Source organism: Ensifer sp. CCNWLY38 (genome assembly GCF_037120565.1).
Lineage (GTDB): Bacteria > Pseudomonadota > Alphaproteobacteria > Rhizobiales > Rhizobiaceae > Ensifer > Ensifer adhaerens_H.
Genome location: NZ_JBBBBO010000009.1, coordinates 115,344 through 172,408, shown reverse-complemented (window position 1 = coordinate 172,408; position 57,065 = coordinate 115,344). Strand labels below are relative to the sequence as shown.

General features: G+C 61.2%; 51 protein-coding genes and 3 pseudogenes (2 of these 54 cut by a window edge). 26 read left to right on the top strand and 28 right to left on the bottom strand.

Going from position 1 to position 57,065, the window contains the following annotated elements; all coding sequences use genetic code 11:
* The 4 genes from V7S54_RS20285 to V7S54_RS20270 all read right to left on the bottom strand — a co-directional run.
* Positions 1–19: the 5' end (the start) of an ion channel gene (locus V7S54_RS20285; RefSeq protein ID WP_065377143.1), read on the bottom strand. 473 nt of this gene lie to the left of the window's left edge; only the first 19 of its 492 coding nucleotides appear in the window; its start codon is at positions 17–19; its stop codon lies off the left edge, out of view.
* 95 nt (positions 20–114) lie between these two features.
* Complete coding sequence (locus tag V7S54_RS20280) at positions 115–798, bottom strand: hypothetical protein (protein ID WP_065377144.1); 684 nt, start codon at positions 796–798, stop codon at positions 115–117.
* Between the two features lie 441 nt (positions 799–1,239).
* Positions 1,240–1,500 (bottom strand): hypothetical protein, encoded by a 261-nt coding sequence (locus tag V7S54_RS20275; RefSeq protein ID WP_336409333.1) that lies wholly within the window; start codon positions 1,498–1,500, stop codon positions 1,240–1,242.
* Between the two features lie 165 nt (positions 1,501–1,665).
* Positions 1,666–1,935, bottom strand: a complete 270-nt coding sequence (locus tag V7S54_RS20270) for a hypothetical protein (protein WP_336409332.1) — start codon at positions 1,933–1,935, stop codon at positions 1,666–1,668.
* Positions 1,936–2,467: 532 nt separating this feature from the next.
* Here V7S54_RS20270 and V7S54_RS20265 point away from each other — a divergent pair.
* The gene (locus V7S54_RS20265) at positions 2,468–3,256 is read left to right on the top strand and encodes a hypothetical protein (RefSeq protein ID WP_336409331.1); all 789 of its coding nucleotides are present in this window, start codon (positions 2,468–2,470) and stop codon (positions 3,254–3,256) included.
* A 220-nt stretch (positions 3,257–3,476) separates the two neighbouring features.
* On the opposite strand, the gene V7S54_RS20260 is transcribed toward V7S54_RS20265, so the two are convergent.
* The 5 genes from V7S54_RS20260 to V7S54_RS20240 all read right to left on the bottom strand — a co-directional run bounded on the left by V7S54_RS20260 (position 3,477) and on the right by V7S54_RS20240 (position 7,807).
* Positions 3,477–4,424: a polysaccharide lyase gene (locus V7S54_RS20260; RefSeq protein ID WP_442892572.1), complete on the bottom strand. Its 948-nt coding sequence runs from the start codon at positions 4,422–4,424 to the stop codon at positions 3,477–3,479.
* Positions 4,411–4,914, bottom strand: coding sequence for a hypothetical protein (locus V7S54_RS20255; protein WP_141679584.1), 504 nt, complete (start codon positions 4,912–4,914; stop codon positions 4,411–4,413). The genes V7S54_RS20260 and V7S54_RS20255 overlap by 14 nt, the downstream gene beginning before the upstream one ends.
* A gap of 335 nt (positions 4,915–5,249) precedes the next feature.
* Entirely contained in the window at positions 5,250–6,692 is a 1,443-nt protein-coding gene (locus V7S54_RS20250; protein WP_065377133.1) for a DUF1254 domain-containing protein, read from the bottom strand.
* Between the two features lie 91 nt (positions 6,693–6,783).
* Positions 6,784–7,311, bottom strand: a complete 528-nt coding sequence (locus V7S54_RS20245; RefSeq protein WP_442892581.1) for an OmpA family protein — start codon at positions 7,309–7,311, stop codon at positions 6,784–6,786.
* 70 nt (positions 7,312–7,381) lie between these two features.
* Entirely contained in the window at positions 7,382–7,807 is a 426-nt protein-coding gene (locus V7S54_RS20240) for a hypothetical protein (protein ID WP_065377135.1), read from the bottom strand.
* Positions 7,808–7,973: 166 nt separating this feature from the next.
* On the opposite strand from V7S54_RS20240, the gene V7S54_RS20235 reads away from it, so the two are divergent.
* The 6 genes and pseudogenes from V7S54_RS20235 to V7S54_RS20210 all read left to right on the top strand — a co-directional run.
* Positions 7,974–8,135, top strand: coding sequence for a hypothetical protein (locus V7S54_RS20235; RefSeq protein WP_176707623.1), 162 nt, complete (start codon positions 7,974–7,976; stop codon positions 8,133–8,135).
* Positions 8,136–8,463: 328 nt separating this feature from the next.
* Positions 8,464–10,278: an adenylate cyclase gene (locus V7S54_RS20230; protein ID WP_065377136.1), complete on the top strand. Its 1,815-nt coding sequence runs from the start codon at positions 8,464–8,466 to the stop codon at positions 10,276–10,278.
* A gap of 210 nt (positions 10,279–10,488) precedes the next feature.
* Positions 10,489–11,217 carry a DUF2092 domain-containing protein gene (locus tag V7S54_RS20225; protein WP_336409354.1) on the top strand — a complete coding sequence of 243 codons (729 nt, stop codon included), beginning with the start codon at positions 10,489–10,491 and terminating at the stop codon, positions 11,215–11,217.
* Positions 11,214–11,426, top strand: coding sequence for a hypothetical protein (locus V7S54_RS20220; protein ID WP_065377138.1), 213 nt, complete (start codon positions 11,214–11,216; stop codon positions 11,424–11,426). The genes V7S54_RS20225 and V7S54_RS20220 overlap by 4 nt, the downstream gene beginning before the upstream one ends.
* Before the next feature lie 93 nt (positions 11,427–11,519).
* On the top strand, positions 11,520–12,785 hold the full coding sequence (locus tag V7S54_RS20215) for an alpha/beta hydrolase (protein WP_336409353.1): 1,266 nt from the start codon (positions 11,520–11,522) through the stop codon (positions 12,783–12,785).
* A gap of 185 nt (positions 12,786–12,970) precedes the next feature.
* A pseudogene (locus V7S54_RS20210) lies at positions 12,971–13,249 on the top strand (Fic family protein); the annotation flags it as partial.
* 409 nt (positions 13,250–13,658) lie between these two features.
* Here the strand turns inward: V7S54_RS20210 and V7S54_RS20205 are convergent.
* Positions 13,659–14,552 carry a GNAT family N-acetyltransferase gene (locus V7S54_RS20205; RefSeq protein WP_336409352.1) on the bottom strand — a complete coding sequence of 298 codons (894 nt, stop codon included), beginning with the start codon at positions 14,550–14,552 and terminating at the stop codon, positions 13,659–13,661.
* A 244-nt stretch (positions 14,553–14,796) separates the two neighbouring features.
* Here V7S54_RS20205 and argE point away from each other — a divergent pair, with 244 nt between their 5' ends.
* The 6 genes from argE (at position 14,797) to V7S54_RS20175 (ending at position 21,587) form a co-directional block, all read left to right on the top strand.
* Positions 14,797–15,921 carry an acetylornithine deacetylase gene (argE, locus tag V7S54_RS20200; RefSeq protein WP_336409329.1) on the top strand — a complete coding sequence of 375 codons (1,125 nt, stop codon included), beginning with the start codon at positions 14,797–14,799 and terminating at the stop codon, positions 15,919–15,921.
* Positions 15,922–15,943: 22 nt separating this feature from the next.
* Positions 15,944–16,867 (top strand): 2-hydroxyacid dehydrogenase, encoded by a 924-nt coding sequence (locus V7S54_RS20195; RefSeq protein WP_336409328.1) that lies wholly within the window; start codon positions 15,944–15,946, stop codon positions 16,865–16,867.
* Positions 16,868–16,893: 26 nt separating this feature from the next.
* Positions 16,894–17,247 (top strand): cupin domain-containing protein, encoded by a 354-nt coding sequence (locus V7S54_RS20190; protein ID WP_057249992.1) that lies wholly within the window; start codon positions 16,894–16,896, stop codon positions 17,245–17,247.
* 350 nt (positions 17,248–17,597) lie between these two features.
* Positions 17,598–19,061 carry an aldehyde dehydrogenase family protein gene (locus tag V7S54_RS20185; RefSeq protein ID WP_336409327.1) on the top strand — a complete coding sequence of 488 codons (1,464 nt, stop codon included), beginning with the start codon at positions 17,598–17,600 and terminating at the stop codon, positions 19,059–19,061.
* Positions 19,062–19,069: 8 nt separating this feature from the next.
* The gene (locus V7S54_RS20180) at positions 19,070–20,113 is read left to right on the top strand and encodes a tartrate dehydrogenase (RefSeq protein WP_336409326.1); all 1,044 of its coding nucleotides are present in this window, start codon (positions 19,070–19,072) and stop codon (positions 20,111–20,113) included.
* A 19-nt stretch (positions 20,114–20,132) separates the two neighbouring features.
* A complete protein-coding gene (locus V7S54_RS20175) occupies positions 20,133–21,587 on the top strand; it encodes an NAD-dependent succinate-semialdehyde dehydrogenase (RefSeq protein WP_336409325.1) in 1,455 nt (484 codons plus the stop codon).
* Between the two features lie 343 nt (positions 21,588–21,930).
* On the opposite strand, the gene V7S54_RS20170 is transcribed toward V7S54_RS20175, so the two are convergent.
* Together V7S54_RS20170 and V7S54_RS20165 are read right to left on the bottom strand one after the other, a co-directional pair.
* A complete protein-coding gene (locus V7S54_RS20170; protein WP_065375597.1) occupies positions 21,931–23,205 on the bottom strand; it encodes an NAD(P)/FAD-dependent oxidoreductase in 1,275 nt (424 codons plus the stop codon).
* A 15-nt stretch (positions 23,206–23,220) separates the two neighbouring features.
* On the bottom strand, positions 23,221–23,889 hold the full coding sequence (locus V7S54_RS20165; RefSeq protein ID WP_336409324.1) for a haloacid dehalogenase type II: 669 nt from the start codon (positions 23,887–23,889) through the stop codon (positions 23,221–23,223).
* Between the two features lie 317 nt (positions 23,890–24,206).
* Between V7S54_RS20165 and V7S54_RS20160 the strand changes: the two genes are divergently transcribed.
* From V7S54_RS20160 to V7S54_RS20130, 7 genes are all read left to right on the top strand, one after another.
* Positions 24,207–25,043 carry a GNAT family N-acetyltransferase gene (locus V7S54_RS20160; protein WP_336409323.1) on the top strand — a complete coding sequence of 279 codons (837 nt, stop codon included), beginning with the start codon at positions 24,207–24,209 and terminating at the stop codon, positions 25,041–25,043.
* Between the two features lie 13 nt (positions 25,044–25,056).
* Entirely contained in the window at positions 25,057–26,433 is a 1,377-nt protein-coding gene (locus V7S54_RS20155; protein ID WP_336409322.1) for an aspartate aminotransferase family protein, read from the top strand.
* A gap of 242 nt (positions 26,434–26,675) precedes the next feature.
* Positions 26,676–27,389: an HAD-IA family hydrolase gene (locus V7S54_RS20150; protein ID WP_336409321.1), complete on the top strand. Its 714-nt coding sequence runs from the start codon at positions 26,676–26,678 to the stop codon at positions 27,387–27,389.
* A 68-nt stretch (positions 27,390–27,457) separates the two neighbouring features.
* A complete protein-coding gene (locus tag V7S54_RS20145) occupies positions 27,458–29,068 on the top strand; it encodes an ABC transporter substrate-binding protein (RefSeq protein WP_336409320.1) in 1,611 nt (536 codons plus the stop codon).
* 85 nt (positions 29,069–29,153) lie between these two features.
* On the top strand, positions 29,154–30,104 hold the full coding sequence (locus V7S54_RS20140; protein WP_336409319.1) for an ABC transporter permease: 951 nt from the start codon (positions 29,154–29,156) through the stop codon (positions 30,102–30,104).
* Positions 30,101–30,964, top strand: a complete 864-nt coding sequence (locus V7S54_RS20135) for an ABC transporter permease (protein ID WP_065375591.1) — start codon at positions 30,101–30,103, stop codon at positions 30,962–30,964. The genes V7S54_RS20140 and V7S54_RS20135 overlap by 4 nt, the downstream gene beginning before the upstream one ends.
* Positions 30,964–32,619: an ABC transporter ATP-binding protein gene (locus tag V7S54_RS20130; RefSeq protein ID WP_336409318.1), complete on the top strand. Its 1,656-nt coding sequence runs from the start codon at positions 30,964–30,966 to the stop codon at positions 32,617–32,619. The genes V7S54_RS20135 and V7S54_RS20130 overlap by 1 nt, the downstream gene beginning before the upstream one ends.
* 146 nt (positions 32,620–32,765) lie before the next feature.
* On the opposite strand, the gene V7S54_RS20125 is transcribed toward V7S54_RS20130, so the two are convergent.
* Positions 32,766–33,242: an Lrp/AsnC family transcriptional regulator gene (locus V7S54_RS20125; RefSeq protein ID WP_057249969.1), complete on the bottom strand. Its 477-nt coding sequence runs from the start codon at positions 33,240–33,242 to the stop codon at positions 32,766–32,768.
* Positions 33,243–33,475: 233 nt separating this feature from the next.
* Between V7S54_RS20125 and V7S54_RS20120 the strand changes: the two genes are divergently transcribed.
* Positions 33,476–34,801 (top strand): NAD(P)/FAD-dependent oxidoreductase, encoded by a 1,326-nt coding sequence (locus V7S54_RS20120; RefSeq protein ID WP_336409317.1) that lies wholly within the window; start codon positions 33,476–33,478, stop codon positions 34,799–34,801.
* A gap of 662 nt (positions 34,802–35,463) precedes the next feature.
* Here V7S54_RS20120 and V7S54_RS20115 read toward each other — a convergent pair.
* The 8 genes from V7S54_RS20115 to V7S54_RS20080 all read right to left on the bottom strand — a co-directional run bounded on the left by V7S54_RS20115 (position 35,464) and on the right by V7S54_RS20080 (position 44,382).
* On the bottom strand, positions 35,464–35,892 hold the full coding sequence (locus V7S54_RS20115) for a DUF2721 domain-containing protein (protein WP_065375587.1): 429 nt from the start codon (positions 35,890–35,892) through the stop codon (positions 35,464–35,466).
* A gap of 55 nt (positions 35,893–35,947) precedes the next feature.
* Positions 35,948–36,607 carry a hypothetical protein gene (locus V7S54_RS20110; protein WP_336409316.1) on the bottom strand — a complete coding sequence of 220 codons (660 nt, stop codon included), beginning with the start codon at positions 36,605–36,607 and terminating at the stop codon, positions 35,948–35,950.
* Positions 36,604–36,765, bottom strand: a complete 162-nt coding sequence (locus tag V7S54_RS20105; RefSeq protein ID WP_336409315.1) for a hypothetical protein — start codon at positions 36,763–36,765, stop codon at positions 36,604–36,606. Before V7S54_RS20105 ends, V7S54_RS20110 begins: the two co-directional genes overlap by 4 nt.
* Positions 36,766–37,323: 558 nt before the next feature.
* Positions 37,324–38,103: an ATP-binding cassette domain-containing protein gene (locus V7S54_RS20100; RefSeq protein WP_336409314.1), complete on the bottom strand. Its 780-nt coding sequence runs from the start codon at positions 38,101–38,103 to the stop codon at positions 37,324–37,326.
* The gene (locus V7S54_RS20095) at positions 38,093–40,351 is read right to left on the bottom strand and encodes an ABC transporter permease (protein ID WP_336409313.1); all 2,259 of its coding nucleotides are present in this window, start codon (positions 40,349–40,351) and stop codon (positions 38,093–38,095) included. Before V7S54_RS20095 ends, V7S54_RS20100 begins: the two co-directional genes overlap by 11 nt.
* A gap of 85 nt (positions 40,352–40,436) precedes the next feature.
* Complete coding sequence (locus V7S54_RS20090; RefSeq protein WP_336409312.1) at positions 40,437–41,522, bottom strand: substrate-binding domain-containing protein; 1,086 nt, start codon at positions 41,520–41,522, stop codon at positions 40,437–40,439.
* Between the two features lie 737 nt (positions 41,523–42,259).
* Entirely contained in the window at positions 42,260–43,693 is a 1,434-nt protein-coding gene (locus V7S54_RS20085) for a DUF1254 domain-containing protein (protein WP_336409311.1), read from the bottom strand.
* A gap of 164 nt (positions 43,694–43,857) precedes the next feature.
* Entirely contained in the window at positions 43,858–44,382 is a 525-nt protein-coding gene (locus V7S54_RS20080) for a hypothetical protein (protein WP_336557109.1), read from the bottom strand.
* Positions 44,383–44,522: 140 nt separating this feature from the next.
* On the opposite strand from V7S54_RS20080, the gene V7S54_RS20075 reads away from it, so the two are divergent.
* Together V7S54_RS20075 and V7S54_RS20070 are read left to right on the top strand one after the other, a co-directional pair.
* A complete protein-coding gene (locus tag V7S54_RS20075; protein WP_336409309.1) occupies positions 44,523–45,533 on the top strand; it encodes an AraC family transcriptional regulator in 1,011 nt (336 codons plus the stop codon).
* 363 nt (positions 45,534–45,896) lie between these two features.
* Positions 45,897–46,754 carry a glycerophosphodiester phosphodiesterase gene (locus tag V7S54_RS20070; protein ID WP_065375621.1) on the top strand — a complete coding sequence of 286 codons (858 nt, stop codon included), beginning with the start codon at positions 45,897–45,899 and terminating at the stop codon, positions 46,752–46,754.
* A gap of 2 nt (positions 46,755–46,756) precedes the next feature.
* On the opposite strand, the gene V7S54_RS20065 is transcribed toward V7S54_RS20070, so the two are convergent.
* From V7S54_RS20065 to V7S54_RS20035, 7 genes and pseudogenes are all read right to left on the bottom strand, one after another.
* On the bottom strand, positions 46,757–47,578 hold the full coding sequence (locus V7S54_RS20065; RefSeq protein ID WP_336409308.1) for an inositol monophosphatase family protein: 822 nt from the start codon (positions 47,576–47,578) through the stop codon (positions 46,757–46,759).
* Positions 47,579–48,592, bottom strand: a complete 1,014-nt coding sequence (locus V7S54_RS20060; protein ID WP_065375620.1) for a LacI family DNA-binding transcriptional regulator — start codon at positions 48,590–48,592, stop codon at positions 47,579–47,581.
* Positions 48,584–49,318, bottom strand: a pseudogene (locus tag V7S54_RS20055) (glycerophosphodiester phosphodiesterase); the annotation flags it as partial. The pseudogene V7S54_RS20055 and the gene V7S54_RS20060, both read right to left, overlap by 9 nt.
* A gap of 2 nt (positions 49,319–49,320) precedes the next feature.
* Positions 49,321–50,373 (bottom strand): ABC transporter ATP-binding protein, encoded by a 1,053-nt coding sequence (locus V7S54_RS20050; protein WP_065375577.1) that lies wholly within the window; start codon positions 50,371–50,373, stop codon positions 49,321–49,323.
* Complete coding sequence (locus tag V7S54_RS20045) at positions 50,373–51,215, bottom strand: carbohydrate ABC transporter permease (protein WP_065375576.1); 843 nt, start codon at positions 51,213–51,215, stop codon at positions 50,373–50,375. Before V7S54_RS20045 ends, V7S54_RS20050 begins: the two co-directional genes overlap by 1 nt.
* A gap of 2 nt (positions 51,216–51,217) precedes the next feature.
* The gene (locus V7S54_RS20040; RefSeq protein ID WP_336409307.1) at positions 51,218–52,519 is read right to left on the bottom strand and encodes a carbohydrate ABC transporter permease; all 1,302 of its coding nucleotides are present in this window, start codon (positions 52,517–52,519) and stop codon (positions 51,218–51,220) included.
* A 71-nt stretch (positions 52,520–52,590) separates the two neighbouring features.
* Complete coding sequence (locus V7S54_RS20035) at positions 52,591–53,937, bottom strand: extracellular solute-binding protein (RefSeq protein WP_336409306.1); 1,347 nt, start codon at positions 53,935–53,937, stop codon at positions 52,591–52,593.
* A 163-nt stretch (positions 53,938–54,100) separates the two neighbouring features.
* Between V7S54_RS20035 and V7S54_RS20030 the strand changes: the two are divergent.
* The 3 genes and pseudogenes from V7S54_RS20030 to cueR all read left to right on the top strand — a co-directional run.
* Positions 54,101–54,205 (top strand): annotated as a pseudogene (locus tag V7S54_RS20030) (type II toxin-antitoxin system RelE/ParE family toxin); the annotation flags it as partial.
* Between the two features lie 187 nt (positions 54,206–54,392).
* The gene (locus tag V7S54_RS20025) at positions 54,393–56,909 is read left to right on the top strand and encodes a heavy metal translocating P-type ATPase (protein ID WP_336409305.1); all 2,517 of its coding nucleotides are present in this window, start codon (positions 54,393–54,395) and stop codon (positions 56,907–56,909) included.
* Between the two features lie 103 nt (positions 56,910–57,012).
* Positions 57,013–57,065, top strand: partial view of a Cu(I)-responsive transcriptional regulator gene (gene cueR, locus V7S54_RS20020; RefSeq protein ID WP_065375573.1) — the start only. Its footprint extends 418 nt past the window's final position; only the first 53 of its 471 coding nucleotides appear in the window; it begins with the start codon at positions 57,013–57,015; its stop codon lies beyond the right edge, outside the window.

The following is a 57,065-nucleotide window of genomic DNA, read 5'->3' as shown; positions in this document are numbered from 1 at the left end:
GCGAAGATAAATCGTCCACCCTCTGTGTCCTCGGTTTGGGCATCTGCGAGGAAGGCTCGTCTGCAGCCTTCCTCCGAGCCGAAAACAGCACGAGTTGTTGCTCAGATCGTAATTTTAGTAGCAGGGAGGATAAGGGTAATAGCCGCATGCCGGAGGCGGATAGTAGCGACGATCGTTGGCGACTGCCGCACCGACTGCGGCACCGGCGACCACGCCCGCTCCGTAGTATGCGCCTGGATGCGCATACCAGCCGCCACGCCAGACCGGCGCACGCCCACCAACGGCGACGCCGCCATAAGGGCCGCGAGCGGCAAACCAGTCGATGAACAGTGACGCGGGTCCATCGGCACCAGCGAGATCGCCTTCGAGGACGGCGACCTCAAACGTTAGGTTTCCGCCTTCAAGCTTCGGTGTCTTAAGGACGATCACCGCATCGGCGACAGAATCTCCTTTGCTCCTCAGGACCGATATCGTCGCATTTGGAGGGTCCTTTGCGAAACTATCGGTCCCATCGCCCCATTGCTTGATGAACTCGGAGGTCAGGACATGCCCCGCCGATCGCACCGGCCGATCGGCGAACACAATCGAATTTGCGGAGATACCGCTCATGGTGAGTTTGCCATTTTCAAGTTTTGCTCCCGCAGAATTGAGGACCGCAAGCGACGGCACCATCTGCGTCTTAGCTGCGCCGATGGTCTTCTGTGCGGGCGCTGAAATTGCGTCCTGCGCTATTGCCGGAGATGTGACTATTAGGCTTGCTGCGACTGCGACCAAGCATATGCCGGGAGATCTAATCATCAGTTTCACTCCGTTGGTTTCATCGAGTTTATCTACACGTCTTGCCACGATGAGGCAGAACAGGGTTTCAGTCGCCCATCACGGCGCTACCGTGCTGGCAGACCTTGTACGCCGACGCCTTCGCGGCATGATGCTGATCGATTGACGTCACGACACTGTTGTGAGTGGACATGCAGGTCGTTGAGAACTCCGCCGCGTTTTTCTTCAGGCAAGGCGTGGTTGCGGCCGTTTCCGAGACTCGTCTCGGCAGACTCGATGTCGCAACCGCATTCCTTGGCAAAGGTTGCTACCGCGTTAGAGTCGTGACTGCCCGACCGACCCCTCTTATGACGGGAGCACGGCGAGTGCCGCTCCTGCGAATATACCTTCCTTCTTTGCCATCATTGTTCCTCTCCTGCACCTATTGACCTGAAGCCGTCTGTTCGACGTTGCGTAGCGGATTTATCGCCAGGGTGTGTTGATTGCGGCCCTTTCCAGTTCCTGCTCGATCTCGATCCACATGCCGTCTATAAGGTCCCGGTACTCGGCGATACGTTCATCCCGCTCCGGAGCGGATGATTGCTCCCATCGCAGTTTCTCGCACTTTGCCGTCGCGAGGTCGTCGCACAGGTCGCGGAATCCCTCACTGCGAGCGGCGAGTTCCTCTATCGCCTTAAAGTGCTCTTCGAAGCATGTGGCTACGAATTTAACACCGTTTCCCATCCGGTTTATCCGTCCGTATTTGCCTGATCGCGATCTCAGGACATGGTGACATCGATCTCGATCCTTGAAGCTGCGACTCCTTTCAATGTAATCCCCATCCCAGCAGCGGCAGGCCACGCACCGCCGTTCAACTGCCCACCACTCGCATCACCATGCGCATCCAGTCTACTTCGCTTTCAGGACGGCAGCGGAAACCAAGATGACTAGAATGAAGACCGGCACGGCCGATCCCGATAATTGAAGGCAGACCGGCGCCAGCAGCAGCATACGCGGAACCGAGTAGCCTTCAAAAAACGCAGCGAGCAGCAGCGCGAACAACCCCCTCCACCACAGTGGCTTTCGAATGTCGGCGGCGGCCAGTCCTCCCGAGATTAGCAATAGCGGATTTCGGCTTATCGGACCGAGCAGCGTTCCGAGAAGGGCGAGTACCACCAAAACGTATGATCCGGTTTGCCCTTGCGCATCGCTCGCCCTCGATTACGGTTGTCGCTAGTGATGAAAGCTTCGCGTCAAGCTGTGAACGTCGAGGGCGTGAGCGCAAGGTATCTAACGGTATCATACGTGCGGCACATGCAGTTCCGGCATGAAGAATCCCGCTATTTGACAGTAGTGCGTTGCTATGGGGCTCCACGAATTTCGGGACAATTCATCAACTTATGTTTAGGTAGATGCGCGGTTTTGCATTCGTGACGGCGAGCGATTTGCTTTAAGGACGCCCGTCAAGAGTGAGTGGGGGTGCAGGCCGTGCAGAACGAATTGCCGCCACATCCGTCGCCTTGTCGATCGGGATATCCTCTACCGACATCAAGATTTGCTGTAAAATCAGACCGTCACTGAACCGCAAGCGCTGATTTTTCCTATAACGATACTGTAACATACAACCATACCACCACCCTTTACATCACTTCCCCCCATTGAAAGGATGACGTTGTTTGGGCGATTCATTTTGATACAAATGAGGGACTACATGCGGTCTTTATTGCTACTGGCCACCGTTCTTGGGGCCGGCCTTGGTGTCGCATCTTCAGCATATACGGCCGACATCACACTTGGCATTCCAGATGCGAAGGTGGTCGAGAGCGAAGGCGGCTGGACGTACACGGTTGCGCCATACTTCTGGGCGGCAGGGTTGTCCGGAGACGTGGCGCAATTCAGTCTGCCTGAAGTTCACATCAACTCCAACTTCGGCGACATCCTGGAGAACCTCGACTTCGCTTTCATGGCGGCTGGAGAAGCCCGGCACGACCGCTTCAGCATCTTTGCGGACGTCATGTACACCAAGCTCGGTGCCGAGGCGGGCACAAGAAACGGTATCCTTGCCGATAGCGTTGATGTCACCTCGAAGACCTTCGCCGGACTTCTCGGTGCTGGATACTCAGTGCTGGAGAACCAGTCTGGCCATCTCGACATTGTCGGCGGCGTGCGCGTGTGGTCAGTCGATACGACCATAGGGTTCAACGGTGGCCTTCTCGGTGGCCGTCAAAGGGATGACGGCGCAACCTGGGTCGACGCTCTGGCTGGTGTGCGGGGCAATTACTTCGTAACACCAGAATTCTACGTGACCGGATGGGGCCTGGTCGGCGGCGGCGGCGCTGATCTCGACTGGGATGTCTCGCTGGCCTTGGGTTATAAATTCACCCAAACGATTTCGGCCGTCGCTGGCTACCGAGCGGTGGGTGTGAACTACAATAATGACGGGTTTGTCTTTGATGTCGTTGAGCAGGGGCCGATTATCGGCGTGACGTTTCACTTCTAGGCTGAGGCTTGCGTGATCGGCATCATGAGCACAAAAGCCCCTGTCTCGTAACCATCAAAAACCAGATCCTCATTCTTCCCGGATCGCCCAATGCGGCTGTCGCCGGCGGCATGGATCGATGTCGCACGCGCCCAATCTGCTTGCCAAGGCACGCGCCGGCTATCGCGACGGGCTTGACGGGATCCTTCAGCTATATGACGCTCGATGGCTTCCAGGAGCTCTAGGAGCCTGCTGAGCGTAGCGCCGCAAGTCCGGCCGGTCCGAGAACATCTTCGCTGCGAGTGGAGCGGCGAAAGTTGTCGAAGTAGAGCGTCCATTCGCCTTGGGCTGCCGAGCGGTACGGGCCGAACTTGAAATACTGCCGAGAGCCAAGCCCATGTTCGTCATGCCCGATATGGCCTCGGACCGTCACGATCCAGCGGTCGTTGGCGAAGAGTTCGATATGCCCCGTGCCATCCGGTCCCGGCTGGGTCATCACTGCAAAGTCAATCCATCCACTATGCGGCGTCGGCAGCTCATTACCCCTGTCGATGACGGTGATGCGATCCGTGTGGGCCGTGAACAGGCGCCCGTCCTGTGGCTTCCAGCCAGGGTCGGTGGCAACCAGCGCACGCATCTGGCGCTTTTCCGGCCGCAGAAAAACCGGCGTGAGGGCCGATGTGCCGGTCGACAAGGAAGAGCGCCGAGAGATCACCGGAAAACTGGTCTCAACGGTCGCAAAGAGTCGGCCGCGAACGAGACGAAGTGCCAGGAACGGGCTAAAGTCACCCCTCGCCTCCGGACCGATCTCGCGCTTCCATTGGGCGATCAGATGGCGGTGGTCCCCTTGCGGGATGGGATCGGCAAACCTGACGGAAAAGCCGTACCAGACCGCCTTGTCATATGGTACGCGCAGAGTCGTGCGTTCCCACACCTCCGCTCGCTCGCTTCGGTCGTCTTCGCCCTGCCAGAGCGGGCGGACGCTTAGCTTCAACGCGCCGGCACTGCCAAAGGTGACGTCGCGCTGGAATTCGACTGATCCGGCACGTTGCTCGACATTGTCACGATAGTAGAGCCCCCCCAAAGGCGAGAAGCTGTCGCCTTCGAAACCGTCAAGAAGGTTGGCTTCCCAGGACAACGGCGTCGCCGCATCGCTATTCCCGTCAGGTGCGTTGTCAGCGGTTTCCAATACTTTCTCCTGAATTATCCTCCACGCTCGCAACGTATTTGTGCTTCAGGTCTCTTCCTGTCTCGCGACAGTCCATCGTGAGCCTGCGGTCAGCGATGTGGTCGTTGCACCGGGTAACATGACGGCTATTGTTTGAAATCAGTCGACCAGGCCCACCGCAGACGTCACAAGTATGGTAGGAACGGTCTGCGATCTCATGATAGATCCCACTAAGCGCAGCCGCCAGTTCTGCCGACAGGCGGAAGTCATCCGTCGGACTGAGGTAGCAGCGAAGACCACCCCACTTTTCCTCTATTTGCCGAACGTAGACCTTGGAAAGCAGCCCGTGATTGCTGAGGAATACTTCGACACGCCGTAGATATTCCTCAATCAATCCGTTCCAGCCGGTATTGGCAGTCAGGAAAAGGGACCACGTCTCCTCGCTCGTATTTGGATCAAAAAGACGAGCATAGCTTTCACGAACGTGCACAACGAACTCCGCATGTGTCATGCAGAGACTCCTTTCGCATGAACCCGGGGGCTGGAAATAACACCGGCTGTCAGCGCAGTTAGGCCTTCCCGTCTTGCAGCTGCCATTGATATGCCGAATCTGCTTGGTCGTTCGATCGGGCACACTTCGGCTGCCTCAAACCCTCCTCTTGTCAAATCCCGATCCGCGCCGAGCGTCGACGACGTGGTAGCCGCCGACACCCGGCTTGCTGAAAGGACCGAGCAAAACGCGATGGCGATCGGTGAGACCTGGCTTGCGACGGAGCCGAATCCATCGCGCGCAGAGTGACGGCCGTGAACGAGGCGGGGAGAGGCCGCCCCAGTCCCAGGGTGCAATCAGCTCACCTTTCTCACTGGCGGTATTGTCCATGAGCCGTCGATGATGGAAGGATTGCTCTCGTTGGGCCAGTAGAGGCGCATCATGAGGATAAACTTACCTTTGGGCGCCGGGAGCCAATTGGATTCCTTGTCCGATCCGGGCGATTCGTGCTGGATCAACAAATCGATCGAGCCGTCCGGATTTGCCTTGAGCGGCTCCCGTGCACTGATGGAGTAGCGATTGAGCGGATTGTCGACAAAGAAGTAGCCCGCATCATACATGGTCAATGACCAGAATCCCGAAACCGGTGGCGTAAGTCCCTTCTTGAATGTCAGAACGTACTTTTCGGACCCGTTATATGCCCGCTTGATCACGCCGTCGCCGGACTTCAGGGACGTCGGATAGATCGCATCCTGCGGCCGGTTTGCTCCCAGACCGATTGCGGTGATGAGGGCGCGCTGAATATAGTTGGTACCGTAAATCCCCGTCTTCGTAGTGAAGCCCCAGCCGTCGATGTCCTGCACGTCGCCGCCGCTGAACTTGAAATGCGTCATGATGCGGGCGAAGCCGAGCTCAGGGACGCGCTTCACAAAGGCCGGATCGAACTTGGCCTTGTCGAAGTCCTGGCCGGGAACGATGCCGAGTTCCGCAAGCTTGGCGACCATGGGCGCATCCGCGTCGGTCGGCGGATTTCTTTTCAGGAGTTCGGCAAAGAGGGTGAAGTACTCGATGGCGCTCATGCTGTTGACTTGCTCGCGAACGGCAGTCTCCATATCGATGGCCGGATCGACCTTGCCCTTGGGGGCGGTCCACTCCTTGCCCCATGCGCTCAAGGGATAGAGCTTCACTTCATCCTGGAGCTTATGAACTTCGGCGTAGTCCTCCGGCGTCCCCGTGCAATAGATGCGTCCAAGCAGCCAGACGATGCTCGTCGGAGATTTATATTGGGTCAGCCCTTCCGGGAGGGTGCCGTCCCAGCCTGGCCCGGTAACAACGAACGTCTGGGCCTCGGTGCCTGTGGTACGTTTTCCGGGGACGTCGAAGACAGTTGTCCAGCCATCCAGCATCGGAAACAGGGCATAGCGGTCTTTGAGGTCGGGCAGGCTCACCACCCAGGGCTCGTCTCCAACATCAAAGAAAGCCGTCGTATAGAGGGTATCGGCGTTCGGTGCGGTCACGTCCCGAAACTTGGCGTCTGGATATTGGCGCAGCCTGATCAGATGCCCCATGGGGCCGCGGGTTCCCTCGGGCTCCGCGACGTTGGTAATCACGCGCCGGGTCATTTCCATCGTCACGAGAGGGTAGGCGTAAATGTAGGCTTCGACTGCGAGCGCGAACTCATCGAGCCCTTCCGGCAGATCTGCCACCAAACCGTCGGCGGCGTTCGCCGACGAACCCACAGAACCAGCGGCCATCAGTCCAAGACCGGCCACCGTTAATTCACGACGCGTGATATGCATTGCTAGCCCTCCAAAAAAACAATTTGCAACGAATGCAACCGTGCAGAAAATGTCGTCCACAACTAAAAGATGAAACCCAACTAGACGCGGGCTATTTGACGAGACCGAGGTTGATTAGTTGGACACGTCGGTTTTCCCCCGCCTCCAGGTTGGCTGCATCCAGCGGCCACTCCTCACCCACGCCAATCGAATACAAACGGTCTGGTGCGATCGCAAACGTGGTCGAAAGCGCCTCAGTTATGGCATTGGCACGCTGCGCACTAAGCTCGAGATTGTGTTGGGCGTCGCCGGTCGAACTCGTGTGACCGACCACGAGAAACTTGTAGCGCCGCAGGTTGGGATGGTGCAGCGCATCGGCGATCAGGCCGACCGTGCGGTAAGATTTTGGCTCGATGGCGACGGAGTTGTTCTCGAATTCGATATCTACGATCAGTTGCGACAACTTGGAGAGCTTCTGCCAGTTCGGAAGATTGGCGACACCTTTACCCGCACTTGCCGTTGCTTCCTCCACAAGAAGCGCGACGTCAATTGCCGGCGCCGCTTTTTCCACCCTCCCGAGGGTACGTACAAGTTGCATGTCATTGATTTGCTGCGCCACCCCCTCGCCAGCGGACAGCATCAGCCCGATCGTCAGCAACGCGTTAAATTGGATTCGCTTCATTGGCTTGCCTTTCGTTCTCAAGAAGGTCTCAACGCCACCCTGCGTCGATGATGGCTTGGCCGCATTGTCCTTCGTTCACGCGCGTCGCCTTGTTCAGACAGGAAAGAACATTGCCCTCGCCCTTGACGCTTTTGCAGTACTGGGCGATGTCGTGTTTGCAAATCGTCGCAAAGGACGACTGCGCCGCCTGGCGTTGACTTATCGAGGTGATCACGTTCGCCAGTGTCACGGTACACGCCGGCGAGACTTTGCCCTCGTTCTGCTCGAGACAGGTCTGGATGCGGCCGGCGCCCAGGTTGAGCCCCTTGCAATATTTCCTGATATCCGACCCGCAATCGTTGGCGAGCAAGCTCACAGCATCGGCATAGCTGATGGTTTCTGCCCGACCGACGGTGGCGAGGGTAAGAACAGTGAGAACTATCGTTCCCGCGAAAACTGCACGTCTGTTCGTCATGGCAAGTCCGATCGAAAACAGCGTTTAAACTCGGCTGCCCGGCCGATAGCCGAGGCGTTAGTCAGCGTTGACATGCGCAATGCGGTCGCCAAAAGGAAGTAGCTTACAGTATCCAACGCCCCTGCTACGGTTGCGTCGGCATTGTCGCAGGTGCGGAGACTGCACGATGGCGAGCGCCACCGACATCCCGTTTCGGGGGCTGTTGGCCATCTCCATGTCCCCGGCGGAGCGTTCGTCGCAGCGGGAGTGCGAGTTTCCATCGACCGCCGGAAAATGGGTCGGCGCGGCGAAGTTCACCACCGCTCATTCGTCCTCATCGCATGCCTAGGCATCGTTACGGTTCCGTGAGCCGCAACCGAGCGGCGGCAGAGACCCTGAGATTTTTTCTTACCGGGCCGGTGCAGCACCGGCACGGCCGCACGCGCCTGTCACTCACCGTGGCAACCGCGAAACTCCTTCAAATTTTTCCTGCAAATCCGCCCGGAGATGCTTCGAAACCGACGCTTACCACTGGTGTGGCGAACTCTAGGAGCCACAAAAATCGAGGTGGTGGTCCGGTATGATTTCTGGACGAGCAGACCTTGACAGCGTAGGTTACATAAAGGGACGGTAACTAAATCAGCGATTGTCGCAGCTGAGTGGGTAGGGGGCGATTGATGGACACCTTAGTGGCACCCGGATCGGAGGACATGGCGGAATCGTCAGGATCTGTGCCAAGTCCAGCGGATATTCGTAACCAACTTGCGCGCATCATTTCGAGTGCTGAGTTTCCAAAAGGAGGCCGCGGCCCGGCCTTTCTCAGTTTCGTCGTCGAGGAGGCCCTTGCGGGGCGAGCGCTGCGCCTAAAAGGCTACACAATCGCGGTTGAGGTATTCAAGCGGAGCGAAGACTTCACCCAGGATGACCCGGTCGTCCGCATCGAGGCCGGGCGGCTGAGACGGGCGCTCGAGCGCTACTATCTCGTGGCCGGTCAGGACGATCCCGTCAGGATAGATATTCCAAAAGGACGCTACGCGCCTTCGTTCACCTGGAATGCTCCGAAATCAACGGCCCCCATCTTTGCCTCTGTCGAGGAGGGGGGCAAACAGCCCAGTCAATCATCGCCGCGTCGTGGGTGGCTAATGCTCGGCCTTCTCGGCGTCATCGGACTTGCGGCGCTGACATACTGGGGGAGCGAGCGTATAGTTGAGGCCGCGAAGCGGAGGGGAGCCGCAAACTCGCCTGACGAGCCGACGCTGGTGATCGCACCTTTTGCCAATCTCGGCGACGGCCCACAGGCTCAACTTTACACATCAGGGCTGACAGAGGAACTGCTCACCGCCCTGCCACGGTTCAAGGAGATCATGGTCTTTGGCCGCGAGACGTCGAAGTCTCTCTCCCCAGAGGTTGAGGCTTCCGAAATTCGTGGTGGGCTTGGTGCTCGCTATCTGCTTGCAGGCGGCGTCAGGGTGTCTGGTCCTAAGGTCCGAGTGACGGCGCGTCTATTGGACACATCCGACGGAGCAATCCTCTGGTCGCAGACCTACGACGATGACCTAACAAGCCGGGAACTTTTCGCCATCCAATCCGACGTCGCGAGCAAGGTTGCGGTCGCTGTAGCCCAGCCTTACGGCGTCATCGCGCAGGCTGCCACAGTAAACCCTCCCCCAGACGACCTCGGGGTCTACGATTGCACACTGCGCTTCTACGCATACCGTTCGGAACTGAGCCCGGAGACCCATCTGAACGCCCGAGACTGTCTTGAAAGCGTCGTGGCGCGTTACCCAAGTTATGCGACCGCATGGGCAATGTCGTCCATCGTGTATCTTGATGAGGATCGATTCCGCTTTAATCTCAGGATTGGTCAACCGACGCCGCTTGAGAGGGCGTTGCGCTCGGCCCGACGGGCGACTGAACTGGAACCAGGAAATACCCGGGCGCTTCAATCCCTAATGATCGCACTGTTCTTTAACCAACAACTCACCGAGGCGCTTCAGGTCGGCGAGGAAGCCCTGGCAATGAACCCGAACGACACGGAGCTATTGGGTGAGTTCGGAACACGGCTCGCAATCTGTGGCCAGTGGCAGCGTGGCGCGGATCTCCTTGACCGAGCTATTACGCTTAATCCCGGTGGCGCAAACTACTATCACGGAGCACGAGCACTCGCGGCATATATGCTGAACGATCCTGATAAAGCGGTGAGCCTCATCCGGAAGACGAATCTACAAAAGTTCCCGATGTTTCACCTGGTCGCAGCCGCAATCTTCGCCGACGCTGGACTGTTGGATGAGGCGAGGCGCGAGGGAGAGATCTTCATGAAGATGCGCCCGGATTACATCCCGAACATCATCGAAGAACACAGGAAGCGCAACATTGAGCCGAGGGACAACCTCCGGATGATCGCGTCGCTGCGCAAGGCGGGCCTTCCCGTGCCAAGCGCCGAGGACGTTGAAGCGAAGGTATTGGCCACCGCCGCATTCAAAATCCCCTGAGGCTTCCGCGGCGGACAGATTCTACAGTCTGCCCGCACAGAGCCTACCAGACGTTACGGGTGTTCGTTCTCCGCGGTGTCTACAGTTTGTCGATATCAGCCGCCTGCCGGCGACTGACGCTTGCCAAGCACCAAGAGGCATAGGCCGATGATCCGCTGGAATACGAATACTGCCCTTTCAACCGCCGCGTTCTGTTTGCTATTGGGACTGATGCCGCAAGCAGAAACGCTGGCGGCAGAAGCTGAGGCCAAAAGCCTCCTCAAGGCGATGTCAGACTATCTCGCTTCACAAAAGGCGATATCCTTCGCCTACGATTCAAACCTGGAAGTCGTCACCAAGGACCATCAGAAATTGCTGCTCGCGAGTTCCGGCAAGATCGAGTTGGGGCGACCGGACAAGCTGCGCGCCACGCGGTTTGGCGGCTTCGCCAATGTTGAATTGGTTTTCGACGGCAAGACGGTGACGCTGGTCGGAAAGGATATAAACCTTTACACCCAGGTGGATCTCCCCGGCACGGTCGAGCATCTGGTCGATGCAATGCGCGACAAGCTCGGCAAGCCGGTGCCCGGTGCGGACCTGCTCCTGCCCGACGCCTATGACAAGCTGATGGAGGGCGTAACCGACGTAAAGGACCTCGGCAGTGGGGTGATCAGGGGTGTCGAATGCGACCACCTCGCTTTCCGGGCGAAAGACGTCGACTGGCAGATTTGGATCGCGCAGGGAGAAAACCCCCATCCCTGCCGCTACGTGATTACCGCCAGCCGGGTCGACCAAGGTCCGCAATACAGCATCCAAATTTCGGACTGGAAGACGGGCGTCGATGTCGTGGCGGAAGACTATAGCTTCGTCAACAAGACCGACGCCAGGAAGGTCGACCTGACGGATCTTGCCGACATAGACGAACTACCCGATCACCTGGCCACGGGAGACTACAAATGACCGCGCACGGGAGACTGAAGACCGTTCTGCTTATTGCCGCGCTTTTGCTTCCCGCGATCGATGCCGCTGAGCAGGCAGCGATCCTTGGGCCCTACGGTTTTCCGAAGCCGGCCGAGGCTCGTGTCGGTCGGCCGCTGACACCTGTCAGCGTCGCGGGCGTCGCTCGGCGAACCGTGCGGCGCTGCGCCGTTGGCGTCTATTACTGCTAGGGCCCGAAATTTCAGGGGAAAGTTGGAAGCGTTTTGATCAACACAAACACCAGCGCTGAGCGCGTCGCTTCATTCACAAGCTGTCTGCGCCGGATGATCCTTTGCCTTACGCTCATCTCCGTTTCCGGATGCGGCGGCCATCCGAAGGGTGTGCTGACGCCTGTCGCCGAGACGTCCGCCGATGCAAGCCGCGTCGAAATGCTGATCACAACCACGCGTGACCGCTCGGAAGTACCCGGAGAAATGTTCACGGGCGAGCGTGCGCGTGCGCCAGCGTTTGCGGACATCACCGTATCTATCCCTCCTATCCGAAAGGTTGGCGATGTCGCGTGGCCAAAGAAGCTGCCTCCCAATCCGGCCACCGACTTCGCAACTCTGAAAGCGGACGAATTGACAAAGACTGAAGCCAAGGCCTGGCTGAACGCTTCGGTCAGGAAGAGTCCCGACCAAAGCGTGCTCGTGTTCATCCACGGGTTCAACAATCGCTTCGAAGACTCCGTCTACCGCTTTGCCCAGATCGTCCATGATTCCGGCGTCAAGAGTGCGCCCGTTCTTGTGACCTGGCCATCGCGGGGCAGCCTCTTGGCTTACGGCTATGACCGTGAAAGCACCAACTATACCCGCAACGCGCTGGAATCACTGTTCCAATATCTGGCTGCGGACGAAGACGTGAAGGATGTCTCGATCCTTGCTCATTCGATGGGGAACTGGCTCACGTTGGAAGCGCTTCGCCAAATGGCAATCCGTAACGGACGCCTGCCGGCAAAGTTCAAAAACGTGATGCTCGCGGCCCCCGACGTCGACGTCGATGTGTTCCGCTCGCAGATCGAGGACATGGGCAATCAGCACCCGCGATTCACCCTCTTCGTGTCGCAGGACGACCGGGCACTGGCTTTCTCGCGCAGGGTCTGGGGTGACATTCCCCGACTGGGATCGATCGATCCGGAGCAGGCCCCTTACAAGCAGGAGTTGGCGGACCACGATATCACCGTCATTGATCTGACCAAGGTGAAGGCCGGAGACAGCATGCACCATGGCAAGTTCGCAGAATCGCCGCAAGTGGTCCAATTAATCGGCGCCCGGATTTCCGAGGGCCAGACGTTGACCGACAGCAAGATGGGCCTTGGGGATCACCTTATCGCTGGAACGACGGGAGTGGCGGCAGCGGCGGGCAGCGCTGCGGGCTTGATCCTCGCCGCTCCGGTCGCTGTTGTCGATCAGGCCTCTCGCGAAAACTATGAGCACCACCTCAGTGGGTTGGCGGGCCGCTCGGGCGGCGGCCAGACGAGCGCTGTCGCGGACTGCACATCAAAACAGGGGGTGGGACTTAGTCCAACCTGTGGCACGCAACAGAATTGACGGACCAAAGAAGCCACTCGCGCAATCCTCACGTGCATGCGGGGCGCTAAGCATGGCGGACGTCTCTGAGCCAAGGCCGTATACGAAACTCTCGCCTTGAAGGGATTCGAACCAGCTTAGATTGCCCTATCGTTAATTAAGCGAAAGCGTTAATTAACAAAAATGCTGTTTCGTTTATTAAGGCCCAAATTGCACGACTGTTCGAGGGCGACCGCGAACGCATCATAAGAGAGTCTGAGCGTACGGGATCGGTCCTTCAGATCCACGAAACCATGCGCACCAGCCCTTACTTGACCGCCTCCACGGCAATGAAGCGGAGCGGCCTGACAATGCCGACCGTTAACGCGGCCCTCGAGCAACTCCAGAGACTCGGGATCGTTGAAGAAGCGACGGGCCGGCGCCGTGGCCGAGTGTTCGTCTACCGCGCCTACATGGAAATACTCAGCGACGGAGCGAGCGGCTGAGGAGTTCCCGTCGATACATTATGCGATCCTTTCAGCCCAAAAGGTGAACATGTTTGCAACAAACCGTTGCACAGGGCTCTAGAAGAACGGCTCCCTTCGACCCTACCGCCAATCACCGAATTGCCCCAAAAGCGGACCTTCGCGCGCCTTCCTACTACTGCAACACAGGCTTGTAGCAATCGCCAGATTCCGCCCCCACTATCGCCGCAAAGAGCCCGTGAACATTACGGTTCGATACCGCCCCGTTATCTTCAAGGGAGCCTGCTTCCGCGCCGTCTGGAGAACCTGCGCCGCGTGCTCGAGCGCGCGCCGGCACTCGACTGAAATAACGGGGACATTCAATCCGAGGACCAAAGTTGCTGCGAGGCTTGAACACGTGTGATCTTGCCATAGCAGGAGCCGTAAAGGCTCAGCCAAGCGCGTGGCTTGCCAGCCCGTAGAGGTTCGGTCCTGGTACTACGACCGCGCCGCCTTTGCCCCGCCGGGACATTGCGAGCACTGTGTCGAAGACGGTCAGGCCGGATTGCGAGAGGAATGTGGCGAAAATGCCGGTCTCGACTGGTGTGTCGAGGCGCAGAAATTGATTTTCGTGGGCGGAGACATGTTGCCGTATCACTGCGACGGCGTCCGCATCAGTTTCTGCCACGACTGGGCCAATGACATGCCCCCTGCCAAAAGGACGGCAAAGCGCGAAAGCGCGCAGCCGCCCCTCGGGAAACAAGCCGTACCCTATGGATTGTGCGAAGAGCTTGCCAATCAGCGCCGCCCTCGAAACGCCGAATGCTCCTGCATCCAGCTCGACGACATCGGCAAGGTCCTTCCCTTCCAGTCGCCGGACCTCCGGTTGCTCCATCTGCGTAATCAAGTCGGTCGGCCGGCGGGCCATGCCCTGGCATTGGTATATGGTCCGTATAGGCTCAAAACCGAGCGAATGGTAAAGGCGGCGGGAGGCCCTCGTCGCATTGAGCCTCAGATCGCGTCCCCGGCATTCCGAAAGCACGTGGTCCATGAGCCATCGCCCGGCGCCGTTTGTCTGCAGCCGCGGCGAAGTAATCACCATGCCTATGGTCGCAAAATCATCACCGTGCGGAAACCACATGGCCGAACCTGTCAGCCTGCCGATTTCATCAAGCGCCACGTAGCCGCGGCCGACCTCGCGCAGGAGCTGCAAGTCCTCGGAGCGGAGCGGCCATCCGACGGAAACCGACAGGGCGTGCAGTTGCTCGAGATCGGCGCTCTCGATCCCGGCTATGCGCATTTCGAAACTGTCGATGACTTTGGATTCGGATGTCGGTGCGTTCACTCCTTGCCTCCCGTCCCTGCCGGCGTCTTGTCTCGTCCCGCTTTCCAACCGGCCCGCGACCAAAACCTTTACCCGTTAGACTAGGACGGTGCGCTCGATACAATTCACTTGAGAGGCCGCCTGACGCAACACAATCCTCCAAATCCGGCGCGCTTTCGGCATGTAAAGCCTCGATAGGCTTCTAAAGTACTGGGCATGATCGACGGCGCTGACCCCAGCGAACCGGGATGCTGTGAGGACAAGAATGCAGGCAGTGGAAATCCTCGAAAAGCTCGTCGGCTTCCCCTCCGTCGTCAGTACCCCCAATACTGACATCGTTGCCTGGATCCGCGGCTATCTGCAATACCACGGCATCGCCGTCACCCTGCTTCCCGGCCCGGAGGGCGATCGGTCTAACCTGTTCGCCACGATCGGTCCGAAAGAGGTGCCGGGCTACATACTTTCGGGTCACATGGACGTCGTTCCGGCGGCCGAAAGCGGCTGGACGAGCGATCCCTTCCGTCTGCGTCAAGAGGCGAGCCGACTCTATGGGCGGGGCGCCACCGACATGAAGGGTTTCTTGGCCGCCGCCCTCGCCGTCGCGCCAAAGCTCGCCGAGATGCACCTGCGCCGGCCGCTGCACCTCGCCTTCTCCTATGACGAGGAGGCGGGCTGCCGCGGCGTGCCACATATGATCGCGCGCCTGCCGGAACTCTGCGCGACGCCGCTCGGCGCGATCATCGGCGAGCCGAGCAGCTTGCACGCAATCCGCGCCCACAAGGGCAAGGCCGCCGCCAGACTTACGGTCAAGGGTCGTTCCGGCCATTCGTCGAGGCCCGACATGGGACTGAATGCCATCCACGCCATTGCGAGCGTCTTCGCACGGGCGGTCGCCGAAGCCGACCGACTGGCCCGTGGTCCTTTCGAGCATGTTTTCGAGCCGCCCTACTCCTCTCTGCAGATCGGCACGGTGAAGGGCGGCCAGGCGGTCAACATCATCCCGGACACCTGCGAGGCCGAGTTCGAGGCACGGGCGATTTCCGGCGTCGATCCGGCGGAACTGCTCGCGCCGATGCGAGAGGCGGCCGAGGCGCTGTCGGAACGCGGCTTCGCAGTGGAATGGCAGGAACTGAGCTCCTATCCGGCACTTTCGCTCGGCCCCGATGCGCCGCTTGCGCGGCTGCTGGAAGAATTGACCGGTCTCGAGTCGCTCCCGGCCGTCAGCTACGGCACCGAGGCGGGACTTTTCCAACGGGCTGGCATCGACGCGATCATCTGCGGCCCCGGCGAGATCGGCCGCGCCCACAAGCCCGACGAATTCATCCTGGTCGATGAGCTCCTGGCCTGCCAGGCGATGATCGAGCGGCTCGGCGAATGTTGCCGCGCCTGAGGCATCAAGAAGGAGACGCGCGATGACCTTCCTCTTCAATTCCGACGCAAAACGCGGTGCGATTTTCGCCGAAGCTTTTTCGCGTGAGCTACCGGACGTTCCTTTCGCCACGGATGCGGTGGCGGTCGATCCGGATGCGGTGCGCTACCTGATCACCTGGACGGTGCCCGAAGATCTCCCGCGCTACCGCAACCTTGAAATCCTCTTCTCGATCGGTGCCGGCGTCGACCAGCTCCGCATCGAGGCCGTGCCGCCGCATGTGAAAGTCGTGCGCATGGTCGAGGACGGCATCGTCCGGATGATGCAGGAATATGTCACACTTGCCGTGCTCGCGCTCCATCGCAACCTGCCGGCCTATCTGGACCAGCAGCGCAGCGAACATTGGCGGGCCATTTCACCGGTTCAGGCGTCGGAACGCCGCATCGGCGTGCTCGGCCTCGGCATGCTCGGCACCGCGGTGCTCGAACGATTGAAGCCCTTCGGCTTTCCACTATCCGGCTGGAGCCGCAGCGCGCATGAGCTCGAGGGTGTCAGATGCCTGCACGGTGCTGACGGTCTCGACAGTCTGTTGGGCTACACCGACATCCTCATCTGTCTCCTGCCTTTAACCGACGAGACGCGCGGCTTTCTCAACGCTGCCCTCTTCGCCAAGCTCCCGGCCGGCGCGGCACTTGTTCATGTCGGCCGCGGGCCGCAGCTCGATGATGAAGCACTTATCGAGGCGCTCGATAGCGGCCATCTCTCCGGTGCCGTCGTCGACGTCACCGATCCGGAGCCGCTGCCAGCGGGTCATCCCTTCTGGAGCCACCCGAAAATCCTCCTGACGCCGCACATAGCAAGCGTCACCCAACCGGAAACAGCCGCCGAGGCCGTGATCGAGAACATCAAGCGTCATCGGGCCGGACTTGATCCCATCGGGCTCATCGATCGCGGCCGCGGCTATTAAGCTCTCAATCTTAGGAAAGGAAACCCATGTCCCTCTTGAAGAACATCGACACCAATCCCTCTTTCCCGCCGCGCGAGTCCGGTCCGCTTCCGGAACGCCTGATCTCCGGCAGTCCCTCCTTCAAGACCTGGGCTCAAGACGTCGCACGGGGGGAGATGATCCATACGGGCGTCTGGGAGGCAACCCCCGGAGAGACGCGCTCGATTAAGGGCGAGACATTCGAGTTCTGCCATATCCTCTCCGGTGTCGTCGAACTCACGCCGGAAGGCGGCAGGCCGGTCGTCTACAAAGCCGGTGACAGCTTCGTCATGAAGCCGGGGTTTGTCGGTGTCTGGAAGACGATCGAGACCGTACGTAAGATCTACGTAACGGTCATGTAGTGCCCGCCGCGCGATCCGATCGAGGCCCTTGATACAGGCCTATCTCCCTCGGATCGCGCTCGAACTGGTTTCGGCGGAAACTTGCCGGTAACCGGCATCCTCGCCCACCACGGCACGCTCGCGGCTTTCTGGCGTGTCGTCGCAGCTCCAGCCTGGCAATCGCTTTCTCGTGCCCCTGTCGGATTGCTCCGGCGCATCGCCGATACGTCACCGACCGGCCATCTCAGCCTCCGAAGATTTCGCTGTCTCGTCACTGAAAACGTAATTTTCCGCCGTCGCCGCATCGCCACTCGATGCATGCTGCTCGCGTTCTTCCGGTAGCCTCGCATGAAGTTATCCGAGGACCCGCTATGACTCTCAGCTTTGACCCCGACACTCTTCCCTTGCCCGTCGGGCACTTCATCGGCGACCGACTGATCCCTGCCGAGGGCGTTATCGACATGCATCGTCCGTCCGACGGCAGGGCCTATGCCGGCTGCCCGCTCGCGGACGAGGCACTCGTCGACCGCGCCGTCGAAACCGCCAAGAATGCGCTGAAAGCGAACAACTGGGGCGGCGTGCGTCCGCGCGAGCGCACAGTCGTGCTGCAGCGCTGGGCCGACCTGATCGAAAGGGAGGCGAAAACCCTCGCCAAACTCGAGGCGCTTTCCTCGACGCGCCCGGTCGGACACCTGATCGCCGGCGATATCGCCGTCAGCGCCGAGCAGATCCGCTTCTTCGCCGAATTCGCCGATAAGGAAGGCAGCGATCTCGTGCCGACCGACGACGGCAGTCTCGGCATGGTCATGACCGAGCCCCATGGCGTCGTCGGCGCCATCACTCCGTGGAATTTCCCCGTTTCGATGGCCGCCTGGAAGCTCGGCCCCGCGCTTGCAGCCGGCAACGCCGTAGTCCTGAAACCATCGGAAATGACGCCGTTTTCGACCGTCTACCTCGCCGAACTCGCGATCCGCTCCGGCCTGCCGGCCGGTCTCGTTAATATCGTGCTGGGCGACGGTCCGGTGACCGGCACTGCCCTCACCGGCCATCCGGACATCGCCAAGGTCAGCTTCACCGGCTCGACCGGCGCCGGCTCGGCCATCATGGCCAATATCGCCCGCACCGGGGTCAAGCCCATGACGCTTGAACTCGGCGGGAAGAGCCCGCAACTGGTCTTCGCCGATGCCGATCTCGACAAGGCGGCCGCGGTAATCGCCCAGAGCATGATGTCTAACGCTGGCCAAGCCTGCATCGCCGGCTCCCGCCTGATCGTGGAGGAAAGCGTTGCTGCGCCGCTCGCCGAGGCGATCGTCACGCGCATGAAGGCGGCGAAGCCAGGTCCGACCTGGGATGAGGCGAGCGAGTACTCGCCGATCATCTCGAAGCGCCAGTTGAACCGCATCCACGGCATCGTCGAGGCTGCCGTCGCGGCGGGCGGAGAATGCCTGTTCGGGGGCGCCCCAATGGATGCGCCGGGCTATTTCTATCAGCCGACGTTGATGGCCGTGCGCGACAGCTCCTCGCCAGCGATTACCGAAGAAATCTTCGGTCCGGTCCTGACCATGCAGACCTTCGCCGACGAAGAGGAGGCACTGGCTCTCGCCGATCACCCGACCTACGGCCTGGCCGCTGGCCTCTTCACCCGCGACCTGTCGCGCGCGCTGCGGCTGACGCGACTGCTGCAGGCCGGTACGATTTGGGTCAACCGCTATAGCCGCTCGCGCGACCACATCCTGCCGACCGGCGGCTACAAGCGCTCTGGCGTCGGCAAGGACCTCGGACGCGAGGCGTACCAGGCCAACCGCAAGAGCAAGAGCGTTCTCATCAGCCTCTAGGAGCCTCCATGAAATCCTATTCGATCGCACTCATCCCCGGCGACGGCATTGGCCAAGACGTAACGGATGCGGCCTGGCAGGTTCTTTCGACCGTCGCCAGGCAAGCCGGCTTCTCGCTCACCGGCACGCCCTTTCCATGGTCCTGCGCCTTTTACAAGGAAACGGGCGCGATGATGCCGACGGACGGCATAGAAATCTTGCGCCGCTTCGATGCAATCCTGCTCGGCGCCGTCGGCTGGCCCGCGGAAGTGTCAGACTCCGTCTCACTCCACGGCTTGCTCCTGCCGATCCGCAAGGCTTTCGTGCAATATGCCAATATCCGCCCGCACCGGCTGCTGCCGGGTGTCCAAGGTCCGCTGAAGGCGGAAAATTTCGACATCCTCTGCATCCGCGAGAATACCGAAGGCGAATATTCCGGCGCCGGCGGCCGCGTGCATCAGGGAACGGGCGATGAGGTCGCGGTGGAGACCTCGATCTTCACGCGCACGGGCGTCGAACGGATCCTGCGCTTCGGCTTTGAGCAGGCTCGCCAACGCCGCGGCAAACTCGCTTCGGTGACAAAATCCAACGCCCAGAGATACTCCATGGTGTTCTGGGACGAGATTACGCGAGAGCTCGCTGCCGACTATGCGGATGTCGAGGTGACGAGCTACCACATCGACGCGATGGCCGCGCGCATAGTGATGGCGCCCGAGAGCCTCGATGTCGTCGTCGCCTCGAACCTCTTCGGCGACATCCTGACTGATCTCGGTGCCGCCATTCAGGGCGGGCTCGGCTTTGCGGCTTCCGCCAACATCAACCCCGATCGAAGCGCCCCGTCGATGTTCGAGCCGGTACACGGCTCCGCACCCGACATCGCCCATCTCGGGATCGCCAACCCCATCGCCGCCATATGGTCCGGCGCGATGATGCTGGAGCACCTCGGAGAAAGCGAAGCCGCGCGCATTGTCATGACCGCGCTCGAAAGAACGACCGCCCGCGGGATCGGCACCCTGCCAGGCAAAGACAAAACCGAAACGATTAAGGCGGCGGTGCTTGCCGCGCTCAACTGATCTTTAGAGGAGAGAAATCATGAAGTTGAACGATAGGGAACTTTTCCGGCAAGAGGGCCTCATCGACGGAGCCTGGCTGGCAGCAGCCTCGGGTAAGACCGTCGACGTTTTCGACCCCGCCAGCCGGACGCGCCTCGGCACCATTCCGGACATGGGCGAAGAGGAAACGCGCGCCGCCATCGAAGCCGCAAATGCCGCCTTCGGACCGTGGAAGAAGAAGACGCATGCCGAACGGGCCGCGCTGCTTGAGCGCTGGTATGCGCTGATGATCGAAAACCTTGAGGATTTGGCGCTGCTCTTGACGATGGAACAGGGCAAGCCGCTCGACGAGGCGCGCGTCGAGATCCGTTACGGCGCGTCGTTCGTCAAATGGTTCGCCGAGGAGGCTCGTCGCATCGGCGGCCACACCATTCCCTCTCCGACGGCCGATCGGCGCATCGTCGTTCTGAAAGAGGCGGTCGGCGTCTGCGCGATCGTGACGCCGTGGAACTTCCCGAACGCAATGATTACCCGCAAAGTGGCACCTGCCTTGGCGGCCGGCTGCACGGTGGTGATCAAGCCCTCGGAGTTCACGCCCTTTTCAGCGCTCGCCCTCGGAGTTCTGGCAGAGCGCGCCGGCATTCCCGCAGGCGTGATCAACATCGTCACCGGCATGCCGACCGCAATCGGCAACGAGTTCATGGCGAACGAAACCGTGCGCAAGATCTCCTTTACGGGCTCGACGCGCGTCGGCTCTCTGTTGATGAGAGGCGCGGCCGACAGCGTCAAGCGCCTCTCGCTCGAACTGGGCGGGAATGCCCCCTTCATCGTCTTCGACGACGCCGACCTTGATCTGGCGGTCGAAGGCGCGATCGCGTCCAAGTTCCGCAATGGCGGCCAGACCTGCGTCTGTGCGAACCGTATCCTGGTGCAGGCCGGCGTCTATGACGCCTTTGCAGAGAAGCTCGGCGCACGCGTTAACGCAATGAAGGTCGGCCCCGGTACGGAACCCGGCATCGCGATCGGACCGATGATCAATGACGCGGCGATCGACAAGATCGACCGCCATGTCGAGGACGCGCTTGCCAAGGGCGCGAAGCTTGCGGCGCGCGGCAGGTCGGTGCCGGAGGGGAGACAATATAAGGCCCCGATCGTGCTCACGGGCGCCACCACCGAGATGCTGCTTGCCAGCGAAGAGACCTTCGGTCCCGTCGCACCGCTCTTCCGCTTCGAGACGGAGGAGGAGGCAATCGCCATCGCCAACGGCACGCCCTTCGGCTTGGCTGCCTATTTCTACACTGAGAGCCTGAAACGCTCGTGGCGTGTGGCGGAAGCGCTCGAATTCGGCATGGTCGGTCTCAACACCGGCGCCATCTCCACCGAAGTCGCCCCCTTCGGCGGCGTCAAGCAATCCGGCCTGGGCCGCGAGGGCGCCCAGGTCGGCATCGAGGAATATCTCGAGATGAAGAGCTTCCACATCGGCGGACTGGATTAATCCATGTTGCCCAAAAGTGTGCCGCGGCTTTTGGGACAACGACATGCACAAGCAAGGGATCTACGGCGCGTCGCGTGATTCTATTGAACGCGACGCGCCGTAGGCCACGACGATCTTGGGTCCAATCGAACCGAAGCCTAAAACATGATCGGTTCCAGGAGTAGAGCGGGATGCGCGCGAAAAGCCGCTGTGTTTCTTCATCCCGCTCTCAAGCGCGCGCCAGGCGCTTCAGCTCTTTCGCAAGACCGCTGCACACTTGACGCGGCACGCCAGGCTAGGTCATCCAAACAAAGAAGGGCGCGGACCTGTCCGGTCCGCGCCCTTCTTCCTACCGCCGCGTTGTCTACTGGATCCTATCCAGCATCTTGTAATACATGCCGACGAGCGGCAGGAACCAAGGTTTGCCGAAGTGCCCGGGCACGGCCGGCCATTCGAGACCCTTCAGCGGGTTGCGGTCCGGCCGGTCCAGGATCGCATCCGCCAGGATCATGCCGAGATGCGTCGAAAGCTGCGCTCCATGGCCGGAATAGCCCATGGCGTACCAAACGCCATCTTGATAACCGGCGCGGGGGAATCGGTCCTTGGTCATGTCGACAAGACCGCCCCAGCAATAGTCGATCTCGACCTTGGCAAGCTGCGGGAAGATTTCGGCAAGGCTCGCCTTGAGGATCGCGCCGCTCTTGCCGTCCGAATTCTGATCGGAGGTTGCCGAGAAACGTGCGCGGCCGCCGAAAATCAGCCGGTTGTCGGGCGAGAGCCTGAAATAATTGCCGATGTTCATCGACGTGACGCAGGTGCGGTTGCCCGGCATTGTCGCCTTCACCTCAGCCTCGGTCAGCGGCCGGGTGGCGATGATGAAGCTGCCGACGGCGATGATGCGGCGGCGGAAATAACCGAAGATCGAAGGCGTGTAGGCGCCGGTGGCGACAAGAACCGCATCCGCGGTGACGCTGCCGCGGGGGGTCTTCAATGTGTGCCGGCCGCCCGCCTGCCGATGCTCGGTGACCGCCGCGCTCTCGAAAACCATGGCGCCATGGCGCGTGGCCGCTTCGGCGAGGCCGACGACATACCGCCCCATATGCATCATCGCGCTTTTCTTCGAGAGCATTGCCCCGAAGAAGGGCGAGCCGACCTCCTGCTTCAGATCCTCGGAGCTGAGAAGCGCCGTATCGGGATCGACCTCCGCGTTGACCGCCTCGAAGTTGCGGGCGATCGCCTCGAAATGTTGGGGCTTCGAGGCAAGCTTCACTTTGCCGGCGCGGCGGAAGTTGCAGTCGATACCTTCTTCGGTGATCAGTGCGTCGATCGTGTCGACTGAATCGTCGAACGCCTTGTAGAGCGCAATCGCCCGCTCCCTGCCGAGTTCCGCCTTGGCCGCGAGATAGCTATGGGCGAGCCCGTTATTCAAGTGTCCGCCATTGCGGCCGGAGGCGCCCCAGCCGACCTTCTCCGCCTCCAGCACGACGACCTTCGCCCCCGCCCTGGCAAGCTGCCGGGCCGCACTGAGGCCGGTGAAGCCGCCGCCAATCACGGCGACGTCGTAATGGCCATCGACCGGGCCTTGCGCAGCTCCGGCAAAGGCCGGGGCCGTATCATGCCAGTAGGACAGGAACTTCATGGAGCACCGCCTTTTCTAAAGACCGACGACGCCCGGCAGGCCGGAGATGTCGGCTATCTCGACATAGCCGTAGTAGGGATTGGCCGGCTCATGACCGCGATTGACCCAGACTTTGTTCTTGATGCCGAGGTCGTGCGCCGACATCAGGTCGTAGCGGAAGGAGGACGAGCAGTGAAGAATGTCCTGCGGACCACAGCGGAGCATATCCAGCATGTATTCGAAGCCCTTAAAGCGCGGTTTGTAGGACTGCGCCTGCTCGGCGGTGTAGACCGCATGGAAGGGTGCGCCAAGCTTTTCGACATTCGACATGATCTGCGAATTCATTGCATTCGACAGGATCACCAGTGGGATCTCCTTGGCGACCTTGGCAAGCCCCGCCGGCACGTCCGCATGCGGACCCCATGTCGGCACGCGCTCATAGACCATCTTCGCAGCTTGATCGCGGAATTTAATGCCGTTGCGCTTGCAGGTCCGTTCCAGCGAATTGTGCACCACCTCGGCATAGGGCTTCCAGGCGCCCAGGATCTCGTCCAAGCGGTAGGCCGCGAAATTCTTGATGAATTCAGCCATGCGCGCCTCGTCGAGCTGCTCCTGATAGAGGTCGCGGGCCGCTTCCGCCATCTGGAAGTTCGTCAGCGTGCCGTAGCAGTCGAAGGTGATGTATTTCGGACGGAACGTCGTCATGTGCGTATCCTTGAAAGAACGGGACCAAGTATTCTGTGAGGATCATAGGCGTTGCGCCTCCCATCGCCTCGCCTGATTTGGCGGCGTTCGAAGCAGAATCTATCGTATCGAGCGCCGGCTTTGGCAGAAGGTTGTGTGGCCTGCTGGTGGTCGCCGGCGTCTTCCGCACCGGCGCCCTCCCAGCGCTCTTCCCTGCCAGCATAAGATGCGGCGACCGGTAGGTGCAAAGCTATAAGATACCGCGCGAGCCAAAGCCTTCAGACGATCTGCCGGTCGGCACTCCTTCAGACTTGCGGGCAGAAAATGAAGGAAATGCCATGCAGACAAGTCAGATCGATATTGCCGCCTTCGGGCCCGAGCATCTGGAAGCCGCCGTCAAGCTCTCCCGGCAGGCCGGCTGGCCACATCGCCTTGAAGATTGGCAGATGGCGCTGACCCTGAGCGAAGGCGTCGTCGCGATTGAGGGCGACCGGGTCGTCGGCACTGTACTCGTCACCCATTACAAGTCGGAGTGTGCGACGATCAACATGGTCATCGTCGACGAGGCGATGCGCGGCCGCGGCCTCGGTCGCAAGCTGATGGACGCCGCGTTACGGTTAGCGGCCGATCGTCCGCTCAGACTCGTGGCAACGACTGAGGGCCTGCCGCTATACGAAAGGCTTGGCTTTCGCGAGACGGGTCGCGTGTTGCAGCATCAGGGCTTCGTCGGAGCAATCGCCGTGCCTGGGCAAACGGAACAGGCGGACGCGGCGGACATCGAAGCGATCGTCGCGCTCGACCGCCTCGCCTTCGGCGCCGACCGTGAAGGGATGATTGCCTATCTCGGGAAGGTCGGCAACTTTGCGGTGATCCGCCGGGACGGGCGCGTTTGCGGGTTCTGCGCCATCCGCCCCTTCGGCCGCGGCGAGGCCATCGGGCCCGTCGTCGCCGAAGGTCTCGAAGACGCCAAGGCGCTCGTGGCCCACTTCATTTCCACGCGAACCGGCGGGTTCATCAGGCTCGATACCACTGCCGAGACCGGCCTTTCTCTCTGGCTTGCCGAGCAGGGACTCGCCCATGTCGGCGGGGGAATCGCCATGATGAAGCCCCCGATCCACCGCGCCGCCGACCCGGCCGCTACCACCTTCGCCCTCGCCAATCAGGCGCTCGGCTGATCCGGAGATCGTCATGTACAGCAATTCCCTCATCGAACTCGATCGCGCCCACCTCATCCATCCGGTCGCCTCCTATCGCGGCCATGAAAAACTCGGCGTGCGCGTGCTCGCCTCGGCGAAAGGCGCGACGGTCACCGACGCTTCGGGCAAGCAACTGATCGACGGCTTTGCCGGCCTTTGGTGCGTTAATGCCGGCTATGGCCACGAATCGATCGTCGAAGCGGCTGCCCGCCAGATGCGCGAGCTTCCCTATGCGACGGCCTATTTCGGGCTCGGCTCCGAGCCCGCGATCCGCCTCGCCTCGGAACTCGCCGAGCGCGCGCCGGGCGATCTCAACCACGTCTATTTCACGCTCGGCGGCTCCGACGCCGTCGACAGCACGATCCGCTTCATCCGCTATTATTGGATTGCCCGCGGCCAGCCGCAACGCGATCAGTTCATTTCGGTGGAGCAAGGCTATCACGGCTCATCGACGGTCGGCGCCGGCCTGACCGCGCTGCCGGCCTTCCATGCCGGCTTCGGCATTCCCTACGACTGGCAGCACAAAATTCCGTCTCACTATGCCTACCGCAATCCGGTGGGAGAGAACCCGCAGGCGATCATCGAGGCGTCGCTGGCCGCTCTCCGGCGCAAGGTCGGGGAAATCGGCCCCGAGCGTGTCGCCGCCTTCTATGCAGAACCGATCCAGGGCTCGGGCGGCGTGCTGGTGCCACCCAAGGGCTGGATGAAGGCGATGCGCGAACTCTGCCGCGAGCTCGGCATCCTCTTCGTTGCGGACGAGGTGATCACCGGCTTCGGTCGCACCGGACCGCTCTTTGCCTCTACCGAGGACGAGATCGTGCCGGACTTCATCACCACGGCCAAAGGTCTCACGTCCGGCTATGTGCCGATGGGGGCCGTGTTCATGGCCGACCACGTCTATCAGACAATTGCCGACGGCGCCGGCGCTTCCGCCGTCGGCCACGGTTACACTTACTCGGCGCATCCGGTCAGCGCCGCTGTCGGCCTCGAGGTGCTGAGGCTCTACGAGAACGGCCTTCTGGAAAACGGCGTCACGGCCGGTGCACGGCTGATGGAAGGTCTCGAAAGCCTGAGGGACCATCCCCTTGTCGGCGATGTGCGCGGCCGCGGCATGCTGGCCGCCGTCGAACTCGTCGTCGACAAGTCGAGGAAGACCCCTTTGCCGGCGGCCGCGGAGCCGGCGCGCCGCATCTTCGATCGTGCCTGGGAAAACGGTCTCGTTATCCGCGCCTTCGCCAATGGCGTGCTCGGCTATGCGCCGCCGCTGTGCTGCAGCGCGGCGGAGATCGACGCGATTGTCGAGCGCACCCGCCAAACATTGGACGAGACCTTGGAAGACCCGGATGTTCGCCAGGCTTTGAGAGCCTGATGGACGACTGACGCGATATATCGCGGAACCGCCATATTCGAAATTTTGTGCCGCGCCACGGCGCCCTTTCGGAGACTCCGGCGCAGCACAACTGCCAAACTCAGATCAAGGAAGCGGCCGGATCCCAGCATATGCGGCGTTTCCAGCAAGAGCGGGGAAAACATCCCGCCGACGGGAACAGAATATTCTTCTTCATGAAGTCGGCGTTCCGACCTGGGACGCGAAAAAACTGGGGAATCGATGTGCACAAGAGCCTTCCCGAATTCAAATACATGACCTTCGACGTCGTCGGCACGCTGATCGACTTCGAGGGCGGCCTCAAGGATTGCCTCGCCGGCATCGCCGCCGAGGCCAGTGTCGCCATCGATGGTGAGGAGGCGCTCAGCCTCTACCGCGCGGCGCGCTACTCCAAGGACGCCGACCTCTTCCCGGACGATCTGGTGCGTGTCTATCTTGAAATCGCGCCGAAGCTCGGCCTTCCGACTGAGCGGAAATATGGCGAGCGTCTCAGGGACTCCGCCGGGAACTGGAGGGCCTTCGGAGACAGCACCGAAGTGCTGGCGCGCCTTGCGAAGAATTACCGGCTCGTCGCTATGACCAATGCGCGCCGCTGGGCCTTCGATTTCTTCGCCAAGGAACTGGGTGATCCCTTCTACGCCGCCTTCACCGCCGACGATACCGGTACCGAAAAACCTGACCCCGCCTTCTTTCAGAAGGTTTTCGACTTCGTCGGCTCGGAAGGCAATTCGAAGGACGACGTCCTGCATGTCGCCCAAAGCCAGTACCACGACATCGGCATTTCGCGGAAACTTGGGCTGACCAACTGCTGGATTGAGCGGCGCCACGCGCAGAAAGGTTACGGCGGCACCATAGAGCCGGCCGAGTTCACCGAACCCGACTACCACTTCACCTCCATGGCCGCCCTCGCCGATGCCGTGGCCGTCGCACGTAGCTGACCAGTTCACCGGATTGGGTCTAAGCCCACGGAAGACGGGCAGCCCGCCAACACGCAAAGGGGAATGACATGAACGACAAGATCATTAATTGGACCAGATCCGACGACACCATGGTCGAAAACGCCATCCGCCGCGGAGCTACACGCCGTGAACTGCTGCAGATGATGCTCGCCGGTGGCGTTGCTCTCTCCGCCGGCAGTCTAATGCTCGGCCGCGCCTCCAACGCGGTTGCTGCAACGCCGGTCTCCGGCGGCGCGCTCAAGGCGGCCGGCTGGTCGTCCTCGACCGCCGACACGCTCGACCCGGCCAAGGCATCGCTCTCCACCGACTATGTCCGCTCTTGCTCCTTCTACAACCGTCTCACCTTCCTCGATAAGGGCGGGACCCCGCAGATGGAGCTCGCCGAGGCGATCGAGTCCAAGGATGCGAAGACCTGGACGGTCAAACTGAGGAGCGGCGTCACCTTCCACGACGGCAAGCCGTTGACCGCCGACGACGTGGTCTTCTCGTTGAAACGCCATCTCGATCCATCCGTCGGTTCGAAGGTCGCGAAGATCGCCGCGCAGATGACAGGCTTCAAGGCCGTGGACAAGCAGACGGTCGAGATCACGCTCGCAAATCCGAACGCCGATCTGCCTACCATTCTCTCGATGCACCACTTCATGATCGTCGCCGATGGCACGACCGATTTTTCCAAGGGCAACGGCACCGGCGCTTTCGTGAGAGAAGTCTTCGAGCCCGGCGTGCGCTCGGTCGGCATCAAGAACAAGAACTATTGGAAGTCCGGCCCGAACGTCGATTCCTTCGAGTACTTCGCGATTAGCGACGATAGCTCGCGCGTCAATGCACTGCTCTCGGGCGACATTCATCTTGCCGCTACAATCAATCCGCGCTCGATGCGCCTGGTCGAGGCCCAAGGCGACGCCTTCGCGCTCTCGAAAACCACCTCGGGCAACTACACCAATCTCAACATACGCATGGACTTGGAGCCCGGCAGCAATCGGGACTTCGTCGAGGGAATGAAGTACCTCGTCAACCGCGAGCAGATCGTCAAGTCGGCGCTCCGCGGCCTCGGAGAAGTCGGCAACGACCAGCCGGTTTCCCCGGCAAACTTCTACCATAATGGTGACCTGAAGCCGCGGGCGTTCGATCCGGAAAAGGCGAAATTCCATTTCGAGAAGGCCGGCGTTTTCGGTCAGTCGATCCCGGTGATCGCATCCGAGGCGGCGAACTCGTCGATCGATATGGCAATGATCATCCAGGCTTCCGCTGCCGAGATCGGACTGAAGCTCGACGTTCAGCGCGTACCGGCCGACGGATATTGGGACAATTATTGGCTCAAGGCGCCGGTCCATTTCGGCAACATCAACCCGCGTCCGACACCGGACATCCTGTTCTCGCTGCTCTATACTTCGGAAGCGCCGTGGAACGAAAGCCAGTACAAGTCGGAGAAATTCGACAAGATGCTGATCGAGGCGCGCGGCTCACTCGACCAGGAGAAGCGCAAAGCGATCTACAACGAGATGCAGGTGATGGTCGCAAACGAAGCTGGCACCATCATTCCGGCCTATATCTCCAATGTCGACGCGATCACCGCCAAGCTCAAGGGCTTGGAAGCCAACCCGCTTGGCGGCCAGATGGGTTATGCTTTCGCGGAATATGTCTGGCTCGAAGCCTGATGAGGCGAACGGTCGGGGGCTGCAGCCGCGCGGTTGCAGCTCCGACCCTTTGGTTTGAAATCTCGAATGCCGAAAGGGAACGCGCGTGAACAACCGTGTCCTATCACTCGTGCTGAGCAGATTGCTCATCGCCTTGATCACGCTGGTGATCGTCTCCTTCGCCGTGTTCTTCGCCACGACGCTCTTGCCGGGAGACACAGCGACGATCCTGCTTGGCCAGGCCGCCACGCCGGAGGCAGTCGAAGGTCTGCGCAAGGCCATGCATCTCGACGACCCGGCGATCTTGCGGTTCCTGCGCTGGATCGCTGGTTTGCTGCAGGGCGACCTCGGCACCTCCTATGCCAATGAGATGCCGGTCGCGGCTCTAATCGGCGGGCGCTTCATCAACACGCTGCAGCTCGCGGGCGTCACCGCGCTATTTTCGGTGCCGATCGCGCTGACGCTCGGCATCACCGCGGCGATGCTACGCGGCTCGCTGTACGACCGCGCCGTCACCGTTGTGACGATCGGCGTCATCTCAGTGCCGGAATTCATGATAGCGACCTCCGCGGTGTTGATCTTCGCCGTTTACCTGAAATGGCTGCCGGCGCTCTCCTTCGCGAACGAAGTCACGTCGCTGACAGACCTCCTGCGCATCTATGCCATGCCGGTGATCACCCTTACCTTCGTCATCTCGGCGCAAATGATCCGCATGACCCGGGCAGCGGTGATCGAGACGCTCAACACGCCCTATGTGGAGATGGCGTTGCTCAAGGGCGCCTCGCGGCCGCGCATGGTGTTTCGGCATGCGCTGCCGAACGCGCTGGGTCCGATCGTCAATGCGGTGGCACTTTCGCTCTCCTACCTGCTCGGCGGCGTCATCATTGTCGAGACGATCTTCAACTATCCAGGTATTGCCAAGCTGATGGTCGACGCCGTCGCCACCCGCGACCTACCGCTGATCCAGAGCTGCGCGATGATCTTCTGCCTCGGCTACCTGCTCCTGATCACGACCGCCGATATTATAGCCATCCTTTCCAATCCGAGGCTCCGATGACAATGACGAGTTCTGAGACCAAGTCTGACCGGATTTCCGGAACCCGGCTCGGCTATCGCTTCAACATCATCGGCATGGTCGGTCTCTCGGTCATCCTTTTATGGGTGTTGATCGCGATCTTCGCGCCGCTGATCATCCCCTACCCTGTCGGCGAGATTGTCGACCTCGATTACTTCGGCCCCATGAGCCGCGACTTCTGGCTCGGCTCCGATTATCTCGGCCGCGACATGCTCTCGCGTATCCTGATGGGCGCCCGCTATACGGTCGGCATCTCGCTTGCGGCAGTTACGATCGCCTGCTTCAGCGGCGTGATGCTGGGCATGATCGCAGCGGTCGCCGGCGGCTGGCTCGACACGATCCTGAGCCGCTTCCTCGACGCCCTCAACTCGATCCCGAGCAAGCTGTTCGGCCTTGTGGTCGTCGCTGCCGTCGGCTCCTCGATTCCCGTGCTGATCCTGACGCTGTCGGTGATCTATATCCCCGGCGCGTACCGTTTCGCCCGCGCGCTTGCCGTCAACATCAACGCGATGGATTTCATCACCGTCGCCCGCATCCGAGGCGAAAGCACCCTCTATCTGATCCGCTCGGAAATCCTGCCGAACATCGTCGGACCGGTACTTGCCGACCTCGGCATCCGCTTCGTCTTCATCGTTCTCCTGCTCTCCGGCCTCTCCTTCCTCGGCCTTGGCGTCCAGCCGCCTTACGCCGACTGGGGGGCCCTCGTGCGCGAGAACATCGGCGGCCTGCCCTTTGGGGCACCGGCGGTGATGGCTCCCTCCTTTGCGATCGCCAGCCTCACCATCAGCGTCAACCTGCTGATCGACAACCTGCCAAAGAAGATCCGCGATCGGAGCGAATGATGGTCAATCTTGTAGAAATCCGTGACCTCAAAGTCGAAGCCACCACCGATTCCGGCCGGCGCGTCGAGATCATCAACGGCGTCAGCTTCGACATTGCCGAGGGCGAGATCGTGGCGCTGATCGGCGAAAGCGGCTCCGGCAAGACGACAATCGCGCTCACGCTGATGGGCCATGCCCGCCCCGGCTGTCGCATCTCCGGCGGCAGCGTCTCCGTCGCCGGAAAGGACATGGTGACGCTGAGCGAAAAGCAGCGCGCCAGGGTGCGCGGCACCGAGGTCACCTATGTTCCGCAATCAGCCGCCGCCGCATTCAACCCAGCCGCCACGATCATGGACCAGGTAATCGAGGTCACCCGAATTCATGGGCTTATGTCGGCCGACGAGGCGCGCCTCCGCGCCGTCGAGCTTTTCAGGGCGTTGTCGCTGCCTGAGCCGGAAACGATCGGCAGCCGCTATCCGCACCAGGTCTCCGGCGGCCAGTTGCAGCGGCTTTCTGCGGCGATGGCGCTGATCGGCGACCCGAAGCTCGTCATCTTCGACGAGCCGACGACGGCGCTCGACGTGACGACGCAGATCGAGGTACTGCGCGCCTTCAAGTCGGTCATGAAGAAAGGCGGCATCGCCGGCGTTTACGTCTCGCACGACCTCGCCGTGGTCGCCCAGATCGCCGACCGCATCGTCGTCTTGAAGGGCGGAGAGACGAAGGAGATCGGCACCACCAAAGAGATCCTCGACGGCGCGAAGCACCCCTACACGCGGGAGCTGCTCGCCGCCTTCGAGCCGAAGCCCCGTGGCGCTGCGGGCGCGGCAGAGAATGGTCCGGCCCCGTTGCTCGAAATCGAAAATCTCGTCGCAGGCTATGGCCAGGTCCAGGCCGACGGCCTGCCCCTCGTGCGCGCCGTCGAGCATGTCAGTCTCAAGGTGGAGAAGGGGCGCAACCTCGGTATCATCGGCGAGTCCGGTTGCGGCAAGTCGACACTCGCGCGCACCATCGCCGGCATATTGCCGGCCGCTGTCGGCAAGATCGTCTTCGACGGCAAGGAACTCGGCCGCAGCGCCCGCGCGCGCTCGCGCGATGAACTGCGCGAAATGCAGATCGTCTTCCAATATGCCGATACGGCGCTTAATCCGGCGAAATCCGTCGAGGACATCTTAGCCCGGCCGCTTACCTTCTATCACGGCATGAATGCCAAGGCGCGCAGCGCACGCATCGACGAACTGCTCGACATGGTGCGCCTGCCGCGCAACCTGCGTCATCGCCGCCCGGGGGAGCTCTCGGGCGGCCAGAAGCAGCGCGTCAACTTCGCCCGCGCACTCGCCGCCGAGCCGAAGCTGATCCTGTGCGATGAGATTACCTCTGCACTGGACACGGTGGTCGCGGCCGCCGTCATCGATCTGCTCAAGGAATTGCAGCGCGAGCTCGGTCTTTCCTACGTCTTCATCAGCCATGACCTCTCCGTGGTGGAGGCGATCTGCGACGAGATTGTCGTGATGTATGGCGGCAGAAAGGTAGAGGAAATCACGCCGGCGAAGGTCAAGACACCGCAACACCCCTATTCGCAGTTGCTCTTCTCGTCGGTGCCGAGGCTCGATCCCACGTGGCTCGATGGGCTCGAACAGGATCCGGAACTCGTGCGAGCCTATTGCCGGCGCTGAGGCGCCGGCTCATCCCAACCTCGTCTCAGGCCGATCGCGGGTCGAAGGACGACAACGACATCCTGTGTTTTGTCGGTGAGGCTCCGGAGACCAGGCCAAATAGCGAGTGCTGGCTCTGCGAGCCCGAGTAAACCGACCTGAAGATCCTACATCCGAAACAGGCTGGTCAGTGGCATGTGCACCTTGACGATCGGCGACTTCAAGACAACGAAACTGAAATACTTGTCGATGCCGACATCCATGTCGGTGAGGCGCTCCATGATCGTCTGGTATTCACCGATCCCGGCCGTGACGAATTTTAGAAGGTAGTCGTAGCCTCCTGACACTAGATGGCATTCCATAACGTTGTCGACCTTGTCTATCGCCGCCAGGAACCGGGCAAAGTCGATCTGCCGATGGTTCTTCAGCGTGATTTCGGTGAATACCGTCAGGGTCTGCCCGAGCTTGCTGACGTTGATCTGCGCCGAATAGCCCTCAATGTAACCCTCCGACTGCAGCTTCTTGACCCGCATCAGACAGGGGCTCGGCGACAGGTTGACCAATTCGGCGAGTTCCACATTGGTGATGCGGCCATTCTTCTGCAGTTCGTACAGAATCTTGATGTCGATCCGGTCGAGTTTCATGGCGCGCCTTCCCCTTGCTACGTGGCGAACGGGACAGCAGATTGTGCTGCGACTTTCCCAATGATGACCTTAACACACTGGACAGACGTGTCGAATTCGTTTGGCACAGCAGGCCAAAGCAGAAAGGGCGGCATTGCTCCGGCAATACGGAATCTTCTGCTGCGCGCCAGCCGCAGTCCGGCAACGCCATTGCGCAATAGCCGTTAGACTGTGCTGGTAACGGAGGTCACGCCATGCCCGCACCGCTGAAACTCATCGACACAACGCCGCAGTTGCCCGAAGACGCCGATGCCGTGGTGATCGGCGGCGGCATTGTCGGCGTGTTTGCGGCCTACTATCTTGCCCGCCGCGGATTGAAGGTAGCTGTCGTCGAGAAGGGCCGGATCGGCGCGGAGCAGTCGAGCCGCAACTGGGGCTGGTGCCGCCAGCAGAACCGGGACGCCCGCGAATTGCCGATGGCGACGAAGAGCCTCGATCTTTGGGAGCGTTTTGCCGCCGAGAGCGGCGAGGACACCGGCTTCCGACGCTGCGGGTTGATCTACCTCAGCAACAGCGAAGAGGAGCTGGCCGGCTGGGCCCGGTGGCGCGACTTTGCCCGTACGCTCGGCGTCACAACGCATATGCTCGACAGCGCCGAGGCGACCGAACGCGGCCGCGCCACCGGAAAGCCATGGAAGGGGGGCGTCTTTTCGCCAACCGACGGCACCGCCGATCCGGCAAGTGCAGCACCCGCGGTCGCGCGTGCGATCCTCAAGCTTGGCGGCACCGTGCATCAGTCCTGCGCCGCCCGCGGCATAGAGACAGAAGGCGGTCGCCTTTCCGGTGTCGTCACCGAGCATGGCACCATCCGCACGAAGACGGCGATCCTTGCCAGCGGCGCCTGGGCCTCCTCCTTCTGCCGGCAGTTCGGCGTCCGCTTTCCCCAGGCGTCGGTCCGCTCGTCGATTCTGGCCGTCTCGCCAGGTGCCATCGGCCTTCCGGATGCACTGCATACGGCCGCAGTTTCGGTGACGCGCCGCGGCGACGGCGGCTACACGCTCGCCATCAGCGGCCGCGGCCGTGTCGATCCGACGCCGCAGCAATTGCGTTTCGCGCCGCAGTTTCTGCCGATGTTCGCCCGGCGCTGGCGCAGCCTTGCACCCGGCGGCCTCGAAGGCTTCCGCTCCGGTCACGAGAGCCTGACTCACTGGCGCCTCGATGCCCCGACGCCAATGGAGCGCATGCGCATCCTTGATCCTGCAGTCGATAAGGACACTATTCGCCTCACCCATTCGCGCGCACTCGACCTCCTGCCCGACCTGAAGAACACCAGCATCACCGCCGCATGGGCGGGTTATATCGACAGCACGCCGGACGGTGTGCCGGGCATTGGCGAAATCGCCGCCATACCGGGGTTCATCCTTGCCGCCGGCTTCAGCGGACACGGCTTCGGCATTGGTCCCGGCGCCGGTCACCTGATCGCCGACATCGTCACTGGTGACGAGCCAATCGTCGACCCCCGCGCGTACCATCCGGACCGTTTCCGAAAATCTGCCTGGGGTAAGGTCGCCGATTTCTAGGGAGGCGAGGATAAGGTGCCGTAGCGAAGACGCTGAAGTCGGCTCCGACTCGACGATCCAGTCCTAGCGGCAGGCCACGCCGTCGCCAGCCCAGCCGTTTTATGATCCTAGCCAGACCGATCGAGTTCGCTGCAAACCTGTCGTTCCCGATTTCCAGCGGCTTCTCGGCGGTCGCCTCAAGCGCACTCGCGACTGACGTCATCGAATCCGAGCGTTCGCGCAGCGTCATCGCATCTGGATCTTTGCTAGTGGGAATTGGTCGCGCGCGACCAGTCAGCCGGGCGGACGTCTACCATCTTGATTGGTTGATTATTGAAGTCCGGGAGCAGCTTACGACCTCCCAGAGGGGGAATCGGCACGGCTAGTGCAAGGAATGGCTACTATGCGGTTGGTGCATGAGGCATAATCGCGCCGGCGCCGATCCATTGTCCGGTTGTTGTCGCAGTGCCTCCGTTAGGCACCGTGGTAACCAATGCCCGCTCTCCACCCGCTCGCGACGATCGTCGCTTACCCAAGCGACACGGCGGCAAGCCGACTGCGGATCCCTCGCCTTGATGCGATTCGAACTGATGGTGCGGTACCTGCCATGTCAGCGGAGACACTACCACCGGAAATGAGAGTAGAATCCGTCAGAGGGAGCGCCTTGAGCAGTTCGGCGATCATCACAACTGACGGTTATCGTGCTCACCTTGCGACAGCCGGATGTCCTGCAGGAATCGGAAGAGCGACCCCGCCAGGAAGCAGAGTGCCGCAACGAATAGCACGGCGGCGCCCGGTTCGTGACGGTATCCCAAAAAGGCTACGACGAAGCCGAAGAGGAGCAGAAGCGTCACGCCGATTCCGGCTAGCAACGCCAGGTACAATGCGCTGTTCAAGAGGCGTTCACGCCGCCTCAGTTCCCCGATTCCCTTCTTCAGCGGGGCTCGGGCGACGTCACCGTCGTCGATCTCGCGGAGGTTTCTGATCCGCTCGGTTACGCCGGAAATCCGATTGACCAGGACCGCCACCATCGCCGCGACGCCATTGAGCATGAACGCCGGCGCGACCGCGTGATTGATCATTGTTGAAAGCTGATCGGCTTCGACTGACATACGGGCACCTTCGATCGGTACGGCACGAATGGACGACCGCGGCGCCGTAGAGGCGCTACGGAATGACATTGACTGCACGCGCGGCCACGAGCACGAGTGTCAGCAGTGAAATGGCACTTTCGAGCATCATCAGCCCCTTCGCACGCCGGGTGAGTGGCAGCACGTCGGTAGGACTGAAAGCGGTCGCCGTATTGAACGCCAACGACAGGTAATCGACGTAGAGCGGCCGCCAGTCTGGCGGCGCTAGTTCGGGAACCGACGCTTGGGGAAACAGCCAGTCAGGTCTTCCCGCCATCCCACGCGCGATGCGCGACGGGCCACCCACGTCGATCTGCCAGTAGAGTAGCGAGAAGGTCAGAACGTTGGTGACCCAAATGGTAAATGACGACGTCAACAGCGACACTGAGCGCGTCTCGGGAGGGTGCACGGCGATGATCCCGACCATATCTCCGAGTTCCGCCGCCGTATTCCCCGCGTAGACGCTGGCAAGCAGCATGACGGCGACGTGCTCGATCCGTAGCCACACAGCTTTGTCGGTCGACAGCGTTACCAGGACCATTGGAACGATAGCTGCTACCAGAACCACGTACGATATCCATCGCGGCATGGCATAGACGTGATGCGGCAGCACCTCCAAGAAGGCGAATACCGCAAGGATCGCCACCACCGGAGGCCAGCGTGGTTCGTCACGGCCTGCTTGGATGACATCGCTCATCGCTGCGCCGTCTGCGGCCCTTGGGACACGCTGTCGTCGCCCATGATGAAGAGGATGTTGGGTTTCCGGGTCTCCTGCGCGTGCATTGTAGCGGTACTCGCCAGCAGGCTGCCGGCGACGGCAGCCGCCTCTGTGAAGATCTTTGCAGTTCGTCTCATTTCTGATGCCTCCCTCAAGGGCCTCCGCGTGGATGGCCACGTTGGTTGAAAGACGTGCCAAAGCAAAAAGAGAGACAATTCGGAGAGCTCCAAGTCGTGACGCAGCAAAATGGACAGAACATGGCGCTTCGTGGCGCGCATATTTGCCTATCGACTTGCCGAAAGAGGGCATCTCCACTCCTCCATATGTATTCTACACTGTACTAGCGGGCGCAGATATTGCCCTTTGGGGAATCAGCATGGAAGCAATTGTCCTAGCGCGGCTCCTCACGACGCATTAACTGCGGTACTGAGATTGGAGTGTGCACTTCAGGATGCTGCTCAGATTTCGATGCGAACAAAATGACCGAAGCCAACCACGAATCTATCGCCTTGAACCGATCTGAACCGCCGACCTCATAATTGGCAACGCATCTATTTTGGCGGGATCCCGCCATATGAACGGATTCGAAGCGTTACCCGCTGAGTGATAGGCTACCCGACGCGGTCTTCGCGAAATGTAATTGCCGATTTTATGATGCCGGCTGCACCGCCGGAACTGGCATCCCGCGTCCCCGGTCAACGCGCTGCCTGTTCGGCCGTAAGTGCTCGTTCGCGGGTGCCGGAAACAATGATCTCCAGAATCTCGTGTTCGTCAGTGTGCTTGATATAGCGGTCGCCGACATACTCGCCGCGCTTCAGCACCATCACGCGATCGCCGACGGCAAAGATATCGACCAGCCGATGAGAGATGATAATCTGGGCTACACCCTGTCTCTTCAATTCCAGCATCGTTTCAAGCAGGCGGTCGGTCGCCATCACCGAAAGATTGGCGGTCGGCTCATCGAGGATTACGACCTGCGGCTCGAACGAGATGGCGCGGGCGATCGCTACGGATTGCTGGCGGCCACCCGACAGGCTTTCGACCTTCTGATAAACGGAGTTGACGTCGACCTTGAGCCGTTTCAGGACCTTGTCGGCCTCCGCATACATCTTCCGCCGATTGACGAACGGGCCTGTGAGCGGCCAGCGGCCCAGAAAGATGTTCTGCCCGACGTCCAAGTTCCCGCACAGCGCGAAGTCCTGGTAGATCATCTCGATACCGACGTCTCGGCTCTCATGCGGGCTCTTGAAATGCACCGGCTGTCCGGCGACGAAAATCTCGCCAGCGTCGCGCTGATATGCACCGGTCAGGATTTTCATTAGCGTCGATTTGCCGGCGGAATTGTCGCCGACGAGACCGAGGATCTCGCCGGGATAAAGCACCAGGTCGACCGAGCGTAGCGCCTGGACGGCACCGAATGCCTTTTCGATGCCCCGCATTTCCACGATCGGTGTGCCTTGGCTTTCAGCGGGCATGAGTCGTCTCCGATGCTTGTCCGCGTCGCGCCAAATAGGACCACATGCGTCCGAAGATATTGGTCTGACGCACCCAAATGTCGACGAGCACGGCCACGATAAGGATGACGCCGATGAAAACGTTGATCCAGTGCTGCGGCATGGTGAACCCCTGGACGTTCAATTGTAGCAGCGCCCGCACGAGCGTGATCGCCGCGGCGCCGGCAAGCGAGCCGATGATGGTGCCGTAACCGCCGAAAATCGATCCGCCGCCGATGATAACCGAGGCGATGGCGTCCAGTTCGCGGAACTGGCCGGCGACGGGGTTGAAGCTGCGGAAGTAGGCGACGTTGATGATTCCGGCCATGGAGGCGCAGAGCGCCGACAACAGGAGCGCGAGGAAGCGCACGCGGTTCGTGTTGATTCCCGCATAAGCCGCGGCACGGAGGTTGCCGCCGGTGGACATGACCTTCAGTCCGAACGGCAAGTAAGCGAGCACGAGGCCAGCCACCAGGGCAACAAAGAACATCCAGATCGTCTGCACGCTGACGACTTCTGCGACGGTCCGAAGAAAGCCAGGCGGTAGCGAAAAGCCGAAATACAAGAGGACGTCGTTCGCCTTGCGGCCGAGCAGGTTGTAGCTTTCAGGCCAGCCCGTCAGTTGCTGGCCGGCGACGAACCAGGCGGCCAGGCCGCGGGCGATGTAGAACATGCCCAAAGTAGCGATGAAGGCCGGCAGCTTGAAACCGACCGTGACGGTGGCGTTGACGAGGCCGGCTGCCATTCCGACAAGCAGGCCCATCGCCACGGCGGTCATCGGGTCGGCGCCCAGCACCTTCAGGAAATAGGCCGCGGTACTGCCGGAAAGCGCAAGCACAGCCCCGACGGAGAGATCGATATCGCCGGCAGCGATGACATAGGTGAGCCCGACCGCGATGAGGGCAAGTTCTGTGTAGTTGAGCAGGATCGCGAACGTATTGGAGAGGTTCCACCAGTAGTCGGGCCTGAGGGCGAGCCCCGTCAGCCACAACAGGACGGTCAGGATGATGGCAAGCGCGTCGCGGCGGGCGAGAAACTTGCCGAATCCGGTAGCCGTCAGCGCCAGGTCGCTCGCCATCGCTCCCTTGGTCTGGACGCCCTCGAGGGCCACGCCGCCCATCTCATAGGCGGGGGGCGGCGGGCGGCCACGCAGCCACGCCCAGAAGCGGCCCGCGACCTGGCGGCGGATGAGGTAGGGCTCTATCAGCACGGCAGTGACGAGAAGGAGGCCAAGGAAAACCAGCACCGCGCCCGCGGGCAAGGTGAACCTGGCATTGACCGCAATATTCTCGCCGTCGATGACGACGATGCGCGTGATCGGCCATCCTTCGCGCAAGACCTTGTCGATCAGCACGACGACCGCGGCCCCGAGGCAAGAGCCTAACACGCGACCGCGACCGCCGAGGATCGACGCGCCGCCGATGACCACGGATGCGATGACGGTGAGTTCCCAGCTGACGCCATAAAGGGGGGTTACGCCCTTATCCTGCGCCGCTGACAGGAGAGCCGCAAGGGTCGCGCAGAGCGACGAGATCAGGTAGGCGCGGATGCGCACCCAGCGCGTGGGAATACCGGCATAGACTGCCGCCTGTTCGTTGCCTCCGGTGGCGAGTGTCTCGTAGCCCCAGCGGGTCTTGGCAAGCACAAAGGCTCCGAACGCGGCAACGGAAGCGAAGACGAGGATCTGGTTGTTGAAGCCGAGGACATTTGTTTCGCCCAGGTGGAAGAAGAGCGGAAATTCACCCGCCTTGCCGGAATAATAGATCGCCTGGCCGTGCGTCAGCGCCAGCACGAAACCGCGGCCAATGAAGAGGATCGTCAGCGTCGCGATGAATGCCGGCGCCTTCAGGATGGTCACGAGCACGCCGTTGAGCAGCCCGATCGCTGTCCCCAGCAGCAGGCAAAGAATGACTGAGGCCGTGATGTCGAGATCGAGAAAGCTCGGTGAAAAAAGCCGGGCGAACACTACCGCGACGAGACCGTAGGTGGAACCTACCGACAGATCTAAGTCCTTGTTGGCGATGACGAAGGTCATCCCCACCGCGATGATCCCCACGCGGGAGGTGTCGCGAAGCAGGGCGTGAAGCGCGTCCGTCGAGGCGAAGAAGGTCGGATTGGCGAACACGCCGCCGACATAGAGCAGGACAAGGAACAGGAGGAGACCGGCCTCCCAGCCGCCGGCGAGCTGCGGAGGCGCGCGGCCGAGCGATGTCGTCTCCACAGGCGCCATGGGTTTGTCCGGTCGATCTCTGCACTTGTGCGGGCGGCAGGAACGATAACCCCTCCCGCCCGTATGTCAGGCGGCTCGAGCGAAATCAGTTCTCGAAGCGCTTGCCGACCTTGGCGACAGTCTCCTTGGTCACCAGTTGGGCCCGCGTGTCGAGATTGGCGGCCGAGATGCCGCGGTCGATCTGCAGGTAGAGCTGCATGACCGGCCAGAAACCTTGCAGGAACGGCTGTTGTCCCAGCGAGCCCGTAAGGTTCCCCGCGGCGATGCCCTCTTGCTGCGCCGGCCCCAGGTCGAAGCCGAAGGCGCAGAACTTGCCGGTCCATCCCATTTGCGCGACTGCCTTGACGAGCGGCGGCGTGAAGACGTTGTTTGCGGTGAAGGCCCCGACAACGTCACCGCGCGACTCGAAGAGCGACACGAGCGCGTTCACGGGATCGTTCGGGTTCGTGTCGATGCCGACATTCTCCGGCCCGGCGTCCACCTTGAAGTTTTCAAGCTTTCCGGCGTCTTTCAGTGTCTTGACGATGGCATTAAAGGCCGAGGTCACCCGATTGTTCACTTCGATATTGCCCATCGCGGTCGAGGACGGCAGCAGGATCGAGCCGCTGGTCTTGCCGCTGTCGAGCACGCATTTGGCAAGTGCTTCGCCGCCGATCGCGGCCGCGGATGCGTCCTGGCCGGTATGACTGATGCTGCTGCGGTTGAGCATCGTCCCATCAAAGGAGTTCGTCGTGGCGACCGGAATGCCCTTTGCCTCGGCGGCCTTTACGATGTCGTTGTAGGCGCCGACCTGCGGCGTCGTCATGATGATGCCGTCGATCGTCGGATCCTGAACGATCTGATTAAGGATTTCGATCTCGCGGGCCGGATCGTCCACCGGCGACTCCGAGCCAAGCAGCAGGATCTTGGCGCCGATCATGTTGCCGGCCACCGTGGCGCCAACATAGACGGGATCGAAAAAGCCATTCCCGGCCGTGTGCGTCACGATGCCAAAGGTGAGGTGTCCGTCGGCCGAATGGAAGTCCTTGGTACCGGGCGCCTCTTTTGCGGCGTCCTCGAAACTGTAGCCTCCGACCGCCTTCTCGACACTGCCTGATTGCGCGGATGCATACGAGACGCCAAGCGAGAGCGCCGCGACCGATGCTGCCGCGTGCAACAAAATACGCCTCATAACTGTTTCCTCCCTTGAAAGGGGCAGAAGCCGTTCGGGCGCGCTAGTCGAGAGGGCCGAATGCCTTCCTCCCACGACGCTAATTTTCCGCGTAATTCCATCGTAAGTAAATGGTGAACGCGTGTGCTCGCGAATTTGTTTGCCGGCGTCATTAAGTTGTTATCCGCCGAAGATGAAGCTGGAATGCGAAGGTGCAAAAAAGCGGACTCGGCGGGCATTCGATCGCGGAGATACACGCCATGATCTTGCCCTCCAGCGCCGAAGAGCATTCGGCTACTGGGTATGAAGCTGTCGTCGCTCGATACGACCGAGGGCAAATACGAACCACAGCTTACTTTTGCACTTTGGCCCGGGCTGCTTAACAAACGTGCTATCGGAATAAGCAAGAAGGGGACGCTCAGAATTGCTCCAACTTCGAAGCCACCTGTGTCCCCTTGCGTGCAGGCCTCGGAATAGCCGAGCGCTTGCAGAATACACGCCAAAATTGTTGAGACGAATGCAGATCTCTGCATACTAACTCGATTATAGCGCTACAATAACCTCCCGAACATCTCCTGCCATTTCATGCCAACAAACTTCAGAAGCCGCTAAATAGTTTCAATCTTCCGATGGAAAGAGCGTCGGCGAGTAGATTCAAGATTGCGCCGTCTGTGCAAATGCCGGCCGTCGCCAACTGTCCTCCGGGCACGATGGCCACGAGGGGCACTGGCACCGGCCGCGCATCAGCTTGGTCGGGACTATTGCGCCACTTTGACGCCCGGCGGCTGCCAGGTGCCCTGGCCTGCCGGCAAGATCGAGGGTGGCGTAGGCTTCGGCCAATATAGGCGCATCACGAGATAGATTTTGTCGTCCGGCGCCGGAAGCCAATTGGATTCCTTGTCCGCACCGGGGCTGTCCTTTTGGATGTACAGCGTCAGCGAGCCGTCCGCCTCCTTTTTCATCTCCGGCAACATCGGAGAGTTGATGAGGTAGCGATTGATCGGATTCTTGACCAAGAGTTGGCTTTTGCCGTCGTACATCGTAACGGACCAAAACGCATTCACTGGCGGCAATTGATCGGCCGGGAAGGTCAGCGTGTAGTTGTGCTTGCTGGCGTCGAGCGGCGCACCGGCCGCGTCCGTTCGGGTATAGGGGTACATGGCTTCCGCGGCATCGTTGCCATAGAGACCGCCCTTGGCGGCGCCTGCCCGCATCAACCAATCGCCGTTGTAGAAGGCCTCGTCGCCAAAGAACGAGCCGATGTTCCAGCCGTTGATGTCCTTGTTTCCGCTGGCCAGCCATTTGTCGACTTTGTCATTTCCTTGCTTCATGGCCACCAGGAATTCGGCTTTATGTTCGAGCGATAGATCCTTGAACTCGAAGGTCTTGCCGGGGCCGATACCAATCTTGGCAAGTTTCGCACGAACCGCCTTGTCCCTCGGCGTCTCAGGGACGAACTGCAGGGCCGCGTCGAGATACTGGAAGAAGTTATCCTTGATCCCGGCAGTGGTGGCAGGAAGGAACTCGATCTTGGGCGCGGCAAGCGGGGCGGGTTGTCCAAGGAAAGCGGAAAGCGGCTGCGCCTTGTAGCCGGCCTGAATTTTCTCGACGTTCGGCATGTCGTCGGGGTGGAAGAGCTGGGTACGGAAAGCCGCGAACGTGAACGGCGTCGTCGATCGGAAGACCTGCTTGATTCCGGGGGGCGTTTCCCCTTTCCAATCGGGGCCGACCACCAGATAGTCGCCCGGCTCGGTCCCCGTGGCGCGCGTGCCGATGTAGCCGAAATTGTAGGTGTTGCCGTCGATCAGCTGGACCGAGTAGTAGCGGTCCTTTTCGACCGTCGGCACAGAGATGACCATCGGTTCGGCGCGCAAATCCAGCCAGAGAATCGAGTAAGGCGTGTCGCTGTTCGGCGTGATGATTGCCGTGTCCGCCGGGGTGGCGACATGGTGCATGTTGTAAATTTCGTTGAACGGTGCCTTGAACTGCCCCGAGTTTCTGTCTACGGCATACTCCTGCATGACGGCATAGTTCATCACGAGCGGCAGGCCATAGATGAAGCCTTCCTCGGCAATGTCCTTGGCCTCGATGATGCCGGGATAGCTCTGCGCCATCAGCAGGCTTGGCCTCGCAATCGCGGCGCTAGCGGCGATCACCGCGGTGGATCGAAGTAGATCTCTCTTCGTCAGCATTTACCGTACTCCTCTATTATTCGATGAGTTATCGAAACGGCGCGAGCTGTGGGCAGCTGCGGAACCCTGGACGCAATTGCGCAGTTCGTTGGCTGTTGGTGAGGTATTCGCAAGAGCTGTGCGGGCTGCAGTCGGGATCGCACCGACGCGCAATCCGGCAGGTACTAATACAGAAAAGCCCGCCGGTAGCCGCGCCTGGCCACGCCCGCATAGGAGAGCGGCGTCAACGGCATGCCGATGATGTCGATGAACACAGAGACCTCGGAGCCCTTCTCCGGCATTTCGCCACCAACCACCTTGACCGTGTAAGTCAAGTTATTGTCGTTCAGCTCCGGATTCTCCAGGACGACGACGACCTGTTGGAGCTTGTTCCCTTCGAGGATCGACAGGTCGGCATTCGGCGGATCGGAAAGGAAGCTGTCCCTGCCCTTGCTCCAGAACGGCACGAAAGCGGTCGTGGCCATGTTCCCGGCAATGCGCTCCGGACGGTCAGAGAAAAACAACGTGGCGCCGCCAATACCTTCGAGCGTCAGCTTGCTTGTCGCCTTGTCGAATTTCATAGCGCTTGCGGTTTGAACGAACAGGAAGTCGGCCGCTTCATCCGTCGCCTGCGCTAGTCGCGGCATGAACGGCACTGTCGTCGCCGCGACAGCTGTGGCTGCTAGCAGTAGGTTCCGTCTGGTTGTCATAGTCGTACCCCTCCCATAGGTCGCAAGACGTTCAGATCTCTACTTGTGCTACTCACACGTTTTACGGCACTAAACAGTATTCGCAATACAAAACCACTCATTTTGCGCCACGGCTGTCTTATTTCTGGAGTGTTGCAGACATGGCTGAGATCCCGGTCATCTCCAACCGCATCCTGTCTGGTATGCCGGCCTTCATACGCCGTGAAATGGGGCAAAAGGCGCTGCTGCAGGCCAATCGGGCTATCGGCTTCGATCTCGAACTGACCGAGGGAGAGAACTGCTTCATCCCGCACGCGGCGGTAATCGGCTTCGTCGAGGCGGCCGCGCGGACAGCCGGTGAGGCCAACTTCGGAATTCTGATCACGCCGATGATGAACATCGCCAACTATGGCAGCTTCGGACACTACGTGCTTGGCGCCGACACCTTGGGGCAGGCCATCGAGCGCAGCATTGCTGGGCTTCGTTTTCACAGTACGGTTGATAGGATGTCAGTCGCAGTGGTTGGCGACGAGGTACGGTACAGCTATGTGTTCGCTTTGGCCGGCCACTCTGGATATGCCAGTATTGTCTGTGCCGCCGCGGGCGTCCTGCTCAGCCTCTTCAAGCCTTATCTGCCCTCTGACTGGCGACCGCTGCGCGTCGAGCTTGACACCGACAGACCGCGCCAGACGGGCCTTTTTGAAGACGTCTTCCAGTGTCCGGTTCTCTTCAACGCACCCGCGACAAGCATCGTCATGGATCGCCATCATCTTTCCGCTGCTCCAAGGGCCGCTTCGTGGCCAATTGTCACCATCGAGGATGTGGCGCGAGACCGGCAAGGCGGCGCTCCACGGGATCTGCTCGAGGTCATCGTGGAGCAGGTGCGGGTCCAAGTTCTCACCGGCAGCGTGTCGATCGATAGCGCCGCGCAAACATTGGACACCAGCGTCCGGACGCTGCAACGTGAACTGAATCGGGCTGGCACCGATTTTCGCGGGTTGGCGAACGCGGCAAGGGTTCAGCGCGCCATTGAACTGCTGCGGCATACGAACGGCTCGATCACGCGCGTTTCGGCGGAGCTAGGATATTCCTCCCCAGCCAATTTTGCCCGGGCATTCCGAAAGGCAACCGGCAACGGACCGCGGGAATTTCGCTCGACTATTTCGCCTTGAAGGTACGGCCGTTGCCCGTTCAGCAGCGCGAGCTCAACGCCGCCGGCTGCAACCGAAAGACCGAAACCCCATTCCAGTCGATACATTATGCGATCTTCTGTAACGGGCTTTGCGTCAATCCCTTGTGCGCTTAATCCCTCGCCATGGGCTTGCTTCTGTCCGCAGTCGACGCTCAACCGCTGCTCTATGGGGTCTGCTAAGGACCGGTTGGCGAATCTAGAAGCGCGTCGAGGGCGAAGTCGCCAGTAGGCATGGACCTGTTATATCTTTGACATCCTTCATGGCTACAGGAGACGGATCGAACGCTCATGCCAGTTGAACGGCATGACGTCGCCCGAGTTCCATCCGTTCATCCGGTGCCTCATGAGTGCACTTTCCGGCCTCAGTTTGACTCATCTCGGGCACACGACCCGGCTCAAGTGGCACCGTCTCCGCCGATATGATGGCGACCCACTGTTCTCCCCAGAGGTGATGACGGAAGGGTTCCGGGTTGGCGCGTCGATGGAAATTGACCTGAGGGTGCGGGCGGACGGCGGGTTCGCCGTACTTCACGACGACATGTTGGAAGGTGAGACAACCGGTTCAGGGCCTGTCCATCATATGCAGGCGGCCGAGCTTCGTCTTCAACGAATGAAGGAAACTCGGCGCGCCATCACGCTCAGCGAGGACCTTGCCACCATGCTGGTTGCGGCGCATCCAGATGCGCTTCTCCAGTTCGACATGAAGGACGATTTCGCAACCGTTGGCGAACGCGGCGTCGAGCATCTGAGCGACCATTTCCGCGACGTGGGAAGGCAGATCATCGTCAGCGGCGCGGATCTGGACCTCATCCTCGCCATCAAGCAATGGATGCCGAACCTCAAGCGCGGCATCGATCCGACAGACAAGCTCATCGAAATTCACCGCGACGCCGGCCTGGCGGCGGTGGAACGGGAACTCAATGCTGACCTCGACGGCCCGACCGAGCCCGAGACGGTCTACCTTGCCTGGCAGCTTGTGCTGGAAGCGGCGCGCGGCGGCCTGGACCTCATTGGCCTCTGCCACGCCAAGGGCAAGCGCGTCGATGCCTGGACCTACAACCTCGAGAATCCGCAGGTCGGTTTCGCCGAGGAGGAATGGCAGGCGTTCTCGGCCTTGATGGCGCTGAGGCCCGACCAGATCACCACGGATGTCGCTCCTGCCATCGAACGTGCCTGGCTGCGACGGGTCGAGGTTGATTGAACCTATCCGGGGATGGGAAGGCGTTCCATCTCGGCCAGGAACGCGAATTCGCCGGCCATCCGCGGCGCGCAAGCGACCACCGGCCCGCCGCGCGTAAGAAGCTGTTCAAGCGGCGGCATGGCAACAATTACTCCCGCCTCCCGTGCAATCAGGACGCCTGCCAACATGTCCCAGGCGGAGAGATGGCGCTCGTAGTAGAGGTCCGCGATACCTTCGGCCACACGGATGAGCCCGATCGCGGCAGCGCCCATGCGGCGATAGTCGATGCCGCGCTCGTAGAGCCGGCGTGAGACGGCAAGGTAGTCCTCGAAATTCGTGCGGCGGGAATGACCCAGAATGGCGATCGCCTGGGCAGGATCACTGGTTCTCGCCACCGCAATCGGCTGCCCGTCCTTGAAACTGCCTTCTCCGCGGATCGCGTGGACGATCTTGTCTTGGGCAGCGTCATAGATCACCCCGATCAAAAGCTCGCCGCCGGCAATGAATGCCATGGACACGCCCCAATGGCGAAAGCCGCGGATGAAATTCGTGGTGCCGTCGATCGGATCCACCACCCAGGTGCCACTTTCGCGGCCATGGCCGCCGCCCTCCTCGCCGACGACCGAGTCATTGGGGAACTCGCCGGCGATTGCCGTGCGGATCGTTTCTTCGGCACGCCTGTCGGCAGCGGTGACGAAATCCTGCAAGCCCTTGTTCTCGACAGCCAGCGTCTCGGGCGAGGCCTCCGCTCGGAAGGCAGCCGCCTCCCTGCCGACACGGCGGGCGATACGGATCGCGGCCTCGGCGCGGGCCTGCAAGGAAGAGATATCGAATGGAGCTGACATTTACGCACTTCTTCTCTTGATCAGGGTCACCGGCGTGACCTCCACGCGCGCAACCGCATCGGGCTCGGCCATACGGCTGATGAGCAGATCGATCACCTGTTCGGCCTGCAGATCGGCTGGCTGCAGGAAGGTGGTGAGCTCGTAGGCCGACCAGCTGGCCTGTGGGATGTCGTCATGACCGATGACCTTGACCGAACCGTCACCCTTGCCAGCGTCGGCAAGGCCATCGAGCACGCCGCAGGCCATGTAGTCGTTGACAGAAAAGACACCATCGATTCCGAGGTCGAGCAGTTGCTGCGCTGCCTCACGGCCATGCCGGTAGTCGTTAAGGGAGACGGGGACCAGCGCCGCCTCGACACCCAGCATGGAGCAGCGGCCCTGGAAGGCTTCGGCCCGGCGGCGGGAGGAATAGGAAACGGCCGTGCCGGCGACGACGGCAAGCTTTTTCGCGCCGCCCTCCAGGAGGTACTCGGCGGCGGTATAGCCCGACATCCGATCGTCGGAGACGACGCGGTCGACGAAGGGAAAATCCTCGCCCTTGTTGATCAGCACGATCGGGACGCCTTCGGCGGCGCATTCCTCGCAGATATGCGAGGGCGGCGCGTCGGAGGTGACGATGACGCCGGAAACGGCGTAGTGCAGCAGCTGCTCGATCACGGTCGAGGTGTCCGCCTCCTTGGACGTCGGGAGCAGGATCGGCCGGTAGTTGCGGGCAATCAGCGCGCGGGCAAGATGGTCGAGCTGCCGGGTGCGGAACGGATTGTCGAGGCCCGCCGCCACGAGGCCGACGAGATCGGAACGTTTGTTCGTCAGGCTTCGCGCGAGATAGTTGACCCGGTAACCAAGTTCCTTGGCCGCCTGGTAGACCTTCTCCCTGGTCTTCTTCGAGACGCTGGCATCGGGTGTGAAGGCGCGCGAGACGGCGGCGCGGGAAACGCCCGCCGCACGCGCCACGTCGAAAGAGGTCACACGGCGCGGCTCGCGGGCACCGCCGCTCGTCTCCCTCGGTCGCATCAGGTCCGGCAGGTCGGTGCAGATGCCGAGCACCGGCAGCGCCATCAGGTCCTTGAGCACCTCCGGCCGTTCTTCGTGCCAGAGCACCAGTTCCTTGCCATCACCGAAGGCCTTTCCGATCAATTCCGCGGTAACGAGATCCTGCGGCGTGTCGCTCGCCCGCTCCCAGCAGAGATGGAGGATATCAGCGCCGGACTCCTCACCGAGCGCATGGGCATCGGCCCCGACCCGGACCAGCACGGAGAGCGGATAGTTGCAGCCCATGTCGCGCAATTCCCGCACCTGCGTTACGTCGAACGAACCGAGACAGGCGAAAGACTGGTTCATCGCCATCAGGTGCTGCCAGCAAAGCGGGCCGGTGCCGGGGCGCTTCAGCTCGACGTAGAGTCCGCAGCCCGTCTCGCGGCCCAGCGCCGCAACCTCCTCGAAGCTCGGCACGTCCGGGACGGCGGCACGCAGTTCCGCGAATCCCATCCGGGAGATATGCAGGTCCTCGCCGAAGACGCGCTCCAAATGGTCGTCATGCGAGACGACCACGACGCCGTCGGCGGTCATCTGGGTATCGAGTTCCCACATCTCGGCGCCCAGGTCCGAGGCCCGGCGGAAGGCCGCAAGGGTGTTTTCCCGCTCGTGACCGCTTGCGCCGCGATGGCCGATACAGAACGGCAACCTGCCCTTGTCCGCCGGCCAGCCGAAGCGGCCGAAGAAGGCCGAAAAGTCCCGCATGCTCAAAGCCTCCGGCCGTCTTCGGCAAATACGAGGGCAGCCTTGCTGTCGAGACTCCAGCAAACGGGATCGCCGACCGCCACGTCGTTGCGCACCGGCTGAATGGAGCGCAGCACCGAACGGTCCGGCAGAACGACGTCATAGAGGTTCTCGCGGCCTTGCGTCTCGGCGAAGGCAACCTTGCCTTCCACCTGAAAGTCGCCCGATGTGCCGAAGTGCTCCGGCCGCACGCCCAATGTCAGGACGGCGCCGTCCGGAATGGCGGCGAGCGCCGGCAGCGTCAGCCTGACGGAATTGCCGAACACGAAGGCGCCTCCCTCCGCCCTGCCCCTCAGGAAGGAGATCGGTGGATTACCCAGGAAGCCTGCGACGAAGGCCGTGCGGGGATCGTTATACATCTCGGACGGCGTGGCGATCTGCACGATCTCGCCGGCCTTCATGATCGCGATGCGGTCGCACATGGACATCGCCTCGACCTGGTCGTGCGTGACGAGTATGGCGGTGATGCCGGTCTCCTTCTGCAGACGCCGGATTTCCGAGCGCATCTCTAAACGCAGTTTCGCGTCGAGGTTGGCAAGCGGCTCATCGAGCAAGAGCACGTCCGGGCGGCGGATGAGCGCCCGGGCAAGGGCGACGCGCTGCTGCTGACCGCCGGAAAGCTGTGCCGGCCGCCGATCGAGCAGGTTGTCGATATGAACGAGCGCCGCGATGTCCGACACCTCTTTCTTGATGTCCGCTGCGGCCATCCGCCGGACCGTGAGCGGGAAGCCGATATTCTCCGCCACTGTCATATGCGGATAGAGCGCATAGGATTGAAAGACGACGCCGACATTGCGCTCCTGGCTCGGCAGGCCGGTGACGTCCTTGTCGCCGAACAGGATGCGGCCCGAAGTCGGCCGGTGGATGCCGCAGATGGCAAACAGCGTCGTGGATTTGCCGCAACCGGAGGGACCGAGCAGCGCCAGCATCTCGCCGGACCCCACTTCCAGGTCCATGTCCTCGATGACCTTGCTGGTGCCGAAACTTTTCGAAAACTTGTCGAGCAGGATACGCATCAGCCCTTCGTGCCTCCGCCGTAGATGTTCATGAGATGCTTCTGGAAGAAGACGTAAAGGATCAGGACCGGGATGACGTAAAAGACGCCCACGGCCTTGAAGGTGGCGAAATCGAAATTGTTGTCATCGGCAATCAGGCTTGCCAGATAGACCGAGAGCACCTGGACCTGAGCACCGGGCGCCAGCACCTGCGGCAGGATGAATTCGCTCCAGCCGGAGAGGAAGGAGAAGAGGCCGAGCGCCATGACGGCCGGCCGGATCTGCGGCAGGACGAGCCGGCGCCAGACCGTGAAGCGCGAAGCGCCGTCGACGAGGCCGGCCATCTCGATCTCCCAAGGGACGGTGTCGTAGAAGCCCTTCATCAGCCAGATGCCGAGCGGCAGGTCGATCGCCGCCTTTACCAGGATGACGCCGAGCAGCGAATTGTAGAGGCCGATATACTGGAGCACGATGAAGATCGCGATGATCAGCGTCACCGACGGAAAGGCGTGCAGCACCATGACGCCGGCGAGGAAGAAGCCGCGCGCCGGGACGTTCAGACGCGAAAGCACATAGCCGGCCATCGAGGAGACAAGAAGGATCACCGCGGTGATGATGCAAGTGAAGACGAAGGTGTTGAGCGTTACCAGCCAGATGTTCGGCTTGCCGGGTTTCGTCTCCCAAAGGAAGCTCCAATGATCGAGCGTGAACTCGTTCGGAATGAGCGAGCCAGCCTCAGAATTGCTGATCGTGTCCAGGAAAAGATAGGCATACATCAGCACCAATGGCAGGCTCAGAAGCCCGAGCAGCAATACGACGGGGACGCTGGAGAAATTCGCGGAGGCACTCGTCTTCTCGGCCATGGTCAGTCCTCGATCAACGGCTTGGAGATCAGCGTGTCGTAGCGGAAGACGCGCAGATAGATCAGCGACAGGATCACCCCGATCACCACCAGCACCAGGGCCATGGCCGCACCGAGCCCGTATTCGAGATTGCCGGTATAGTTCTGCAACGCGGTGTGATAGGCGGCGAGCGACCACACTTCGGTCGCTCGTCCCGGCCCGCCGCGGGTCGAAAGCAGAATCTCGTTGAAGGAAGCGAGCAACGAGAGCGTCTGATAGCAGGTGACGAACAGGATCGGCCATCTGAGCTGCGGCAGGATGATGTAGCGGATCTGCTGCCAGCGGCTGGCGCCATCCACCTCGCTGGCATGGAACTGCGTCTCCGGGATCGCCTTGATCGCCGAGGAAAACACCAGCATGCCCATGGACGCGCCGATGAAGCCGTTGAGGAGGATCACGAAGAACCAGGCGTTTCGGGCGTTGTCCAGGAGATAGTTCTTCGCCGGATAACCGAACTGGCCCATGAACAGGGAGAGGAAGCCGTTATCCCAGGTGAGCCATTTCCACATCAAAACGTAGATGACGACTGGCGTGATACGCGGCAGCAGCCAGACGGCGCGGAAGATCGAAGCGGTCGTGGCCGCCATGTAATGGGTAGTGACGGCAAGGAAAAGCGCGTAGCCAACGTTGAAGAGGAGCAGCGTCACCGCGACGTAGAAGGCGGTATTGAGGAAGATCTGCGCCATGTCGGGCGAATTGCCGATGGTCCGGAAATTGTCCGCGGTCCAGACCCAGCCCGTGTAGGTTGCCTTGACGACCGCCTCCTGTTCCTCTGGCGCAAGATCAAAGCCGAGCCTGTGGAGACTTTCCAAGAGCGCTTCGCGCGTCTCGAAACGGGTGTTGAGGACCGAACGGTTGAAGAGGTCGGACATCTGCTTGACCTCGCGGGTCGACGGGCGGTCCTTGAGCGCCTTGATGACCCGCTCCGCCTCGCGCCGAGAGGCAAAGACTTCGCCCATATGCTCGGCGCGCAATCCTGCGGCGAAGCCCGGCTTAAGTTTGAGTGCCGCGAGCGCTGCCACGCCGTCCTCGTCGATCACGAAGCGCGGCCCGGCAATCGCTGCAGCAAGCTCCGGCATCTCGCTCGTCAGCCGGTTCACGGTCGCCTGGGTCACCTGGTAGGCACCGCCGGAAATGCCGGTCGCCGTGCTCATATTGGTCAGTGAAAAGACTGCAGTCAGAACCACCGGCATCAGGAAAAACAGAAGGATCATGATCGCCGCAGGTGCGATCATGATCAGCCCGAGCGTTCGCGACGTTCTCATGGTGAGGCCTCGAAGGTAAGGCGAGCGGCGGAGTGAACACCGCTCGCCGGAGGAGCGACAATCGCCTGGGATCAGCGGATGACGATCGAGTCGCCGAGCGTAGCCTTCACCTCGGTCTCGGCGTCGTTGACCGCTGCGTCGACCGTCTTTGCGCCCGTCCAGGACGCTTCGAGGTTTTTCCACATGATCGTCCAGTACTTGCCGAACTCGGCATTGTTGGGCATGGCGTTCGCATGCGGCAGAAGCCGCTCCGTCGCTTCGCTCGCCCACCGGTCGGCCGAATAGAGGTCGACCTTGGTCTCGGTTTCCGAGATGCCGAGATGCGCGGACTTGATGGCGTGCAGCGCGTTGATGCGCGGCTCGGAGGCGAGCTTGACGAGATCGGCGGCGATCTGTGTCGTCTCCTGGTCGTGGCCGGCCATCAGCAGATAGGTCAGCGGATGGGTGAGCGTGTTGGCCTTGCCGCCCTCGCCGGCCGGGATCAGCGTGAACTGGACATTGTCGAAGAAATCTTTCAGGCCTTCCTGGTTCACGAGGCGCGCATAGTGCCAGGTGCCGCCGTGCCAGATGCCGGCCTTGCCGGTGGCAACTTCCTTCCACCACTGGTCGCCCGGCATGCCGATGTGGTTCTTCTTGGTGACGCCGGCTGCAACGAGATCGGCAAAATACTGGTAGGCGCGCTGCATCGCCGCCTTGTCGAAGACGAGCTTGCCATCTTCCTCCATGAGGCCACCGAAGCTGGTGTAGAACTGCCAGTAATCCGGGCCGTTGCTGGTGCGCGGATAGAAGCCATAGCCGGGCTGGACGAGGCCATTGTCCTGCATCTTCTTGGCGTCTTCGAGCACGTTCTTCAGCGTGTATTCGCCCTTTTCGACCTTGACCGGCAGCGCCTCTATGTCCGCGTCGCTATAGCCGATCGCCTTCATATGTGGCTTCCAGAAGAAGAAGGGGCGGGATTCAGCGTCCTGCGGGATGCCGTAGACCGTGCCATTGAATGAGGCGATCTTCATCAGATTCGGGTAGATGTCGCTGATCGGCCAACTGTCGAGGTCAATAAAATCTTCGACCGGAACGATGAGACCAGCCTGCGCCCAGGGGCCGATGTCCTCATGGCCGGTAGCGACGATGTTCGGCGCCTTCTTCGCCTCGGCCGCGAGCGTCAACGCCTGCTTGAACTCCTCCCACCCCGAGTAGGGCGTCTTCTGCACGGTGATGTTGAGTTCCTCGCCGCGGATCGCGGCTTCGCGCTCAAGCAGGTCGGCGGCGATCTCGATCGCGTCGACGCGGTAGTTGTCGTTCGGACCGGAACCGCCGGACCAAACCGAAATGGTGACGTCCCTTGCGGATGCGATAACGGCCGTCGAGGCGAGTAGGGCGGCTGCGAGCGCCGTGGTTTTCAATAGCGAAACAATGGTCATTGGCTAACCCCGAAGATTGGAACTGGCTTCCCCCGCACATCAACGGCTAGCCGGGGCACGGCCTCGGAAGCCTTGAGCAGGTCATCAACGCGGGTCGGTTTAGACAGGCCCGATAACAGGTGAATGACAAAATGCACGCGTGTACAAAATTAAATTTCCGCCTTCTGATGATCTCGGTGGCGGCGTGTTCAAGAAGCGGCTCAACGACAACATGCATCGTTCAATCGTTCTGGCGAAAGCCGGTGAGTACTGCGCTTTATCAATTTTAAATCAAAGACATACGCAAACGGAAACACCAAGATTTTTTGGGTTTGCGTCGTGTGTTTTTGGCGCTGCTTCAAATTAGTTTTGGCCCATCACACGACTCCGTCGCACAGAAAGTTTGGCAGCGCCCTTGACCTTCCCATCGTTGGAAGCTCCATCTTGTGACAAAAGACAGAGAAAGGAGCACGATCATGGGATCTGTGACCCCCATTAGAACGAACAATCTCGAGGCGATTTCCGCCGCAGCGCTGAGTGCGAGCATACCCGTCGAAGGCATGACCTGCGCGTCCTGCGTCTCCCGCGTTGAAAAGGCGATCCGCGCCGTGCCAGGTGTCACCGAAGCCTCGGTCAACCTCGCAACGGAACGCGCCGATGTTCGCTTCGATGCCGGCACGAAGTCCGCCGATATCGTCAAGGCGATCGAAAATGCAGGGTACGGCGCCGCCGAAGATACCATCGAGCTCACCATCGAAGGCATGACCTGCGCCTCCTGCGTCGCGCGCATCGAGAAGGCGCTGAAGACCGTTCCGGGCGTCACGGAAGCCAATGTCAATCTGGCGACCGAGCGCGCCTCCGTGCGCGTGACGAAGGGGATCGCAACGGCCGCAGCGCTCGAAGAAGCTGTCCGCGTTGCCGGCTATGCCGCCAAGCACATCACCGGTGACGAAAGCGTCGACCGCGAAAGCGAGAAGCGCGAACAGGAGACCCGCAAGCTCGCACGCTCCCTGCTGATCGCCGGCATCCTGACGCTGCCGATCTTCGTGCTCGAAATGGGCTCGCACTTCATCCCGGCCGTGCATGATTTCGTCATGACCAATATTGGCATGCAGGAAAGCTGGTATCTGCAGTTCGTGCTGACGACGCTGGTGCTCTTCGGACCGGGCCTGCGCTTCTACCAGAAGGGCGTGCCCGCCCTCTACCGTCTGGCGCCGGACATGAATTCGCTGGTCGCGATCGGCACGTCCGCTGCCTGGATCTATTCGGTCGTCGCAACCTTTGCACCGGATCTGCTGCCTGACGGCACTGCCAACGTCTACTACGAAGCAGCGGCCGTCATCGTCACCCTGATCCTGCTCGGCCGCTTCCTCGAAGCGCGCGCCAAGGGCCGGACATCGGAAGCGATCAAGCATCTTATGGGCCTGCAGGCAAAGACCGCCCGGGTCGTCCGTAACGGCGAGACGATCGAAGTCCCGCTTTCCGACGTCACCGCCGGCGACACCGTACTTGTACGCCCGGGCGACCGGGTACCGGTCGACGGCAGCGTCATCGACGGCAATTCCTATGTCGACGAATCGATGATCACTGGCGAGCCGGTTCCGGTCGAAAAGACCGTCGGCAGCGAAGTGGTCGGCGGCACGATCAACAAGACCGGCTCCTTCACCTTCCGCGCGACCAAGGTCGGCGCCGACACGGTACTGGCGCAGATCATCCGCATGGTTGAGCAGGCCCAGGGCGCGAAGCTGCCGATCCAATCGCTGGTCGACCGCGTCACCGCCTGGTTCGTGCCCGCCGTCATCGCCATTGCGCTTCTGACCTTCGCCGTCTGGTTGGTCTTCGGCCCCGATCCGGCCCTGACCTTCGCGCTCGTCAACGGCGTTGCCGTGCTGATCATCGCCTGCCCCTGCGCCATGGGCCTTGCCACCCCGACCTCGATCATGGTCGGCACCGGGCGCGCCGCAGAAATGGGCGTCCTCTTCCGCAAGGGCGAAGCACTGCAGACCTTGCGCAATGCCGCGGTGATCGCCGTAGACAAGACCGGCACGCTGACCAAGGGACGGCCGGAGCTCACCGACCTTGAAACCGCCGAAGGCTTTGATCGTGATACGGTTCTGGCACTGGTCGCCGCCGTCGAAACCCGCTCCGAGCATCCGATCGCCGAGGCGATCGTCGAGGCGACCAATGCAAAGGGTATTGCAATCGCCGAGCCGGCGAAGTTCGAGGCGATCCCCGGCTTCGGCGCCAGCGCCGAAGTCGCGGGCCACAGCGTCCATGTTGGCGCCGACCGGCTGATGACGCAATTGAAGCTCGACGTCTCCGCTTTCGCCGAGCAGGCGGCCCGCCTCGGCTCGGAAGGCAAGAGCCCGCTCTATGCGGCGATCGACGGCAAGCTTGCAGCGATCATCGCCGTTGCCGATCCGATCAAGGAAACGACGCCGCAGGCGATCCGCATGCTGCACGATCTTGGTCTCAAGGTCGCGATGATTACCGGTGACAACCGCCGCACCGCCGAAGCCATCGCCGCCAAGCTCGGCATCGACGAGGTCATCGCCGAGGTCCTTCCCGACGGCAAGGTCGCAGCGCTGAAGAAGCTGAAGCAAGGCGGACGCGCGGTCGCCTTCGTCGGCGACGGCATCAACGACGCGCCGGCACTGGCCGAAGCCGATGTCGGACTGGCGATCGGCACCGGTACGGATGTCGCCATCGAAAGCGCCGACGTGGTGCTGATGTCCGGCGACCTTCTCGGTGTTCCGAACGCGATCGCGCTGTCCAAGGCGACGATCCGCAACATCAAGGAGAACCTGTTCTGGGCCTTTGCCTACAATGCCGTGCTGATCCCGGTTGCCGCCGGTGCGCTCTATCCGGCCTATGGCCTCCTGCTGTCGCCGATCTTTGCGGCCGGCGCCATGGCGCTGTCGAGCGTCTTCGTGCTCGGCAACGCCTTGCGGCTGAGAGCGTTTCGCCCCGTAGCGGCAGGACGCGCCGCGTAAGATCGACATTTCTCCCCGGCTTCCTGCCACAACATGGCGGAAGCCGGGGAGAGCCCTTATATTCGTAGGGAATGGCCGCGAAGGCGGCTGCAAGGATGAAATCATGAACATCGGCGAAGCTTCACGCGCCTCCGGCGTCTCGACGAAAATGATCCG

What these genes read in the sequence shown, in the direction of transcription:
- V7S54_RS20275 (WP_336409333.1), bottom strand. Translation starts at nt 1,500, where the DNA reads ATGGGAAACGGTGTTAAATTCGTAGCCACATGCTTCGAAGAGCACTTT.
- V7S54_RS20120 (WP_336409317.1), top strand. Translation starts at nt 33,476, where the DNA reads ATGCCCGCACCGCTGAAACTCATCGACACAACGCCGCAGTTGCCCGAA.
- V7S54_RS20075 (WP_336409309.1), top strand. Translation starts at nt 44,523, where the DNA reads ATGGCTGAGATCCCGGTCATCTCCAACCGCATCCTGTCTGGTATGCCG.
- V7S54_RS20045 (WP_065375576.1), bottom strand. Translation starts at nt 51,215, where the DNA reads ATGGCCGAGAAGACGAGTGCCTCCGCGAATTTCTCCAGCGTCCCCGTC.
- V7S54_RS20060 (WP_065375620.1), bottom strand. Translation starts at nt 48,592, where the DNA reads ATGCGACCGAGGGAGACGAGCGGCGGTGCCCGCGAGCCGCGCCGTGTG.
- V7S54_RS20225 (WP_336409354.1), top strand. Translation starts at nt 10,489, where the DNA reads ATGCCGCAAGCAGAAACGCTGGCGGCAGAAGCTGAGGCCAAAAGCCTC.
- V7S54_RS20090 (WP_336409312.1), bottom strand. Translation starts at nt 41,522, where the DNA reads ATGAGGCGTATTTTGTTGCACGCGGCAGCATCGGTCGCGGCGCTCTCG.
- V7S54_RS20050 (WP_065375577.1), bottom strand. Translation starts at nt 50,373, where the DNA reads ATGCGTATCCTGCTCGACAAGTTTTCGAAAAGTTTCGGCACCAGCAAG.
- V7S54_RS20245 (WP_442892581.1), bottom strand. Translation starts at nt 7,311, where the DNA reads ATGCTGTCCGCTGGCGAGGGGGTGGCGCAGCAAATCAATGACATGCAA.
- V7S54_RS20125 (WP_057249969.1), bottom strand. Translation starts at nt 33,242, where the DNA reads ATGAAACTCGACCGGATCGACATCAAGATTCTGTACGAACTGCAGAAG.
- V7S54_RS20165 (WP_336409324.1), bottom strand. Translation starts at nt 23,889, where the DNA reads ATGACGACGTTCCGTCCGAAATACATCACCTTCGACTGCTACGGCACG.
- V7S54_RS20085 (WP_336409311.1), bottom strand. Translation starts at nt 43,693, where the DNA reads ATGCTGACGAAGAGAGATCTACTTCGATCCACCGCGGTGATCGCCGCT.
- argE (WP_336409329.1), top strand. Translation starts at nt 14,797, where the DNA reads ATGCAGGCAGTGGAAATCCTCGAAAAGCTCGTCGGCTTCCCCTCCGTC.
- V7S54_RS20070 (WP_065375621.1), top strand. Translation starts at nt 45,897, where the DNA reads ATGAGTGCACTTTCCGGCCTCAGTTTGACTCATCTCGGGCACACGACC.
- V7S54_RS20155 (WP_336409322.1), top strand. Translation starts at nt 25,057, where the DNA reads ATGTACAGCAATTCCCTCATCGAACTCGATCGCGCCCACCTCATCCAT.
- V7S54_RS20080 (WP_336557109.1), bottom strand. Translation starts at nt 44,382, where the DNA reads ATGACAACCAGACGGAACCTACTGCTAGCAGCCACAGCTGTCGCGGCG.
- V7S54_RS20115 (WP_065375587.1), bottom strand. Translation starts at nt 35,892, where the DNA reads ATGTCAGTCGAAGCCGATCAGCTTTCAACAATGATCAATCACGCGGTC.
- V7S54_RS20190 (WP_057249992.1), top strand. Translation starts at nt 16,894, where the DNA reads ATGTCCCTCTTGAAGAACATCGACACCAATCCCTCTTTCCCGCCGCGC.
- V7S54_RS20105 (WP_336409315.1), bottom strand. Translation starts at nt 36,765, where the DNA reads ATGAGACGAACTGCAAAGATCTTCACAGAGGCGGCTGCCGTCGCCGGC.
- V7S54_RS20185 (WP_336409327.1), top strand. Translation starts at nt 17,598, where the DNA reads ATGACTCTCAGCTTTGACCCCGACACTCTTCCCTTGCCCGTCGGGCAC.
- V7S54_RS20040 (WP_336409307.1), bottom strand. Translation starts at nt 52,519, where the DNA reads ATGAGAACGTCGCGAACGCTCGGGCTGATCATGATCGCACCTGCGGCG.
- V7S54_RS20065 (WP_336409308.1), bottom strand. Translation starts at nt 47,578, where the DNA reads ATGTCAGCTCCATTCGATATCTCTTCCTTGCAGGCCCGCGCCGAGGCC.
- V7S54_RS20240 (WP_065377135.1), bottom strand. Translation starts at nt 7,807, where the DNA reads ATGACGAACAGACGTGCAGTTTTCGCGGGAACGATAGTTCTCACTGTT.
- V7S54_RS20170 (WP_065375597.1), bottom strand. Translation starts at nt 23,205, where the DNA reads ATGAAGTTCCTGTCCTACTGGCATGATACGGCCCCGGCCTTTGCCGGA.
- V7S54_RS20255 (WP_141679584.1), bottom strand. Translation starts at nt 4,914, where the DNA reads ATGACACATGCGGAGTTCGTTGTGCACGTTCGTGAAAGCTATGCTCGT.
- V7S54_RS20220 (WP_065377138.1), top strand. Translation starts at nt 11,214, where the DNA reads ATGACCGCGCACGGGAGACTGAAGACCGTTCTGCTTATTGCCGCGCTT.
- V7S54_RS20135 (WP_065375591.1), top strand. Translation starts at nt 30,101, where the DNA reads ATGACAATGACGAGTTCTGAGACCAAGTCTGACCGGATTTCCGGAACC.
- V7S54_RS20160 (WP_336409323.1), top strand. Translation starts at nt 24,207, where the DNA reads ATGCAGACAAGTCAGATCGATATTGCCGCCTTCGGGCCCGAGCATCTG.
- V7S54_RS20110 (WP_336409316.1), bottom strand. Translation starts at nt 36,607, where the DNA reads ATGAGCGATGTCATCCAAGCAGGCCGTGACGAACCACGCTGGCCTCCG.
- V7S54_RS20145 (WP_336409320.1), top strand. Translation starts at nt 27,458, where the DNA reads ATGAACGACAAGATCATTAATTGGACCAGATCCGACGACACCATGGTC.
- V7S54_RS20025 (WP_336409305.1), top strand. Translation starts at nt 54,393, where the DNA reads ATGGGATCTGTGACCCCCATTAGAACGAACAATCTCGAGGCGATTTCC.
- V7S54_RS20195 (WP_336409328.1), top strand. Translation starts at nt 15,944, where the DNA reads ATGACCTTCCTCTTCAATTCCGACGCAAAACGCGGTGCGATTTTCGCC.
- V7S54_RS20250 (WP_065377133.1), bottom strand. Translation starts at nt 6,692, where the DNA reads ATGCATATCACGCGTCGTGAATTAACGGTGGCCGGTCTTGGACTGATG.
- V7S54_RS20095 (WP_336409313.1), bottom strand. Translation starts at nt 40,351, where the DNA reads ATGGCGCCTGTGGAGACGACATCGCTCGGCCGCGCGCCTCCGCAGCTC.
- V7S54_RS20100 (WP_336409314.1), bottom strand. Translation starts at nt 38,103, where the DNA reads ATGCCCGCTGAAAGCCAAGGCACACCGATCGTGGAAATGCGGGGCATC.
- V7S54_RS20215 (WP_336409353.1), top strand. Translation starts at nt 11,520, where the DNA reads ATGATCCTTTGCCTTACGCTCATCTCCGTTTCCGGATGCGGCGGCCAT.
- V7S54_RS20035 (WP_336409306.1), bottom strand. Translation starts at nt 53,937, where the DNA reads ATGACCATTGTTTCGCTATTGAAAACCACGGCGCTCGCAGCCGCCCTA.
- V7S54_RS20130 (WP_336409318.1), top strand. Translation starts at nt 30,964, where the DNA reads ATGGTCAATCTTGTAGAAATCCGTGACCTCAAAGTCGAAGCCACCACC.
- V7S54_RS20235 (WP_176707623.1), top strand. Translation starts at nt 7,974, where the DNA reads ATGGCGAGCGCCACCGACATCCCGTTTCGGGGGCTGTTGGCCATCTCC.
- V7S54_RS20280 (WP_065377144.1), bottom strand. Translation starts at nt 798, where the DNA reads ATGATTAGATCTCCCGGCATATGCTTGGTCGCAGTCGCAGCAAGCCTA.
- V7S54_RS20265 (WP_336409331.1), top strand. Translation starts at nt 2,468, where the DNA reads ATGCGGTCTTTATTGCTACTGGCCACCGTTCTTGGGGCCGGCCTTGGT.
- V7S54_RS20175 (WP_336409325.1), top strand. Translation starts at nt 20,133, where the DNA reads ATGAAGTTGAACGATAGGGAACTTTTCCGGCAAGAGGGCCTCATCGAC.
- V7S54_RS20230 (WP_065377136.1), top strand. Translation starts at nt 8,464, where the DNA reads ATGGACACCTTAGTGGCACCCGGATCGGAGGACATGGCGGAATCGTCA.
- V7S54_RS20180 (WP_336409326.1), top strand. Translation starts at nt 19,070, where the DNA reads ATGAAATCCTATTCGATCGCACTCATCCCCGGCGACGGCATTGGCCAA.